Consider the following 56,662-nt stretch of genomic DNA (forward strand, 5'->3'; position numbering starts at 1 on the left):
ACTACCACAACCAGCACTTCGGCAAGGGCTTCGACATCGCCTTCGACGGCCGCCCCGGCTTCTCCGTCTGCTGGGCCTTCGGCCTGGAGCGCTGGGCGGAATGGCTCGGCGGCTACCTCGGCGACAACCCGGCCGACTGGCCGGTGCAGTTGCGGGAGCAGGTCTGATCCGCAGCGGACTGGCGGGGCCCGGTGGTACGGCCAGTGCTGCGGGCCTCGGCGGCAAGGCCCGTACTGCGGGTCCCGGCGATGCGGCCAGTGCCGTGCCGCCGAAGGCGCCGCTCGACGACGGGGCCGGGGTGGTGCGGGCGTTGCTCGCGCTGCGGCCCGTCGTCGAGGCCGCCCCGCTCGTAGTCGAGGCCGTCCCGCCCGGTGAGGGCGGGGCCCGGTTCGCGCTGGGTCTCGCCACGGTGGGCGAGCCGGGCCTCGGCCCGGTGGGCCCGGCCGAGCAGCGGGTGTGCGCCGGTCGACTGCCGCGCAGGGCACAGGAGTTCGTCGCGGGCCGGGGTGCGCTGCGGCGGGCTCTGGCCCGGGCGTCCGGACTGCCCGGTGGCGCGGACGCGGAGATCTCGTACGCGGACGCGGAGATCCCGTACGAGGCGGACGGCGTCCGGCCCCGGCTGCCGGACGGGTGGGTGGGCTCGCTCAGCCACTCCGGCGGGGTGGCCGTGGCACTGGCGGCTCCGGCCGCGCACTGCGCCGGGCTGGGGGTGGATCTGGAGCGCTCTCCGCTGCCGCTCGCGGCGCGGCGGGTGGTGCTGACGAGGGACGAACAGGGCTTTCTGGACGGCGAGTTCGGGGAGTTCGGGGAGTACGGCGAGTTCGGGGAGTACGGGGAGCACGGCGGTGCCGCCGAGTCCTGCGGGTCCGGGGAGGCCGCAGGGCTCGGCGACTTCGGCGACGTGGGCGGCCTCGGCGGCCTCGGTGGTACGGAAACCGGCGTCCCCGAACGCCGCCTCTGGGTGCTGTTCTCCGCGAAGGAGTCCGCGTACAAGGCGCTGTACGGACTGGTGGAGCCGTCCCAGCGGCCCACGACTCTGCTCGGTGTCGGCATCCGGCCGGTCCCGGGCGGCTTCGCCGCCTGGGCGCGCCGGGCGCCGGAGCGGGTGCTGCACGTCCACGCCCGATGGGCCCAGGGAGCGGTGCTCACCTGGACCGGTGCGGCCACCAAATGCCGCCCGGGCAGGGCCTGTTGAGGCACCCCGCCCGGGCGGATTCGATCAGCGCCGGACCATCCGGCGGTGGGTCGGGCTCAGCGCCGCGCCTGCGGGCGGCGCACCCGGATCAGCGCCATGCCTCCTGGAAATTGCGCCGGGCGCGGTGCAGCCGGGAGCGTACGGTGCCGATCGGCAGGGACAGTACGCGTGCCGTCTCCTGCTCCTGGAGTCCGTAGACCGCGCGCAGGGTCAGGATGTCCCGCTGGTGCGAGGGCAGGCGTTCCAGTACGTCGGCGATGGCGACCCGTACCGAGGGGTCGGCCGCGGACGGCTGGTCGGTGAGTTCGGACGTCACGGTCTGTCCCGCGCGGCGTGCGACCCGGGCCGCCTCGCGCATCGTCACGGCGCGCACCCAGCCGTAGAACGCGGCCGGTTCGCGCAGGGTGTGCAGTCCCCGGTAGACGGCGAGCAGTGCTTCCTGGACCGCCTCGGGCCGGTGACCGGCGTCCACCGAGGAGCACAGGCGCCGTACGAACGGTGTGATGTGGAGCAGCAGGTCGTTCACCGCGCGCCGGTCTCCGGCCTGGGCGGTGAGGATCAGCTTGTCGACTGGTGGTGCAGCGTCCATCTGGTCAATCCCCCGTCATGCTTACGACTCGTAATGCAAATGAATTTCTGGGGGGAATGAGAAGTTCCAGAGATCGCCGGAATCAGCGACTCCACCGCATCCAATCCCCCGTGCCGCCAAGCCTAGTGACGCGGATTCAGGGAACCGGCAATTCGAGCTGGCTGGCTCCCGCCATGGCAAACCCTCGCCATCTCGGCATGTGGACGGTCTGCCGTGCGAATGCGGAGGCCCCGCCGGGATTGTTACAACATACCTACAACCGGCGTGATCTGACTCTCACTTACTCGTCCCACCTGGGACTGTGTCCTAGAGTGACCACCCACGCGACGGGAGCGCTGCACAGTACAAAGCTCATTCACCGGGGGATCGCTCTGTGGGGAACAGTGAAAAGGGCCCGGATGTTCGGGTGTCCGAGGCCTCGCGCCTCGCTGTGTATATGGAGTTGCGCGAACGCGGGGATTCCGATCCGGATGAGCTCTCCGAGAGTTTCGGACTTTCGCGTTCCGAGGCCCGGGCGACCTGGGCCTCCCTGCGCCGCCTCGGATTGGTGAACTGGCCCAGCGAGGAGGGCGATCGCGTCGTTCCGGTGGATCCGGAATTCGCTCTGATGCGCATGCTGAGGCGGCAGCAGGACATGGCGCGGCGCAGCCTGGAGGAGTCCCGGCTGATGCACGAGGCGATGGAGTCGCTCCTCGAGGTCTACCTCCCGGCGACCGGCACCGCGAAGTCCGCCGTCGAGGTCACCGCGGTGAGCACCGTCGAGGAGATGGTGCAGGCGCTGTACGACGTCACCGACTCGGCGCGCTCCAGCATGTGCACCGTCTACGCGGAGAACACGCTGCCTGTCCGGCTGCGCCGCAGGCTCGGCCCGCTGCGGCAGCGGATGTTCGACCGGGGCATCCACATCCGTTCCATCCGGCACCGCCGCGACACCGCCTCGCCCGGCTCGTTCGACACCTTCGGCCGTCTGGTGAAGGCGGGTGTGGATCTGCGGCTCGCCTCGGTCATCCCGCTCAACATGGTGATCATCGACTCGGACTTCGCGGTGCTGCCCGCGGCCGAGGGCGAGCCCCGCAACACCCAACTCACCGTGCGCGGCGCGCCGTTGGTGTCCGCGTTCTCGGCGGTCTTCGAGCACACCTGGCGCGAGGCGGCCCCGTTCACCCCCGAGGGCGAGAGCGCCGCGCCCGGTCTCTCCGACGAACACCGCACCCTGGTGCAGCTGCTGGCCGACGGAATGAAGGACGAGGCCATCGCGCGCACCCTCGGCGTCTCGCCGCGCACCGCCAGCAGGCTGATCGCGGACCTGATGCAGCGCCTCGGTGCCACCAGCCGTTTCGCGGCGGGCGCCCGCGCCGCCCAGTACGGGCTGCTCAGCTCCACCCGCTCCCGGCACCTCTCCTCGGTCCCGGAGCAGCCCGAACCGGCGCCCGCGGTCGGCGGCTGCTGAAGACGAGGCGGCCCGGCCCACCGAATGTCCGGTGGGCCGCCTGTCCTGACCGGGGGTAACAAATAATTCAGGCCGCGTGCTTCGGTGAATCGGCCAATTCCCTTGTGAGTGACCGGAGTCACGCCGTCCCGGCACCCTTTGTGAAACCGTCCTGCCGACCTTTTTCTTTGTCCGGTCGCACCGCGCTCCCGAAGGTCACCGCAAAACCCGCCGAGGGAAGTCCTGTGACCGTCGACACAAGCGGCCGTGTGAATCCCGGCACATCCGATGCCGAATTGTGGTCGTCATGTAAAAACGGCAAGACCAACTTGTATCGACGCCCTCACCGCTTGGCAAAGTTGGCTGGTTGGGTGGCCGCCGGATCGCCAACACGGCCAGGTCGGAGGGGTGTTGGCGGGGTTCGGACCAGGCGGTCGGAGTTCCCGGGCGAGAAGTGCGAACGAATCGGGTGTGCCGGACAGAGTGCACATAAATCGACCTTGCACGGCCGTTCGAGCCGTGCGTAGGCTCCGGTGACCGGGTTCTGCATTTATGCGGTCGTTATGACTGTGCGGGCGACCGCATAAACTGCCCGGCTGTCGAGCGGCGCGGTGTACGGACAATGGCCCTGCCTTGTTTTGTCAGCTCGCGTAAATGTCCCCGTAAAGAGCGTGCGGAAGTCTTTGCGGTACGGCGAAGCACGGCAGAGCCCAGGCTTTCCGTAAAACCCGATCCCCCACTGCATCACCGGTTGCGAGGCAGGCTCGTGAAGTTCATCGACATCTGCGACCTGGACGTCCGGCCCGGTCGGCTCACCGTATGGCGGCCCACCGAAGGCAGCGCTTCCCCGGACCACTGGGTCCCGGACCAGCGACCTGCCTCCTACCTCCAGGAAGCGCACCTCTTCGACGCGATGGTCTCCGCCGACACGGGAGACCGCGGGCCGTCCTGGCTCGCCACCGTCTTCGAACTGCCCGGTCCCCTCGACCACACGGCACTCGAAGCCGCCCTGCTCGGCTGGGTCGACCGGCACGAGTCGCTGCGCAGCAAGCTGGTACCGACCCGCGGCGAGGACGGCGGCCGGATGAGCCGCGCCACCCTGCGCCCCGGCACGGTGGCACTGCGCCGCGACGACCACGGCGACTTCGCCGACGGACGCGAACTCTGCGCCCGTATAGAGGACTTGCTCGACCGGGCCACCGACCCGCTGGCCTGGCCCTCGTTCGTCTTCGCGACCGTCGGGCACGCCGAGTCCACCACCGTGTACCTGGCCTTCGACCACCACAACGTCGACGGCTACTCGATCTTCCTCATGCCGCACGAGATCAGCGAGCTGTATACGGCCGCGCTGAACGGACGCAGCGCCGAACTCGGCGACGTCGGCAGCTACTTGGACTTCGCGGGCGCCGAACGCGAGGACGCCGCCCTGGTGCACAGCGGCCACGAGACCGTGCTGCGCTGGCGGGAGTTCGTCGAGGCCTCCGGCGGCCGGCTGCCCGAGTTCCCCGCCCCGGTCGCCCCTGACGGGGACGAGGTGGTCGCCCAGCGCGGCGGCATCACCTGGCTCCTCGACAACGACGGCGCCGAGGCCTTCAACACCGCCTGCAAGTCCCAGGGCGGCAACTTCGCCGCCGGCATCCTCTCCTGCCTCGCCCTCGCCGCGCGCGACATCGCGGGCCTGGAGGACTTCCGGGTGATGACGCCGTTCCACACCCGCAGCAAGTCCCAGTGGGAGCAGTCGCTCGGCTGGTACGTGGGGCTCGCGCCGGTGCACTTCCCGGTCGGCGCCGACGCCGCCTTCGGCGAGGTGATGAAGGAGGCGAACGCCGCGCTGCGCCGCGCCCGCCCGCTGGCCTCCGTACCCTTCGCGCGGATCACCGAACTCCTCGGCCTGCCGCTCGAACCGCGGTTCATGGTCTCGTACATGGACATCCGCTGGACCCCGGGCGCCGAGCAGTGGGCGGACTGGAACGCGGCCGCGCTGCGCAGCCGCCGGATGAACCCGCACGAGGTCTACCTCTGGATCATGCGCTCCCACGAGGGCGCCTATCTGAGCTACCGCTTCCCCGACACCGAACGTGGCCGGGAAGCCGTGCTCCCGTATCTGGCCGACATCGGCCGTCTCGCCCAGCAGGTCGCCGCACAGAACCCTCGTGGCAGCCGTGGAAAGGAACCCGCACCGTGCTGATGACCCCCCTGCCGGACTATGTCCCGCGCCCCGGTGAACTGGTGGAGTTCAAGGTCCCCGCCGATGCGGTCGCCGAGGCCGCCCAGGCCCCCGAGCACCCGGCCCCGCCCTCGTACGTGCAGGAGAACCACATCCTGCGCCGCCTCGCCAACAAGGCCGCGGGCCGCCCGCAGTCGCCCTGGCTCGGCATCGTCTTCGAACTGCCCGGCAAGCTGGACACCGGCGCCATGGCCACCGCATTGGAGAAGTGGGTGCTGCGCCACCGCACCCTGCTGACCTGGTTCTCCGCCAAGGAGGGCGCCGAGGGTGAGAAGCCGCTGCTCCAGCGCCGCGAGGTGCCCGCCGAGCTGGTCTCCGTGCAGGCCGTCGCGCTCGGTGAGCAGAGCGCGGACGCCATCCACACCCACATCACCGAGAGCTTCCGCGACCAGACCGATCCGCTTGTCTGGCCGCCGTTCACCGCGGGCGCCGTGGTGCGCGAGGACGACACCTCCACCGTCTTCTTCGCCGTCGACCACGCGCACACCGACGGCTTCTCGATGATCCTGGTCTTCGACGAGCTGCGCTCGCTCTACCAGGCCGAAGTCCTCGGTACGAAGGCCGAGTTGCCGGAGGTCGGCAGCTACGTCGACGCCTGCGTACTGGACCGTGAGCGGGCCGCCGGGATCAAGGCGGACTCGCCCGAGGTGAAGAGCTGGATCGACTTCTTCCTCGGTGGTCCGCTGCCGTCCTTCCCGCTCGACCTCGGCGTACCGCCCGGCGAGAGCCGCCCCAGCCTCTCCATCGAGCTGGACCTGCTCACCGCCGACGAGGCGGTCGCCTTCTCCGAGGCGTGCAAGGCGCACGGCGCCTCCTTCTCCGTCGGCCTGCTCACCGCGCTCGGCATCGCGGGCAGCGAACTCGCGGGCCGCCCCGGCTACCGCGGCCTCGCCGTGGTGCACACCCGCGACGAGCCCCGCTGGCAGTTCACCCAGGGCTGGTTCATCAACCTGGTCCCGGTCGCCTTCGACGTCACCGAGGACGGCGAGCCCCTCACCCTGGGCCGCATCCTGGCCGGAGCCAAGGCCTCCTACGCCGAGGCCCGCAAGCTGGCCATGGTCTCGCCGCTGCGCGTCGCCGAGCTGATACCCGGCGTCTCGCTGGGCGGCGACGCCTCCACCGTGCTGCCGATGCTCTCCTACATCGACCTGCGGCACGCGCCGGGCTCCCGCGACTGGGAGGCCGCCGACTGCAACGCCCTGGTCGGCCCCGGCCCGAGCAGCGAGGTCCCGGTCTGGATCAACCGCCTCTGGGACCGCACGTACCTCAAGACCCGCTACCCGGACACCCCCGAGGCCCGCCACAACGTGCCCCGGTACTTCGAACACCTCAAGCACGTGCTCGGGGAGATCGCCGCCACCGGCGACTACACGCTGAAGCCGCTCAAGCCGTAGCCGACGCGGCAGCACACCGGACACGTCCTAGGAACCAACTCGGCCGGAAAGGAAGGCGGTTGCCGTGCGCGTCGCCATGATCGACCGCTACCGTCCCGAGCCCGGACGGCTGGTGGAGTTCGTACGGTCCGCCGCGACCCGCGTCGCGGCGGACACGGCACCGGCCTCGCCGGTACCGCCCTCCTTCAACCAGCTCTTCCACGTGGCGACGGCCGACCGCGACCCGGACGGCCCCCGCCACTGGCTCTGCTTCGCCTTCGACCTCGCGGGCGAGGTGGATCTCGACGCGCTGCACAGGGCCTTCGAGCACTTCCTCGCCCGCCACGAGGCCCTGCGCAGCAGCTTCCGCGAGGCGCCGGGCGGGGCCGGTGCGGACGGCGGCGTCCAGCGGTTCGTCGTCCCCGCCGAGAAGTACGAGCTGGCGCGCGAGGACCACGGTGAGGCCGGCACCCCCGAGGCGCTGCGGGACCTGCTCGCCGCGCGCCTCGCGGTCCGCTGCCACCCGCTCGGCGACCCGCCGCACCTGCTGTCGGTCGTCCTGCGCCCCGGCTCGGCCACCGTCTTCTGCGGCTTCGACCACGGCAACATGGACGGCTACTCGCTCACCCTCGCCGTCCACGAACTCCACGAGAGCTACCGGGCGTTCGCCTCCGGCCGCACCCCCGAACTCCCGCCCACCGACAGCTTCGTGACGTACTGCGCCGAGGAACAGGCCACGCCGGCCGGCCCGCCGCCCGGCCGCGACCACCAACTCGTCGCGGGCTGGGCCGAGTTCTTCGAAGGCTGCGGCTCCACCCTGCCGTCCTTCCCCCTCGACCTCGGCCTGCCGCACGGCACCCGCGCCCCACAGGCCACCGATATCCGGGGGCTCCTGGACGTCGCCGAGGCCGACACCTTCGAGCAACGCTGCCGCGCCGCCGGCGGCACCTTCTTCACCGGCGCCCTCACCGCCCTCGCCGTGGCCGCCCGACGTCTCGGCGCCACCGGCGGCATCCGCCTGTGCACCCCGATGCACACGCGGTACGAGGACCGGTGGCGGCACTCGATGGGGTGGTTCACGACGGTCGCACCGCTGACCCTGGACGGGGACGGGGACGGGGACGGGGACGGCAGCGGGGACAGGGATGTCGCCGGTGGTGCGGGAGGCGCGGGCGGGGCGGTGGCGGGTGCGGCTCGTACCAAGTCGGCCTTCGCCGCGGCCCGTCGCCTCGCCGAGGTGCCGGTGGCACAGGTCCTGCCCGCGCTCGGCGACAGTGTGCGGCGCGAGAAGGACGACGTGTTCATGGCCTCGTACATCGACTACCGGGCCTTCCCCGGCAGCGAGCGGCACGTGGAATTCAACGCCCACCACGTCGCCAGCGTCACCACCACGGACAACGTGCAGTTCTGGTTCACGCGTACGCACGAGGGGCTGTTCCTGCGCTCCAGGTACCCGGCGACGGAACGGGCCACAGTGGTGGTCCGGGAGTTCGTGGAGACGGTGGGGGCGGTGTTGCGGGAGGACTGCCGGGAGTAGTCCGGTTGGTGGGTTGGTGCGTCGGTGCGTCGGTGCGTCGGTGCGGCGGTCAGTCGTGAGGCTGAGCCGGTCGCCGCACGGCCGGGGCTGCGAAGGGGAACGCCCGGCGGTAGTCGCTCGGCGAGACTCCGACCTGCTTGAGGAAGTGGTGGCGGAGGTTGTTCGCGGTGCCGAGGCCGCTCAGTTCGCCGATCCTCTCGACCGGGAGGTCGGTGGATTCCAGCAACATACGGGCCCGTCCCAGCCGTTGTTCCAGGAGCCACCGAAGGGGAGTCGTTCCGGTGGCCGCGTGCAGGCGCCGGTAGAACGTCCGGGGACTCATCGCCGCACGGCGAGCCAACTCCTCGACGGTCAACGGCTGTTGGAGATGCGCGCGAGCCCATTCGAGTACGGGTGCGAGCCCCCGGTCGTCCGTCTCAGGCACCGAGAGATCGATGAACTGCGCCTGGCCGCCCGGACGGTGGGCCGGTACCACCATCCGCCGCGCGAGCTGGTTGGCGACATGTGCGCCGAGGTCGCGCCGCACCAGATGCAGGCACAGGTCGAGCCCGGCGGTGAGCCCCGCGCTGGTGAGTACGTCGCCGTCGTCCACGTACAGCACCGAGTCGTCCACCTCGACCTTCGGGTACCGCTCGGCCAGCTGCGCGGTGTGCATCCAATGAGCCGTCGCACGCCGCCCGTTGAGCAGCCCGGCCTCGGCGAGCGCGAAGGCGCCGGTGCACAGGGAGACCATGCGGGCACCCGCGTCACTCGCCTCGCGCAGGGCCGCGATCAGGGCCTCGGGCAGCGGTGCGCCTTCCTCCACGCACGCGTCGGGTACGGAGGGCACGATCACCGTGTCGGCGTCGGCGAGGTCGCCGAGCCCGTAACTCGTGCGTAGCGACAGGCCGGTTGGCGAGGCGGGGGCGCCGAGCCGTGCGTCGTCCGGTGCGCCGTCCGGCGTCTGCTCCTCGGTGCCGCACAGCCGCAACTCGTACCAGGGATCGGCCAGATCGGGCTGCGGCTTGCCGAAGACGGTGCACGGAATGCTCAACTCGTAGAGATCCCAGGACGGTACGGCCACGTCCTCGGGTACGACGACGGCGACGGATCCGGCACTCATGCTCTCCCCTCACTCCTCATGCTCTGCACGCCTGTGGCGCTCCGCATGCTCCCCCTGCTCCCGCATCGTATGGCAGGAATTTGGTGGTGGCCGTCACCGGTGTCACTGTCCCGGTCCATCGGGCGCTGCGAACGTGATCACCGCGCGAACGATCAACGCGCAGTGATCCAGAAGGAGTTGCACATGACCGGCGACCGACAGGCCGTGACCGTACTGGGCCTCGGTTCGATGGGCTCGGCGCTTGCCGCCGCCCTGATCGAGCGGGGCCATCCGGTCACCGTGTGGAACCGCTCGGCCGCCAAGGCGCGGCCGCTGGTCGACCGCGGTGCCCGGTCGGCCGCCACCCCCGAGGAGGCGATCGCGGCGAGCCCGCTGGTCCTCGCCTGCGTACTCGACTACGACGCGCTGTACTCCGTCCTCGACCCCGCCGCCTCCGCTCTCGCGGGCAAGGCCCTGGTCAACCTCACCTCCGGCGCGCCGGAGCAGGCCCACGAGGCCGTCACCTGGGCCCGCCGCCACGGTGTCGACTACCTCGACGGCGCGATCATGACCACCCCGCCCGGCGTAGGCAGCCCCGAGATGATGTTCCTCTACAGCGGCTCACCCACCCTCTTCGAAACCCACCGCCCGACCCTCGCGGCCCTGGGCGACCCGCTGTTCCTGGGCACCGACCCGGGCCTGGCCTCCCTCTACGACGCGGCGCTCCTCGGCCTGATGTGGTCGACCATGACCGGCTGGCTGCACGGCACCGCACTGGTCGGCGCGGACCGGACCCCGGCCACCGAGTTCACCCTCGTCGCGGTCCGCTGGCTGACGGCGGTGGCGGGGTTCCTGACCACCTACGCACCTCAGGTGGACGCGGGCCGTTACCCCGGCGACGACGCCACCGTCGACATCCAGATCACCGCCATCGGCCACCTCATCCACGCCGCCGCCAACCGGGGCGTCGACAACGCCCTGCCCGAACTGCTGCGGACCGCGATGCGGAAGGCGAAGGCCGCGGGACACGGCTCCGACAGTTTCGCCAGTGTGATCGAGGTGCTGCGGGGCGGGCCGGGGGAGGGCACGTGAGGAGGTCCTGAAGCGTCCTGCGCGAGGCTCGTGAGGGGGAGCGAGGGAGGTCTTGAAGGGGTTCCGGTGGCCGGACGGGCCTGGCGGGCAGGACGGCCGACCATCGGGTCAGGGCCTGGTGGGAGCGGGAAACCGCAGGATATGACGGGTTGTCAGTGCTGCCCCCTACTGTTCCCCGCATGGAAGCAACCACCCAGTTAGAGCGCACCCTGCGCGAGCGTCCGGACGACGATTCGGCCTGGGGTGCGTACGGCACCAGACTCCGCGAACAGGGCGACGCCCGGGGCGATTTGATACGTCTCGAACAGCGCCTCGGGCATCTGCCGCCCGCGGACCGCGCCGCGCTTCAGAGCCGGATCGAGGAACTCGTCGCGGAGCACGGCAAGAGCTGGGACGCCGAGCTGCCCGACGGCGTGAGCGTCCCCGTGCGCCGCCACGGCTTCCCCGTCAAGGTCGCCGTGGACTGGCAGGAGGGCGCCCCCGCCCTGGTCGAACAGGCACTGCGCGGCCGCTTCGTGACCGGCCTGCGGATCCGCTCCGGCGAGATCGAGGACGACGCGGACGACTGGTACGAGGACGAGGACGGATTCGACGAGGACGGCATGCCGCTGCCTCAACCCCCGCTCGACGTACCGGGACTGGCCCAGCTCGACCTCGGCGACCTCACCGAGCTGGACCTGGCCTACTTCCGCGTCGGCGACCCGGGCGCCGAGGCCCTCGCCGCCGCCTCCTGCGCGGGCCGGATCACCACGCTCGACCTGCGCTACACCGGGCTCGGGGACACCGGCATCGCCGCCCTGGCCGCCTCCCCCCACTTCCGCGCGATACGGCGGCTGCACCTCCAGCACAACCAGCTCACCGCCGAGGGCGTCCGCGCACTGGCGGGCTTCGCCCACCTCACCGAACTCGACCTGCGCTACAACCGGATAGGCGAGGAGGGAGCGCGGGCCCTGGCCGAAGCGCCGTTCGCCCCGTCCCTCACGCGGCTGCTGCTGCACCGCAGCGACGTCACCGCTGCCGGAGCGCGCGTCCTCGCGCATGCCCCGCATCTCCCGTCCGCCCTGCGCAGCTTCTGGAGGAGCGTGTGAGCGCCGAACTCCGCGACCGATTCTTCGCCCTCTCGGCCGGTGAGGCCTCTGCCGAGGACGTCGCCCGCTATCGCGCCGAAGTCGACGCCACCGACACCGCACCCGCCGCGACTCTCGACGGCCTCGCGGTCTGCTGGCACCCCACCGCCCGCTTCAAGGCGGTGCGTTACGTCGACGCCGAACGGATCGACGCCGCCGTACGCGACCACTTCGCCCGCGCGGGCGAGGCGGCGCCGCACCTGGCGGCCGTCTTCGTCGACCCGCGCGAACTGTCCTTCCGCACCTTCGAGAACATCGTCCCGCTGGACCGCTGGTTCCAGGGCACCGAGCTGCCACTCGCCCTCGGCGAACCGGAGAAGCTCACCGACGGCGCGTACACCGCCCGCCTGCGCCTGCCCGAGGCGGCCCGCGCCCGGCTCGAAGGCCTCGACACCCTGAACCTGTACGTCCCGCCGCTCAACTCCGGCACCCGGGGCGGCGAACGCTACATCTTCCACTCGGCCCTGCTCGCCGAGGCCCTGACCGCTGCGGTCGGCGAAGCCCTGCCCAAGGAACTGCTCGACGGCTTCTCGCACGTCAACCCGGTCTTCCGCTGCAACCGCTTCGAACCCGGCGACAGCAACTTCCACCGCCACCGCGACACCCCGTACTACGACGCCGCGCGCGGCCAGGTGTCCCGCTACACGGTGCTGCTCTACCTGACGGGCGGCGCGGGCGACTCCGGTGACCCCGTACTCGACCTGACAGGCGGCGCCGCACTCACCGAGATCGGGGACTTCACCTGTGTCGTCTTCGACCAGAAGTACGAGCACGAGGGGGCGCCGTTCACCGACGGCCGCAAGGTCTTCCTGCGCACCGAACTGATCTTCACCGACCCCGAGGTCACCCACGACCCCGAGATCGGCGCCCTGTTCAGCAAGGCCTGCTACCTCACCGGCGAAAGCCTCTTCGCCCCCGAACTGGCCCGCCACGCCGACGCCTACTACAACCGGGTCGCCGCCGCCCACTGGTCCGGCCTGAGCGAAGGCGCCACCCAACAGCCTTACGTCCACAAGCAGTTCAAGGGCGTGCACTTCCTCGCGAACGGCTTCGACTTCTGGTTCCCCAAGAGCGAGTCCCTCGCCCTCACCGAATGCGCGGCACTCACTCTCCTCGACTACTTCAACTGCAAGATCGGCGACTCGGCCTTCCGCGACCTGTGCGAGACCGAGGTGATCGAGGCCGCGGACGAGGCGTGGATCCCTGGCTTCCTCAAGGAGAAGTCGGTTACCCGCGGCGCCGGTTCACCGGCCGTCGCCGCCTTCGACAAGTCACTCCTCTTCCCCGAGTCGGAGGAGGAGAACAGCGCCTGCTGCCCGTTCCACTCCTGGGGCGAGTTCGACGCCACCCGCTTCGACGAGATCGTCGACCTGAACGAACGGGCCCAGAGCTTCACCAAGTCGCACATCATGCCCGCGCCGATCCTGATGCTCGGTGAGGACGTCGTCCTCGACCCGGACAAGTTCCTGGTCCGGGGCAACCAGATCCACATCCTCGGCAAGGAGTCGCTGACCCCGGTCAACTTCGCCGCCTGCTGGAACTCCGGCGGCTACCCGGCCAACTACATCGACGTCGCGGCCACCGTCGACACGGCCCACTTCCTGGTCCCCCCGATCCTCTTCACCGAGACCGAGGACCACTACCACCTGCGCTTCGACTTCTTCCGCAACACCTGGACGAAGCACCAGCAGTCCCGCGTCCCGGTCCCCATGATCCGCGACGTGACCGACATGGACTTCGACCCCGACGACTACGACTCCGACGTAACCCCCGACGAGGCCTACCCCTGGATGACCGCCGTCGACCCCGCCCTGATCAAGGGCGGCTCCGACGATCATCCGAAGCCCTGGTGGGCGGACGGGGATCCGCTGGTCGACGAACTCTACGCGGAGTACTCGGAGTTCGAGGAGGAGATGGAGGACCGGTACTACGACGAGGAGGAGGACGAGGACGACGACGGGGGCGAGGACGACGGCGAGCAGTCGGATGAGGGCGCGGATGAGGACTCGGAAGAGGGGGATGACGGTGTCGGACGGGACGAGGGTGACGAGGACGTTGACGGAGTCGGGGGCGGGAATGCGGACGGGGGAGAGCAACTAGCTCGGTCGTGAGCTGAGCGGCGGGCTTCTGTGGACCGGGGGCTTCCCGGTTCACGGAGGTCGGCCGGGAGGTCGGATGCGTGCACCCCGGTTGCCTTTGTTGCGTGGGTAGTTGGGGCGCACGCAACGGGTGGCAAGAACGCGAAGCTCGGTTCCACTACGCGGGCAGGGGCCAGGACGGGCCGTCGGGAGCACCGATCCACACGTGTTGTGTGTGGTCGGGCGTGACCGACATGCCGAAGGCGGACTGGTCGGGTGCTCCTGCCTGGTGCCATGTGGAGACGGCGGCTTCGACTTGGTCCCAGAGCCGTAGCGGCCCGTGCTGATGCACGATCCACGTCCGGCCGTGAGCTTCTGTCCACGCCTGGGATCCGGTGGCGACGTCCACCAGGAGCACTCCGTCTCCGGTCGTCATCAGCTCAGCCGAGGGGGCGGCCAATTGGGCCACGAACCTTCCGGTCCAATTCTCCAGCTCATGAGGGTCGATGAAGCATTCACGGGCTGTCCCGTAGTGCTGGAAGCAGGCGGCACAGGGCGGCCGCTCATGGGGTCGGGCCAACATGTAGGACACCTGGTCGCCCGTGAAACGGCCGGACGCACCGCCGTCCTCGCTCAGGGTCAGGCGGACCAGCCCGGACGCGAGCATCCACCCGCTGATGGTGGTGGTGAGGGTCCCGCCCTCGCGGACCTGCGTCATCCAGGAGAAGGGAACGGTCCGCACGGCGCAGGTGGCTACGAGGGCGTCGTACGGGGCTCTCGGCCGGTGCCCGAGAAGCCCGTCCCCGATCACGAGGGTCGGCGCGTATCCGCATTCTCGGAGAGCGGCGGCGGCACGGTCGGCCACGTCCCGGTCGTACTCGACGGAGGTGATGCGCTCGGACCCGAGGCGATGGCACAACACAGCGGTGGAATACCCGGTCCCGGTGCCGATCTCCAGCACCCTGTCTCTCTCGCTGATGCCTGCCTCTTCGAGCATCCGGACGACGAGCGACGGCAGCGTGGACGACGACGTAGGGCTGCCGGACACAGGCGCGCCCGTGGCGTCGGCGTGGACGCCTTCGACCTGCGTGACCCACGTCTGATCGCCGTAGACCATCCGAAGCCATGCGTCCTCGTCGGTGTCGCCACGTCGCACCGGCTCCCAGGCGGTGCCATCCGGCCGGAAGACGGCGGAACCGAGAAACACCTCCCGGGGAACGGACTCGACTGCCGCCCGCCATCCCGGCTCGGTCAGTGATCCGCTCGCGGTGATGTGCTCGGCAAGCGCGCGCCGCAACGCCGCGGGGTCGGTTGTCATGCTCGCTCTCCTGCGTACTCCAGCTGGTCGGCAAGGGCTGTGGTGATGGGCTGGCAGATGGGGTCCGGAAACCAGGCCCATTGACCGTTCGGGTTGCACTCGTACAGCCACCATCGGCCATCGGTGCCGAGGCCGAAGTCGAACGCTCCGTAGACGAGCCCGAAGGCGTCGAGATAGGAGCGCACGCCCTGGGCCACGTCGGTCGGCGTCTCGATCGCGGTGTAGGACAGTGAGTCGTAGTGGCGCCGCCAGTCCACGCCCGGCGATCCGTCGATGCGAACGGCGAACTGCTGATCAGCCACAGCCGTCAGCCGTATGTCAGCTGTCTTCCGCACTCGCTGCTGGAACAGGTGCGCCGTTCGCGATACTCCGGCGTCGATGGTGTCAGGGGCGACGTCCTCGATCCATACCGTGGCGGCGCGCGCGTCGACACCGGTGAAGTCGCTGTTCCAGAGCGGCTTGTAGATCACCGGCGCATACTCGCAGGCGTACTCGCGGGCGCGGGCGGGGTCGTTGGTGATCAGGGTCGGCGGCACGTTGAGCCCACAGCGTGCCGCCATCGCGAGCTGGGTCGGCTTGTACTCGGCATCCCGGTTCCGCCAGGGGTGATTGAGGTAGTGCGCGCGGGGGAGCGCCGCCAGAACACCGCCGAGCCCGTAGCGGGCCTGATCCGCACACCAGCGCGCGCCCTGTCGGTTCAGCCCGGACGCGGACGAGTACGGACTGGGGCGACGCCAGTAGACGGAGCGCACCGCGCTGAGTTCGACAATGCGGCTCCGCGTGCGCAGCGTGCCGCCCATACCCGAGCCGTCGAACGTGGCGCCAACCGTCACGTCCGTGGGGAAGTCGCCCGGGTCGAGACGGGCGACGGGTACATCACGCCGGTTCAGCTCTTCGATCACCAGATCCGCCGTCACGTCGTCCAGGCGCGTGACGACGAGCACGGTAGGTCCGGCTTCCCTGCCGCACATCAGTCACTGTCTCCCTGCTGATCGCTGCCCTGATCGGAGTTGCCGTCCAGGCTGGTCCGCGTGTTCGTCTCCTTCGACGTTTCCGACCTCTTGTGCCTGTCCCATGCCGGGAGCGTGGCGCCGTCCTCGGTGAGCCATCGGCCGGTCTGCGTCTCGGGGTCCAGGACGACGAGGGCCGCCGGTACAACCGCACTGCTTGGGAAGGGCTTCATCCGGCGGACTCCCCACGGGGTGTCCTTCGTGGCCACTGCCATGCGTGATCTTCCTTTCGTGGCGGGACGTTCTCGGGCGGAGCGACAATCCGGCGCTGGGCCGGACAGAGGGTGAAAGGGCCGTGCGTTCAGCGGGAACGGGGCATCTCTCCTGGCGTGGGTCATCGCGCCGCCACGTCGGCCCACACCGCTTTGCCGAACGGGATGTCGTACGTGCCCCATTGCCCGGGACACAGGGCGTCGAGGATGAGCAGACCGCGCCCGCGCTCTCGGGTGTCCGACGCGGGTCGAGTGCGCGGTCGGCGCCGTACGGGGTCGTGCACTTCGATGCGGGTTCGTGTGGCGTTGGCGTCGAGGACGACACGGACAGAGTCGCCTGGCTCGGTGCCGTAGCGGATGGCGTTGGTGACCAGTTCGCTGGTGACGAGGATGACGGTGTCGATGTGATCCGTGTCCGCCGCCGGTGCGTGATGGGCCAGGAACTTATCCGTGAACTGGCGGGCTCTTCTCACGGATTCGGAAGCGCCAGGGAGCACCAGGACTGACGGCGGGCCGACTTGATGTAGGCAACGGGCATGCTTGCGGGCGAACGAATGCTCAGCCGACTGCGGTTCTTGAGGCGGAGGCCTCAACCCTTCACGTTGCAAGACCGGTGTGCTCGATGCGACTTGAGGCATCGTGCCGTGCGGTTTCACACCCTGCTCCCTCCCGCACGCTTGGTGCGCGTGTCGGCACTCTCAGCTATCGGATGCCTAAGAGCGTGATCTCAACGCACGGCCATAGCTAGCCGGAAAACCTCCTCAAACAGAGCTCGGCAGGTTTCAACAGCGGTGGGGCTGTTCCTAGAAACCACATCAAGGGCAGTGCGGCTGCGCTGTTCGTGCCGCATAGGAGGGGTAGCAGTTCTAACGTCGGTGCAAGAGCTGACTGACCACACCAGCGAGGAGGCACAGTGTTCACGCTTCTCCGTAAGCTGCTCGACCAGCGTGAGTGGCGCGATCGCGAAACCTTCTGCACGCACTTCGAAAGAGCTGCCCGCCGCTTGGCCGAGCTTGAAGGAAATCCGTCGTTAGCGACGCTCGCCCCGTCCAAGGCCACATTCGAGAACTGGTACTACGGCAAGCACCGTCCGCAGCGAGATGCCCGGCGAGTGCTGATCCACATGTTCGGCTACAGCATCGAGCGATTGTGGAGCGAGCCGGAGGACGAACCTTCACCTGTCTCCGACGCGATGTTCAGTTCCCCTATCCAAGAGGCCTCCGCCGACGTCGGCATGGGGCTGAACGAGATGAAAAGGACGGGTGCCATGGCTGCACGCCGCGCAATCGACTTCGCCCTCGGGGCAGAACGCTGTCACGTCGGGGACGAGGCGATGGGGTTCCTTACGGACGAGGTGAAGCGCCTGGTCGATGATTACCCGCGGGTCCCTCTCTCCACGATCTGGGCCGATCTCGCCAGTGCCCAGGAGGATGCGTTCCGGCTCCTGGAAGGTGGCCGGGCTCGGCCCTCGCAACTGCGGGATCTCAACTTCATCGCGGCGGTGCTGTCCTTCCTCATGGCCAAGGGCTCCCACGACTTGGGCGACCCGAAGGCTGCCATGGCGCAGGCCCGCACTGCCGCTTTCTGTGCGAGGCATGCGGAACACAGCGGTCTCATCGCCATGGTGGACGGGCTGAAGTCTCTGATCGCCTACTGGGCCAACCGCCCTGAGGATGCACTGCACTTCGCTCGGCAGGGCTCGGTCGCTGCCGCAGACCGACGAGGAACCGTGGGCATTTGGCTCCAAGGACTCCAGGCACGGGCAGCTGCACTCCTCGGCGATGAGGAGACGGCAGCCGCTGCGCGTCGACGAGCAGTGGACCTGCGCGAACAGGTCCAGTTCGATGACCTCGACGCCTATGGCGGACTTCTCACGCACTCCGTCATGAAGCAGGCGTACTACATGGTCGAAGCCGAGGTGCTGCTCCAGAACGGGGGTTCGGCCCTCTGTTCTCAGGCAGAGGCTGCCGTTGCCGGATTCAGCGATCGGACCGCGCCCGACTGGGCTTTCGGAGACGAGGCGGGTTCCCGCTGCAATCTCGCCCTGACCAGGCTCTTCTCTGACGATCTGGATGGTGCGGCCGACGCCGTACGGCCTGTTCTCGACCTCCCTGCCGGGCTCCGCAACAACGGAATCGTCGTCTCGGTTCATCGTGTTCGTGACGTGCTTGCGAAGGGCACCATGAGCAGTGCGGCCCTCGCTGTTGACCTCCGGCAGGAGATCCAGACCTACAGCCCTCCCAGGCCTGCGCTCTCATAGCGGCAACACGATAGGTTGCCAAACCGTGCACCCAGTGAACCGAGCGAGCAGCCGTCTGCTGCTGCGTGAGCTGACGACGGACGACGTGGACGCCGTGTTCGCGGTCTACGGAAGCCCGGAGGCGACGGAGCACCTGTCCTTCGAGCCGAGATCGGTCTCCGAAGTACGCGACATCGTCTCCCGTTCCATCGCCTCGTCCCGTGCCGTTCCCCGAAGCGAGTACGCGCTGGCCGTCGTAAGGCGAGACGCGGACGAGATCATCGGGGCGGACGAGGTCATCGGGTTCGGCAGGTTGGCCACCGATCCTCATCAACCGTCGGGGGCCACGATGGGGTTCGCGCTGCGTCCCGAGGTGTGGCGGGCCGGGTACGGCCTGGAGACGGTTCGGCTGCTGCTCGGACTCGCCTTCGACGACTTGGGCCTGCACCGCGTCTGGGGCGCTCGCTCACCGGCCAACGTGGCCTCGGCCGTGACCATGAACCGGGCAGGGATGGTGGAGGAGGGGCGTATTCGCGAGCACGTACAGAAGGGCGGGGTGTGGCGCGATTCGGTGGTGCACTCGATCCTGGAGCGTGAGTGGGCGGCACGGTAATCCGTGCCGTCCCACCGTGTGCCTGACTCGTCCGCCGGCCAGATGTCACTCGACGCGGGCGAGCCCTGCCAGGTCCCCGCGGTGTTCTTCGTCCACCTCGATGCGTACCGCGCGGGCGCCGGTGTGCCGGTGGATTGCCTGCGCCGCGCGTGAAGCGGCGTCGAGGAGCGATACGCCGTGGGTGACGCAGTGCGACTCCGAGGGGCCGGTGCCGCCCCAGGTGACACCGATGGACCCGTTGGCGTAGTCGCCGAGGTCTTCGCCGAGCCGGGCGAAGGGCTCGGTGTCCCACTCGGTGAGCGTGCGGTCGAGGACGAGGGTGAACTCCCAGCGAGGCATGGCGTCGACGGCACGTTGCTCATCCGCCGTGAGTTCGGCGACGGCTCGCTCCACGTCCGCGTCCGGCCGTGCTTCGAGCATCCACTTGATCAGCATGGCGTGGATATTGCGGCTGGTGGCCGAGTTGATCTCGATGTCGAACTGCTCGCGGCGGTACTTGGGGAGCGCCGCGCGAACGGCGGGGATCGTGTCGGGCACGTCGGGTGTGGTCACCGGGTTCCTCCTAGTTCCTAGTGCTTGTGGCTGCGTACGAACCGTGCGATGCGCTTGGCGGCGTCGTCGGCGCTGCGGGGCGTGCAGTTGACGGTTTCCCTGCCGCCGCAGGTACAGCAGATGACGTAGCCCCAGACGTGCCCATTGTGGACTTCCTTGACCTCGAACCCGGCTTTCCGAGCGGTCTTGAGTTCCTTCTCGATCTGCTTCTTCTGGTGCGGGCTCACCGGTCCCCTCCCGGTCAGACGGCGACGGAGCCATGGGCGTGCATCCCTCAATGGCGCAGAGTCAGTTGCTGTACACCGAGAGTAGCGAGTCGACGAGGGCGGACATGTACTCGATTCCGTTTCTGTCCGGCGGAGCTCCCCGGAAGGAGTCCAGTACTCGGCTGTCGGCCGACGACCGGATGTCGTTGCCCTGGACCCGTCTGCCTGAGCGCAGTACGTATTCGCCCTGCATGCCATCAGGCACGGCAGTTCGTCGGGTACATGGCCCGGGAGCCGGGTTGCGAAGGGGAGGGCAGCTGCCGGTTCCATGGCGATGCGGCGCAAGAAGCAGGTGTCTGGCGGGATTTGGGCGCGTACTCCCTCCTCGACGGGGGTCAGCAATTCAGGAGCTCTAGGATCGCCAGCATGGCGCTGATCGCGAGTGACGTGGACCGGTTCGAGGCTGCCAGGCCCCGGCTGGAGGCCATCGCCTACCGGCTGCTCGGTTCGGCGAGTGAGGCGGAGGACGCGGTGCAGGAGACGTTCCTGCGCTGGCAGGCGGCCGACGTCGGGCGGATCGAGGTGCCCGAGGCCTGGTTGACGAAGGTGCTCACCAACTTCTGCCTCAATCAGCTCACTTCGGCGCGCGCCCGCCGGGAGACGTACGTGGGTGCGTGGCTGCCCGAGCCGCTGCTCGCCGGGGACCCGATGCTCGGTCCCGCCGACACGGCCGAGCAGCGGGAGTCGGTGTCGTACGCCGTTCTCGTACTGCTTGAGCGGTTGTCGCCCAACGAGCGGGCGGTGTACGTGCTGCGTGAGGCCTTCGACTACCCGCACCGGGAGATCGCCGAGATACTCGACATCACCGAGGCCGCGAGCCAGCAGATCTTCCACCGGGCCAAGAAGCACGTCGCGGACGGCAAGTCGCGCACCCGGATCGACGAGGCCGCCGCACAGCGGATCGTCGAGGAGTTCCTGGCCGCGGCGACCAGCGGCCACACCGAACCCCTCGTACGGCTGCTCACCGAGGACGCCGTGTCGTTCGGTGACGGCGGCGGCAAGGTCCCGGCTCGCGCGCGAGTGGTCCAGGGCGCGCTCGCGGTCGCCGGCTTCCTGCGCGGTGTTTTCCAGCCGAGCGACGCCAAGCGGGCCGTTATCGGCGGGGCACCGGGGTTCTATGCCGCGATCGTCAACGGTGGGGCCGCCGCGGTGGCGGTCGTGGACGGCGTCGTCGTCGGCATCACCTGCCTGGACGTCACCGCGGACGGCATCGCCGCGGTCCGCAACCAGGTCAACCCCGACAAGCTCGTCCGCGCGACCGAACGGTGGGCGGCCGCGGATCACCGGGAGCCCCCGCTCTACACCCTGTGACGCCTTGCCGGTTGGGGCCTTCCTGATCGGCGTCTTCCGATCGACGTCTTCCGATCGGGGTCGTCGGGATCGACGACCGCCCCCGGCGGCCTTCCGCGCGGCGACCCGCTTCCACGCGGCGTCCCCCTCGCCGTCCCTCCTCCGGCTCACCGTCCCTCTTCCGAGTGGCTCCCCGCCGACCGTCGCCCGTCCGGCTCGCTATGACGTGCTTCACACCCCGACCCTGTCAGGAAACGCCGGGCCGTCCGGTTCAAGGGGCGAAACCGCGCACGACAACGGCGGTAACCGCGCAGTCAGGAGCAGGCACATGAAGCACCGCATCGTCGTCCTCGGAGCCGGATACACCGGAGCCGTCGCCGCCGGCCGCCTCGCCAGGCGGCTGCACCGCGAGGACGTCACCCTCACCCTCGTCAACGCCGAACCCGACTTCGTCGAGCGCGTCCGGATGCACCAGCTCGCGGTCGGCCAGGAGCTCAGGCCCCGGCCGTTCAGCGAGATCCTGGCGGGTACGGGCGTGGAGCTGAAGCTCGCGAAGGTCAGCTCCGTGGACGTGGATCGCAAGACGGTCACGCTCACCGCCGTGAGGGGCTCCGAGCAGGCGGAATCGGGTGAGCCGGGTGAGCCGGGTGAGCCGGGTGAGCCCGAGGAGCTGGCGTACGACACTCTCGTCTACGCCCTCGGCAGCGGCTGGAACGACCAGGGTGTGCCCGGCACCGCCGAGTACGCCCACCAGCTCGCGAGCCGTCCCGGCGCGCTCCGCCTGCGGGAACGTCTGGCCGGGCTGGACGCCGCCGGGCGCGTGGTCGTGGTCGGTGGCGGGCTGACCGGTCTGGAGGCCGCGACCGAGATCGCCGAGGCCCGGCCGGACCTCGACGTCGCACTGGCCGCGCACGGCGCCCTCGGCGACTGGCTCTCCGAGAAGGGCCGCGCCCACCTGCGGAAGGTGGTGGCCGAACTCGGCATCACGGTCCACGAGCACACCGCGGTCACCGCCGTGGAGGCGGACGGCGTGACGACGGCCGACGGCTCGGCCATTCCCGCCGAGGTCACGGTCTGGACCGCCGGGTTCGCCGTCCACCCGATCGCCCGCGCCACCACGCTGGAGGTCACCGACCGTGGCCGGATCGTGGTCGACCCCACGATGCGTTCGGTCTCGCATCCGGACGTGTACGCCGTGGGCGACGCGGCCCTGGCGATGGGCCCGGGCGGCAAGCCCCTGCGGATGTCCTGCGCCTCGGGCGTACCGATGGCCTGGCAGGCCGCCGACGCCATCGCCGCCCGGCTCGCGGACACCAAGATCCCCCGGGTCTCCGTCCGTTACTTCCAGCAGTGCATCTCCCTCGGCCGCAAGGAGGGGCTGATCCAGTTCGTCACCGCCGACGACCGCGCGGTCGACAGGGCTCTGACGGGGCGGGTGGCCGTCCTCTACAAGGAGTTGATCTGCAAGGGCGCGGCCTGGGGTGTGGCCAATCCGACGGCGGGGATTCCGTCCCGGCGCCGACGTGTCGTACGGCAGGACGCCGGGACCGGCAGCGGTAGCGAGGCACGGGTGCGGGCGACCGTCTGACCTCGGCGCTCGGCGAACCGGCTGTTCCGGCGGCACGGAGCCGACGGACTCTCACGGAGCCGACGGACCCTCACGGGACCGTCGGCTTCGGCCGTCCAGCACCGTCGCGAGGCACGTCGACAGACACCGTCGACAGCACGGGCGAATGAACCTCCGCGGACTTTCTGTTATCCGGTCCTGCCTGCGCGGTCTCCGAGTAGTGAGGGCACACCCGTAACGAAGGAGACCTCATGACATCGCGCCGCCCCACCCGCGCAGTCGCAGAAGCCCCCGCCTCCTCCCGCCTCGCCGTACCGCCGACGCGCGGACGCGCCACCGTCTCCCTGCTCGCCGCCGCCGGGGTCGTGGCCCTGACGGCCGCCGCGTTCCCGGTCACGGCCTCGGCCGCCGACCCCGGTGAGGCCGCCGCGAAGGAGACCGACCGGCATGCCGTCGTTCTCGTCGACTTCCGCAACAAGAAGTTGGCGGACCCCGAGAAGGCCCACCAGGACGCGGCGCGGAACTTCTTCGGCCCCACCGACTCTCTCGCCACGTACTACGCGGAGAACTCGGACGGCCGGATGTCGGTGGTCCCCGCCGAAGGGGACGGTGTCTTCGGCCCGTTCACCCTGGACATGGACGACTCGGCCGCCTGCGACAACGACAAGATGGCCGAGCTGGCCCGTAAGGCGATAGCCGGGGTGGCCTTTGACCACGTCTCGATCGTGATGAACTCCGACCACTGCGAGGGGTGGTGGGGACTGGCGAGCATGCCGGGCGAGAACAGCTGGTTCCACGAGGGCGCGGTCGCGGACAAGGCGGCGATCTTCCACGAGTTCGGCCACAACCTCGGGTTCGCGCACCAGGAGCGGCAGATCTGTACGCGGGGCAGCTTCACCCGGTGCCGCACCGACGAGTACAGCCAGCGCACCCCGATGGGCGGGGGCGGCGAGAAGAAGGGCCTGAGCGCCCCCGAACTGCTGTCCCGGAAGTGGCTGAGCAAGGCGCAGACGGCCACCCCGAAGTCCACCGGCACCGTCCGGCTCACTCCCGTGCACGCCGCGGGCAGCTCCGGGACCCGCGCGATCGACCTGCCGCTGGGCAAGAGCGGTGACCGGATCGTCGTGGAGTACCGCAACAAGGACGCCGCCACGCCGGACGTCGACACCCCGCGCGGCGTGAACGTCTACCGGGTGCCCAAGGGCGAGTACAACAAGGCGGTCCTGATCGGCGACCGTGCGCGGGCCGGCAAGAGCGACACGGCCTCGCTGCCCGTGGGCAAGACCCTCTCCGACTCCGCGTCCAGGATCTCCGTCCAGGTGCGCAAGGCCACTGCCGGAGGGGCCGAGGTACGGGTCCAGCTCGGCGGCAAGGCGCCCGCGAAGGACGCCGCCGCTCCGGCCGCCCCGTCGACGAAGCCGGAGAACCCCGCCGGTGAGCACGGAAAGGGCGGTCCGGGCGAGGACGACCGTTCCGCGATCGGCGACGTGCCTTCCCCGGCCGCGGCTCCGGCCGCGCAGGGCCAGCGCGAGAGCGGGGACGGCGACGGCGACCTCGCCTCCACCGGCGCCCAGGTCACCGGCGCGGCCGTCCTCGGCACCGGTCTGCTCCTCGCCGGAGCCCTGCTGATGCGCCGCCGCCGCACCGCCGCCGCGCACCGCAGGCACTGAGACCCGCCCGGTGCGGGCACCCCCCCTCTCCCGCATCGGGCCGGAAGGCGCCGAGGGCCGGTACTCCGCCGCACGGAGCAACACCGGCCCTCGGCGCGCACCGACGCCTTCGTAAAGCAATAACTGGTCAACGGGTAGCCGATGCAGGCGAGTTGGCATCCAACTGGGGCGGGGGTGTTCTCGCCTTAAGTGAATCGACCCCAGATCTCCATGAGTTGACCTCTAGCCAGGACGAATTGCCTTCCCGGCAGGGTGAGTTACAGGGCGAGTTGGAGAACTCGGCGCCCTACCGCGCCTCCCAGTCCGTGTTCGCCCCGCACACCACCAGGCACGGAAGTTCGCCGGGCACATGGCCCGCGAGCCAGGCGGCGAAGGGGAGGGCGGCGGCCGGTTCGGCGGCGATACGGAACTCCTCCCAGAGGCGGTCGCGGGCGGCGAGGATCTGCTTGTCGTCGACGAGGGTGAGCAGGGGAGAGCGGGCCGCGAGAATCGCGTACGGGAGGTCGCCGATCCGGCTGGCGCCCAGTGCGGAGGCGGCGGCCGAGCCCGTGTCGACGGGCGAATCGACGGGATGTCCGGCGGCCAGGGCGTCGTGCAGCGAACGGCAGCCCTCGGGTTCGACGACCACCGTGCGGCGGCCCCCGGCCGCGAGCGCGGTGCCCGCTGCCAGCCCGCCCCCGCCCGCGGCGACGGCCACCGTGTCGACCTCCGGCCGGTCCGCCACGATCTCGGCCATCAGCGTGCCCTGGCCCGCCACCACCTGCGGCTCGTCGTACGGGTGCACGAAGCGGTGCCCCGGCCGTGCGGCGAACTCCTGCGCCGGTACGGCCGCTTCGGCGAAGTGACCGCCCCGACGTTCCAGCCGCGCGCCCATGGACTCGATACGGCGTGCCTTGCCCGACGGGGTGCTGGTGGGCACGAAAACGGTGGCCGCCATCCCGAGTCGCGCGGCGGCGGTGGCCACCGCGAGACCGTGATTACCGCCCGACGCGGTCACGATGTGCTCGTCCCGGCCCCCGGAGAGCAGCGCGTTCAGCGCGCCGCGCAGCTTGAACGAGCCGCTGAGCTGAAGGTGCTCCAGCTTCAACAGCGCACGGCGCCCGTCGACTTCGACCTCCAGGAGCGGGGTGCGCCGCGCGTACGGCCGGATGCGGTCGGCGGCGCGGACGACGTCGGCGGGGGTCACATCCGTGAGGTCCGCGGGGGTGACGTCCATGAGGTCCGTGGAGCTGGGGAGGGAGTCGTGGCCGGGGCCCGTGCCGGGGACGGGGACGGGGGCGGTACCAGGGCGGGGAGCAGAGCTCGAAGCGGTCATGCGCTCCATGCTTCGCCTGCAGCTCCCTTCAGCACAAGTAATGATTCTTTGCCTGCCATCAAGTTTGCTAACCACCTGTCTCCTACGATGGTGGTGTGAACGCCGAGCTTCCTGTCCCGTCCGCTGGTGCTGGTGCTGGTGCTGGTGCTGGTGCTGGTGCCGTCCGGCTGGATGCGAATCGCGTCCGGGTGCTTGTGGAGGTGGCGCACGCCGGGTCGATCGCGCAGGCCGCTCGCGCGCTGGCGTTCACGCCCTCGGCGCTGTCCCAGCAGCTGTCGAAGCTGGAGAAGGAGGTCGGCACCCAGCTCCTGGACCGCGGTGCGTCCGGCGTCACGCTCACCCCGGCCGGGGCAGTGCTCGTGGCCCATGGCGAACGGGTGCTCGGCGAGCTGCGGGACGCCTGGAACGCGGTACGGGAGGTCGCGGGCGCGGGACCGCAGCGCCTGTCCCTCGGCGCCTTCGCCACCGCCGCCAAGGAACTGGTACCCGGCGCCCTGCGCGCCCTCCAACGACGCCACCCCCAGGCCGAGTTGACCCTCGTCGACATCGAACCCCCGGACGGCTACGGCCTGGTGTCCTCCGGCGAACTGGACCTCCTGGTCACCCACCGCTACCCGGGCCTGCCCGCCGTACCCCACCCGGGCCTGGAACGGCGCCCGTTGCTCCAGGACCCGTTGAACCTGGTCCTGCCGGAAGGACACCCGCTGGGCGCCCGCGCCCTCTCGCGCCAGGGAATCGCGCTGAGCGCACTGGCGGCGGATACCTGGATCGCGGGCGCCGAGGGCGTACCCAACCGGTCGCTCCTGAACCGGCTGGCACGGGACGCGAACCTCGAACTCCACGTGGCCTACGAGTCCGCCGACTACCACGTGATCTCGGCGCTGGTCGCCGCAGGCCTCGGCGTCGCCCTCGTCCCCGCCACGGCACTCGGCCGCACCCCGCCCTCCGGCCTCGTCGTGGGGAGCCTGCGCGGCCTGCGCCCCGCCCGCGAGATCAGCGTGCTGCACCGCAGGACACCTTCGGTGCTCACCCGTGAGTTCGTCGGGCTCCTCGAGGAGGCAGCGGGGGAGGCGGCCGGGGCGCAAGTCCCGCGTGCGGCCCCGTAGTTCCGGCGCGCGGAGGCTTGACGGCACTCGCCGACAGCGGCACGCCGTGGCCCTGCGCCGTGGCGGCCCCACGCCCCGGCCGCCGGGACAGTGGGGCCGACCCCCGCCAGGACCGTGGGCCGACTCCCGCGACCGGGTTCGCAGCGGCTCAGCGCACCGGACGGTACGTCGCGATGATCACTCCGCTGCTCGTCGGCTTGGCGCTCACCAGCTCCAGCTTCTTCAGCGCGGCATCGTCGGCGAACAGCTTCTTGCGGCCCTCCCCGGCCACCACCGGGTGGATCAGCAGCACCAGCTCGTCCAGCAGGTCCTGCTCCAGGAGCGAGCGCACCAGCGTCGGACTGCCCGCGACGGTGATGTCCTTGCCCTCGCCCGCCTTGAGTTCGCCGACCGCGGCCTTCAGATCGCCCTTGACCAGCGTGCTGTTCGACCAGTCGTCGACGCTGTCCAGGGTGGAGGAGACGACGTACTTGGGCGATTCGTTGATCCACTTCGCGAATCCGGCGTCCTCGCCGCTGGTGACCGTCGGCCAGTACCCGGCCCACTCGGTGAACGTCTTCGCGCCCAGCAGGATCGTGTCGGCCGTCTCCAGCGTCTCGGCCAGTGCCGCCCCCATTTCCTCGTCGAAGGCGAACTGCCACTCGTTCGGCGACTGGGCGACACCGTCGAGTGAGACGAACAGACCCGAGACAACCTTGCGCATGATTCCTCCACAACGATTCCGGGGGTCCTGTCCTCGCCCCGGCCGGGGCTCGCCGACCCCGTCGGCTTACGTCGGAAACATTAGGCAGGGGCCAGGGGCCCGGTCTTGTACAGAAGCGACAGCGGTTCCGTGGCGTCCGGTGCGCTCAGCTGGGTCGCGGTCCTCCCCACGTACCGCTTCAACGACCGTGCCAGGTGCGGCTGGTCGAAGTACCCGAGCCGGTGCACGACCTCCTGGGCGGGCACCCGCTCCTGGACCAGTACCGCCGCCTGTCGGGCGCGGTGGATCTGCCGGATGGCGCCCTGGGTCAGGCCGGTGGCGGCGACGAAGCGTCGTTGCAGGGTGCGGTCGGAGACGTCCGGGCGGCCCGTGCCGCCGAGCACGGCGGGCACGACCGGGTCCAGGTCCACGATGCCCTCGCGCACCATCCGCCGTACGAACGCCTCGGCGTTGTCGTAGTCGGGAACGTGCCAGGCGGACCCCTTCAGCCACAGCGAACGTCGCGTCACGTCGGGTATCGCCGCGTTGCCGCCCACCAGCCCGCTGACCGGGATGTGCGGCATTGACGTGCCCAGCGCGAAACTGATGCCGAAGAAGACGGTGTCCCCGGGGACCGGGGCGTGGGTCGCCTTCGCCTCCGGACCCAGCACGGCCGCCTGCATGTGACCCTGGTGCTCCCAGAACACCAGCTCCCAGTGCGAGGTCGCGACCGACATCATCCGGCCGACGTCGCCGCTGCGGCTGCGCCACACCCGCTCGATGTACGGCAGCTCCGACGGCCGGCTCTCGATCTCCAAGCCCACCAGGTCCCCCTCCACTGCCACTCCGGCCCGCCCCGGGCTGTCAGTCTGCCAGGCCGTCGGGGACGGGGCCCGCGCGGATCCGGGGAGTGCTCCCGGACCCCGAATGGCACGCTGGTGTTCATGCCGACTCTTGATCACGTGCCTCCGGTGCCCCGCCAGCTCGCCCGAACTCGGCGCTTCGGTCTGGGTGTTCCCGGGGGCTTCACGGTGTCGCCGGACGGCGGAACGGTCTACTTCCTGCGTACGCGCGCGGGTGACGATCCCGCCTCGGGGCTGTGGTCCTTCGACCGCGTGACGGGTGAGGAACGGCTGCTGGTGGACCCGTTGTCGCTGCTCGCGGACGCGGAGGAGCAACTCTCCGACGAGGAGCGGGTGTTGCGTGAGCGGGCGCGGCAGATGTCGTCGGGCATCGTGTCGTACGCGACCGACCGCGACTGCTCCCTGGTCGTCTTCGCGCTGTCCGGCAGGCTGTGGACGTACCGTCCCGCCGACGGACGGCCCCCACAGGAACTCCCCACCCGGCGACCGGTGTTGGACCCGCGCCCGGACCCCACGGGTGCGCGGATCGCCTACGTCTCCGGGGGCGCCCTGCGGGTGATCGAGGCCGAGGGTACGCGGGACCGTGCCGTGGCCGAACCGGACGGGCCCGAGGTGATGCTCGGGCTGCCGGAGCACGTGGCCGCCGAGTCCATGGACCGGCACCGTGGCCACTGGTGGTCCCCGGACGGGTCGCACCTCCTCTATGCCCGCGTGGACACCGCCCCTGTCCAGCGCTGGTATGTCGCCGACCCCGCGGACCCCGCCCGCCCACCGGTCTCGTTCCCGTACCCGGCGGCGGGCACCGCCAACGCGGACGTGACCCTGTGGATCGCGAGCGCCGAACCGCAGCAGGGCACCGGACTTCCGCCGACACCGCTCACGCCGCCTTCGGCACCTGCTCGGCGCCAAGTGGATTGGGACACCGCGGAGTTCGAGTACCTGACCGCCGCGGGCTGGGACGTCAACGGGCCCTACGCGGCCGTGCAGTCGCGCAGCCAGCGGCACCTGCGCCTGCTCGGCATCGATGCGCGGACCGGGGCCACCCGGACCCTCGCCGAACAGCACGACGACGCATGGATCCAGCTTGTTCCCGGTCTTCCGGCACGCACCGCCTCCGGCCGCGTGGTCACGGCGTACGACAGTCATGGCAGTCATGGCAGTCATGGCAGCCATGACGGCTCCGTAGGCAACGGCGGCGGCAACGCCGAAGCCTCTGCCTACGGCACCCGCTTCCTCGCCGTCGACGGCCACCCCGTCACGCCGCCCGGGCTGCAACTCGCCGAAGTTCTGGGCGTGGACGGGGAGCAGGTCCTGTTCACGGCCTCGTACGAGCCGACCGAGATGCACCTGTGGACGTACGAACCGGGCGCGGGTGTACGTCAGTTGAGCCCGGACGCCGAACCCGGAGTGCACACCGGCAGCCTTCGCGCGGGCACGTTGGTTCTCACCAGCCGTACACCCAACCGCTCCGGCGCCGTGACCACGGTCAGCACCCTCAGGCCCGCCTCCGCCACGGGTGTCACCGCCGCGACCGCCCCCTCGGTCACCGCTCCCTCGGTCACCGCCCCCTCGGTCATCGCCTCACGGGCCGAACTCCCGCTCCTCCAGCCGAGGATGGAGCTGCTGAAGCTCGGCCCGAAGGCGTTGCGCGGTCACCTCTTCCTGCCGTCCTGGCACCGGCCCGGTGACGCCCCGTTGCCCGTGCTGATGGACCCGTACGGAGGCCCGGCGCTGTGCAAGGTCCGGGCGGAGCAGGCCTGGTGGACGTATGTCTCGCAGTGGTTCGCGGACCACGGGTTCGCGGTGCTCGCCGTGGACGGGCGCGGTACGCCGGGCCGTGGTCCGGGCTGGGAGCGTGCCGTTCACCTGGACATCGCGACACCGGTCCTCGACGACCAGGTGGAGGCGCTCGCCGAGGCGGCCCGGCTGCGGCCGGAACTCGACACCGGGCGCGTCGGTATCCGTGGCTGGTCGTTCGGCGGCTATCTGGCGGCGCTTGCCGTACTGCGCCGTCCCGACGTGTTCCACGCCGCTGTCGCGGGCGCCCCGGTCACCGACCAGCGCTTGTACGACACGCACTGGCGCGAGCGGCACCTCGGCCACCCCGACGAGCACCCGGAGGCGTACGACCACTGCTCGCCGGTGCACGACGCCGCCCGGCTCACCCGGCCGCTGCTGCTGGTCCACGGACTGGCCGACGACAACGTCTTCGCCGCCCACACCCTCCGCCTCTCGGCCGCCCTGCTCGCCGCGGGCCGCCCGCACGAGGTCCTGCCCCTGCCCCGTACCACCCACCTGCCCACCGACGAACGCATCGCCGAGAACCTCCTCACCCATCAACTCGACTTCCTGCGGAGGAGTTTGGGCGTCGAGCGGAGGTTGGGCGCAGAGGGGTAGAGGTGGGCGTCGGCCCGTCCACCCGTCGGCCCGACGGGTGGACCGGTGGACGGCAGGGGCCTTCTCCGCACGCCCCCGGTACGCCCCCTCAGTCCCTGCCCAGGACCTCCGCGATCCGGTGGAACCCGTCCGTACCGTGGCCGAGCTCGACGGTGCGGCGGGCGCCGGCTTCGACCGCGCGCATGAGACTCGCGTCGATGCCGTGGGCCTCGGAGGTTTCCGCGATGTGGGCCATGGACGAGACGGCCGAGGTCAGCGGATTGTCCTCGCCGGAGAAGTCGCCGTCGTCCAGGTTCGCGGCCCAGCCCTCGAAGATCGGCGGCAGGATCGCGGCGATGCCCTGGGCATAGGGGGTCAGCTCGCGTCCGGTGATGCCCTCCGCGCGCGCCACCGCCAGGGCGTGTGCGAAGCCCGCCGAGGCGGTCCAGAAGATGTCGAGCAGCGCGATGTCGTACGCGGCAGCCCGGCCGATCTCCTCGCCGAGGTGGGTGTGGGTGCCGTTCAGGGCGTCCAGTACCGGCCGGTGCTCCCGGTAGAGGTCCTCCGGGCCCGCGTAGAGGAACACCCCGGCGGGTGTGCCGATCGTGGTCGTCGGCGTCATGATCGCGCCGTCCAGGAAGCGGATGCCGTGTGCGGCCGCCCAGTCCGCCGTACCCCGTGCCCCCTCCGGGGCGCCGGAGGAGAGGTTGACGACCGTACGGCCCTTGAGGGCGTCGGCGACCGGGCCGTCTCGCAGAATGCCTTCCACCGCACCGTAGTTGACGACGCAGACCACGGTCAGTTCGCTCGCGGTGACCGCCTCCGCCGCCGATGCCGCGCCCCTCGCGCCGCGTGCGACCAGTTCCCGGTCGCGTCCCGGCGTCCGGTTCCACACCGTGGTCCGCAGCCCGGCATCGAGGAACGCGGAGGCCAGCGCACGGCCCATCGGACCGAGCCCGAGGACGGTCACGCTCCCGGTCCCGGCCTCGATCCCGGTCTGGGATTCGGTTTCGGTTTCGGAGTGCTGCATGGGCATGGTTCAACTCCCGTATGTGGTTGGGCTGTAGGTGAGTGCCGGCGACCGTCCCGAGGATGTCGGCCGTCGGCACTCGCGCCGCAGGTGACAAGTGAAGTGCGAACAGTGACAAATGGGGTGTACGTGACACGCAGTCGTGCTCAGGACATGGACGTCTGTGGAGTGACCGCCGCGGTCGCCGTGATCGACGGCAAGTGGAAGACCGGTCTGCTCTGGCGGCTGGAGGACGGTCCGCAGCGTCCCGGTGAACTGCGTCGGCGGATGCCGGGCCTCAGCGAGAAGGTGCTCACCCAGGCACTCCGCGAGATGGAGTCCGATGGACTCGTGCACCGGGAGGTGCACGATGTGCTGCCGCTGAAGACCGAGTACTCACTGACCGACTTCGGCCGTGAACTCGCCGACGCATTGGGCCCGGTGGCGGACTGGGGGCACCGCCGCATGGAGCGGATGGCGGAGGAGCGGCAGTCGGTCTCCTGACCTGGTGTCGTGCCTGCGCCCGGTTCGGGCCCGGTCTGCGCTCGGTCTGCGCCCGGTCCGGTTGTGGCCCGGTCCGGCCCTGGGGTGCCCCGTCCCTCCGTATCTCGCCCTCTGTATCTCGTCCGTCCGTATCTCGTCCGTCCGTGTCCCGTCCCCCGGGGCCGTCATCAGGTTCTCCCGGCCGCCCGATCACTGCCAAGTACCCACAAAAAAGTGGGTGCTTGGGTGCATGGCAGGCGGGGCGGCCTCTCGGCGTATTTGGGGAGGGAGGGAAGGGGAGCGCGGGCTCAGGAGGGGCGGAGTTCCGCCAACTCCTCCTGGACGTGGGGAGGTTCGGTGTTCAGGGGCAGGTTGGCGGTGTCGGCGATGCCGTCGAGTGCGCCGGGTTCGTCGGGCTTGGCCTCCCTGAACAGGGTGGTGAAGTCGGTGGTCGCGAGGCCGGGCGCGGAGAACAGCTCGAAGGTCTTGCCGAGCGCGGCGTCGTCGAGCAGCGCCTCCACCAGGAGCGGGCCGAGCGCCGCACGGCTGACGAAGTCCTCGCCCGAGTCGCCCTGTTCTACGCGCAGTTGGGGCGCGGGGCCCTGGCCGCCGTCGAGCCATCCGGGGCGCACGATCGTGTACGGGGCTCCGCTCAGCCGGACCAGCCGCTCCGACCTGCGCTTCCAGTCCAGGGCGTTTCCGCCGTGGTTGAACGCGTGGTCGCGCCGGGTCACGAGGACCGAGGTCTGGAGCACGATCCGGGGGCGCCGATCGCCCAGCGCACGCAGGACGTTGAGGACACCGCCGTAGTCGATCCGCTCGAACGAGTCGGGGCGGGAGTCGTCGTCGGAGCCATGGACGAAGATCACCGCGTCGATGTCCCGGACGGCGGCCGTGAGCGTGTCCGGCAGCGTGAGATCACCGACCACGACCTCGGTCCCGGGCAGCGTTCTGCGCGCATGGGACGCGTTGCGGGCGAGTGCCACCGGCGTGAGGCCGTGCGCGACCGCCGAGGCGACCACGCGCTGTCCCGTGCGGCCGGTGGCGCCGACGACGAGTACCCGGTCGATGCGGGACATGCGACCCGACTCCCTTCCGTACGGTCGTCCGTACGTTTCCGCCCTGCCGCACCGGCCGTTCCGGGCGGGCCGTTCCTCGGTCATCTCTCGGCTTTCCTCGGCATTCCCAGACGCTGCTGTGCGCCTTTGGCGAGTTGTCGCGCGTAGACGGGTTTCCCGCGCCGGTCGCGGAAATCGACCCGAACTCCGACTCCGTGGTCGGCGTTCCCTGTTCCGCATTCCCTGTCCCGTGCAGAACTCTGTGCGCCTTTCCCCGTGTTCGCCACCCTGGCACATGGGGTGCTCCCCCAGCAGTGGAGACTTCCATCCCGGGGCGCGTTCATCCAGGGATAAAACTCTCCCTCCCAGCGCGCTCGCGTCCGTTCGAGACTGGGTGCCATGACCAGCAGCGCACGCCCCGGCGAGCTCGGGGCCTTCCTCAAGGCCCGCCGGGGCGAGCTGAGTCCCGGCACTGTCGGGCTGCCCGAGACCGGGGGCCGCCGCCGGGTCAGCGGACTGCGCCGCGAAGAGGTCGCCGCACTCGCCTCGATCAGTACCGACTACTACACGCGCCTCGAACAGGGGCGCATCCCCGCGTCCGCCGCGGTGTTGACGACGCTCACCCGTGTTCTGCACCTCGACGACGACCAGCGCGCCTGTCTGTTCGCCCTCGCCGGAACGCTCTCGGAGCGGCCCCTCCGGCGTGCCGTACAGCAGGCCCAGCCCCGGCTGCGGCGCCTGCTCGACGACCTGCGCACCACGCCGGGAATCATTCTCGGCCGCCGGATGGACATTCTCGCGTGGAATCCGCTCGCGGCCGCACTGGTCACCGACTTCTCCCGCATTCCGGAAAGGCGCCGGAACTATCTCCGGCTGATGTTCACCGCCCCGGAAATGCGGGAGTTGTATGCCGACTGGGAGAGCGTCGCGCGTATGTGTGTGGCGCAGTTGCGCAGGGCGGCCGCGCGTGATTCCGGCAGTCGGCGGCTTGCCGCTCTGGTCGGTGAACTCTCGGTCCAGGACGCGGATTTCCGCCGTTGGTGGGCCGCCGATCAGGTCGCGGTGCGCGACGCCGGTACGAAGGTGCTCAGGCACCCGGTCGCCGGTGAGCTGACCCTCGACTGGGACACCCTCGCCGCCGCGGGCGACAGCGACCAGCAACTGGTCGTGTGGTCGGCCGAACCGGGCTCCCCCTCGCACGACGCCCTGCGCATCCTCGCCTCCTGGGCGGGCGCGGCGGCCGCCCCGCTCTCACCCGCGCGCTCGTCCCCGCCCCCACGTCGGCCCCGTCCGCCCTCACCCGCCCAGTCACCCAAACATGACCGGTAGTTGACAGTCTGTTGCCGGAACGGCCACGCCGCGTGCGGGCCGCTGCCACACTGAGCGTATGAGCAGTGGTACGGGTGGCGACCCGAAGGAACTGGGCACCTTCCTCAAGGCCCGCAGGGCCGCGCTGGATCCCCGGCGGGCGGGGCTGCCCGACACGGGTACCCCGCGGCGGGTGGCGGGTCTGCGCCGCGAGGAGGTCGCGCTGCTCGCGTCGATCAGTACGGACTACTACACGCGGGTCGAGCAGGGGCGGATGCAGGCTTCCGTGCCCGTCCTGGAGTCGATCGTCCGGGCGCTGCGGCTCACCGCCGACCAGCGCACGTACCTCTTCCACCTGGCCGGGCGGTCGCCGGACGAGCGGCACACGTACCCGGAGCGGACCGTCGCCCCGCACACCCGCAAACTCCTCGACCAGCTGCCCGGATCCCCGGCGGTCGTGCTGTCCGACACCATGGACGTCCTGGCCTGGAACCGTCTGGCCGCGGCCCTGCTCACCGACTTCGGCCAAGTCCCGGAGGAGAACCGGAACTACGTCTGGCTGCTGTTCAACGACCCTGTGCTGCGCAGCCGTTACGACGACTGGCCGACCGGCGCCCACGACTGCGTGGCATACCTGCGCATGCACTCCGCACGCCGCCCGGACGAACCGCGGCTGCACGACCTGCTGGCCCGGATGGCCGACCACGCCGACTTCCAGCGCTGGTGGCACGGGCACGAGGTCGCCACCCAGGGCACCGGCAGCAAGATCTTCCACCACCCGGAGGTCGGGACCCTCGCCCTGGACTGGGACACCCTGGCCAGCCCCGGCGTCCCCGACCAGCACGTCGTCATCTGGACCGCCCGGCCCGGCAGCCCCTCGGAGGAAGGTCTGCGGCGGCTCGCGGCGGCGGACACGGCCCCGGCGGCCGCGCCCCGGGACGCGTAGGACCGCGCACCGCGCACCGCACCTCGCGAACCCGCAGTACCTCTCACGCGCCCGCGATCAATCCGCTCACCCATGTCACAGTCGCCCGGGCTGTCTCGTCTCGGGGGCGAAGGCTCGACAGGGAAGCGGAAAGGTGCATGTCATGCGGGTGTTCGTGGCAGGTGGGACCGGAGTTCTGGGGCGGCGTCTGGTGCCGCAACTCGTCGCCGGAGGCCATCGGGTGACGGCTACGACGACGAGCGAGGCCAAGCTGGGCCTGCTGAGGGAACTGGGCGCGGACGGCGTCGTCATGGACGGGCTCGACGCGATGTCGGTGGGCGAGGCGGTGGCCGCGGCCCGGCCGGAGGTGATCGTGCACCAGATGACCGCGATCTCCCCGGTCCACGCGGGCAAGCCGGATCTCAAGCATCCGGACCGCTGGTTCGCCACCACCATCCGGCTGCGCACCGAGGGCACCGACCATCTGCTCGCCGCCGCCGAGGCGACCGGCGTCCCCCATGTCGTCGCGCAGAGCTACGGTTCCTGGAACGGCATCCGCCAGGGCGGCTGGGTGAAGACCGAGGAGGACCCGTTGGACGCCGAGACGGGCACGGCGGCGCAACCGGGCGCCGACGCGATCCGCCACGTCGAGGACTCGGTCCTCGAGTTCGGCGGCGCGGTCCTGCGTTACGGCGGGCTCTACGGACCCGGCGCCACCGACGACCAGGTCGAGCTGGTGCGCAAGCGGCAGTTCCCGCTGGTGGGGGACGCCGCCGGGTACAGCTCGTGGATCCACTTGGACGACGCGGCGCGCGCCACCCTGCTCGCCGTGGAGCAGCGCGCGACGGGCGTGTTCAACATCGTCGACGACGAACCGGCCCCGGCCGCCGAGTGGTTGCCCCATCTGGCCCGGTGCGCGGGCGCGAAGCCGCCGCGGCGGGTCCCGGTGTGGCTGGCGCGGCTGCTGGCCGGGGAGATGGCGGTGAAGATGATGACCGAGGGGCGCGGCTTCTCCAACGCCAAGGCCAAGCGGGAACTCGGCTGGGAACTGCGCTACCCGTCCTGGCGGGAGGGCTTCCGCAGGAGCCTCGCGTGAACCGGGCCGAGGAGTTCGAGGAGCTGCGGCCGCTGCTGTTCTCGATCGCCTACCGGATCCTCGGCAGCGTGAGCGAGGCCGAGGACGCGGTCCAGGAGAGCTGGCTGCGCCTGGAGGCCTCACCGACCCGGCCGGTGTCGACCAAGTCCTTCCTCGCGGCCGTGGTCACCCGCGTCTCGATCGACGTCCTGCGCTCGGCCCGTCTGAGACGGGAGCAGTACGTCGGTCCGTGGTTCCCCGAGCCGCTGCTGACCGACCCGTACGAGGACCCGGAGCGCTCGGCGGAGCTGGCGGACTCGCTGTCGATGGCGGCGTTGCTGCTGCTCGAGCGGCTGTCCCCGCTGGAGCGCGCGGTCTTCGTCCTGCGCGAGGTGTTCGGCTTCGGCTTCCCCGAGATCGCCTCGGCGGTGGGGCGGTCGGAGGCGGCGTGCCGTCAGCTCGCGGTACGGGCCCGTCGGCACATGGAGGCCGGGAGGCCCCGGTTCGAGGCCGACCGGCAGGAGCGCGAGGCACTGGCCGAACGGTTCTTCGGCGCCTTCCGGGAAGGGGACGTCGCGTCACTGCGGGAACTGCTCGCGGCCGATGTGCACATGGTCGGCGACGGCGGTGGCAAGGCCCCGCAGTGGGCCCGGGGCATCCACGGCGCCGAGCACGTGGCCCGGGTGCTCGCCACCACCTTCCCGCAACTCCTCGCGGTCGGCGTCACGATGGCCCCTGTCCGGGTCAACGGCCAGCCGGGCGCGGTCCTCCGCGACCGGGACGGCAGGGTCATCAACGCCCTCGTCCTGGAGGTGCTCGACGGACGGATCCAGACCATCCGGTCGGTGATCAACCCCGAAAAGCTCGGGCACATGGGCCCGGTCGCGGACGCCTGGGCCGTCCGGCGCGAGGTGTTCGCGTCCCTGCACAGGGGCTGAGGCACCTGTCACACCCACGACCCGGCCGGTGTCTCCATGCCGAACCGGCACGTGGGCACGCACGGCACGCACCACACGGACGGCATGCCCGTACCGCACGGACGGCACGTACAAGGAGAGATGACCATGGCGCCACGCCTGACGGAAGGGGAACTCCCCGGCGACCCGTTCGTCGCCCATCGCGCACTGCTCTTCACGGTCGCGTACGAGATGCTCGGCTCGGCGGCCGACGCGGAGGACGTGGTGCAGGAGTCCTGGCTGCGGTGGGCCGATGCCGACCGCACGCAGGTGCGGGACCCGCGCGCGTACCTCGTACGGATCGTCACGCGCCAAGCGCTCAACCGCCTGCGGACGGTGGCCCGCCGCCGCGAGGACTACGTGGGCGAATGGCTGCCGGAACCGCTGCTGACCAGCCCCGACGTCGCCGAGGACGTAGAGCTCGCGGAGAGCGTCTCGATCGCGATGCTGACCGTCCTGGAGACCCTCGGCCCCGCGGAGCGCGCGGTGTTCGTCCTCCGTGAGGTCTTCGAGATGCCGTACCCGGAGATCGCCGAGGCCCTCGGCAAGACCCAGGCGGCGGTACGGCAGATCGCGCGCCGGGCCCGCGAGCACGTGGCCGCCCGACGGCCGCGGATGCGGGTGACACCTTCCGAACAACAGGCCGTGGTGGAACGGTTCCTGGCCGCCCTGCGGACCGGACGGCTGGACGAGCTGATGGAGATGATGTCGCCGGACGTCGTCCTCATCGCCGACGGGGGCGGCCTCGCCGCCGCCTCCCTGGTCCCCCTGCACGGCACCGACTCGGTCGTACCGCTGCTCGCCCGCGCACACCAAGTGGTCACCGATTTCCGTACGGCAGCCGTCTGGCTCAACGGCGAACCCGCGGCCCGCATGGAATTCGACGGCGAACCCAGCACTGTCAGCCTGGAGTTGGAGAACGGCCGCATCGCCCGCATCTACGTGGTGAGGAACCCGCAGAAGCTGACTCGGCTGGATGAACCGGCGGTGTTGGTGCGGTAGGCGGCGGGGCCGGGGCGTCGCGGGACGTCGCGGGACGTCGCGGGGCGGGGCGCTTGCGGGTGCCGGTGAGGCCGGGCGTGATCTGAGCGAGTAGCAAGAGGTTGTCTCACGTGGCAAGTCACGTGAGACAACCTCGAAGTCCTCAAGCCTTGATCGGTGCGGCCGACCTGGCGGCCTGCTCGATCTTCGCGCGGTGGGCCGCACGGGCTTCCTCGTCGATCCGCTGCTCGTGTTCGGGGCGCACCCCGGTCCGGCCGTCGAGGCCCTCGCGCAGGATGTCGGCGTGCCCGGCATGCCGGTTGCACTCGCCGAGGACATGGGTCATGACGGCGAACAGGTTCGTGTTCGGACAAGGCTCCCGCCACCACGGCACGTGGCCGGGGGCGTCGAGGGGAAGCTCGTTGATCGTCGCGTCCGAGTGTTCCCACGTACGCCGGTAGAACCCGATGATCTGCTCGCGGGTCTCGTCCTCGGCCGCCCACTGATCGCTGCCGTCGGAGTCCTGCCACCGGGGCAGCGGTTCCGGGGAAGGGCGGTCGAAGACCTCGCCGAAGTACCTGGCCTCGACGGTGGCCACGTGTTTGACCAGGCCGAGGAGGTTGGTCCCGGTCGCTGTCAGAGGCCGACGGACGTCGTATTCGGACAAGCCGTCGAGTTTCCAGAGCAGCGCCTCGCGGTCCCGCCGCAGTCTCCCGTGCAGGTTGTCCTTCGCGAACTCATCGATCATGCGGCATGAGCCTGCCATGGGCTGCTCGTGGCCTCAAGATCCCCTACGTGGTCCGGCAACGACCGGGCACGTCAGCGTGGTTGTGTCGGATGAGACCGTGCTCGCCGAGCTACTCGGGCGCGTCCGCGCTTCCCGGCCAGGTGAGACGCCTGGCGAAGTGGGTTCCCACTGCCAGGGCCATGAATACCGCGGTGCAGCCGCCGAGCACCATGACCGCGGAGGGAGAGGTGCGGTCCAGGACCATTCCCCCCAGCAGCGCGCCGATGGAGATCGTGGCCTGGAAGGAAGCCGTGAACAGAACCGATGCCGCTTCGGGGGCGGACGGCGCCGCCTTGGAGAACCAGGTCTGCGAGGCGACCGGCACCGCGCCGTAGCCGACGCCCCACACGATCAGGAGGGCAACAGCACCGGCCTCGTAGCGGCCCACTGTGGGGAGCAGAAGAGTCGCCGCCGCGATGAGCCCGGCCGCGAGTCCGAACACGGTCCGCGGATGCTGTGCCACCCGAGCACCCCCGAGAAAGTTGCCGAGGAGACCGGCAGCGCCGTAGAGCAACAGGAACGTGGTGATCAGGCCGTCGCCGGCATGGGTGACCTGTTCCAGGAACGGCGTCACATAGGTGTACGTCCCGAAGTGGGCGAGCACGATCAGGAACGTCAGCAGGAGCGCGAAGCGGGTGTTGCTACTGCGGAACGTGCCCCTGAGATCGCTCAGCCGGGTGGCCTGGACCGGAGGCAGCGGGGGCAGGACCAGGAGCAGCAAGATCAGCACTCCGACCGTCAGCGCACCCATGACCGCGAATGCCGTACGCCACCCCGCGAGATCTCCGAGGAGGGTGCCGGCCGGTACCCCGAGGACGGATCCCAACGGGACAGCGGAGAAGATCACGGCGGTCGCCTTGCCGACCGAGGCCGGCGGCACCAACCGTTCGGCCAGGCCGGCGCCTATCGACCAGAACCCACCGATCGTGATCCCCACCATGACCCTGGAGGCCAGCAGGAGCCAGTAGTCGGGTGCCGCGGCAGCGACGAAATTCGCCAGGCCCAGCAGGAGCATGAAGACGCACAGCATCAGGCGACGGTCGATACGTGCCGTGGCCACGGTGACCAGAGGAGCGGAGACCGCCGCGAGAAGACCCGGCATGGTCATCATCAGCCCGGCCACACCGTCCGAGACGGTGAAACTGGAGCCGATCGAGGTCAGCAGGCCGATAGGCAGGATCTCAGTGGTGACGATGGCGAAGATTCCCAGCATCACCGAGACCACGGCCAGCCAGCCGATCAGCGGCGATTGGGTCGGCAGAGCTTCGCGGTCGACCGGGTGGGCAGTGGTGGGGGACATGAGCTCCGTCCTGTGCTGAGCAGTGCCTTGGCGAACAGCTCAGCAGGCGGTGTCCCCGGTCGGCTGGCAGAACTGCGACAGCACCCTCGCGCTCCGCGGTTGGTGTCGCATTCCTGCCAGGGCCAGGGCGCACTTCCCGGTCCGGCAACGGCTTGCGGCCCGGGTACCGGAACCCGCGCTCACGCTGCGGCAAGGGCGGCTCCAGGCAGTCCCACAGTCCATGCGACACGATCCACGGCGACATCCCCACACCGCACCGAACGCACAACTCCCGTCCCGGACAAGGCAACCGGAAGGACGGTCAAAAGCATTGCAGGGCCGCCGAGTTGGGACCCGGGACGGGAGAAGAGTGGGAGTGAGAGGGAAGGAGAGCGGGAGAAAAAACAAAGGCAAGGAGGTCAGCCGCTCCTTGCCACTCTCAACGTATAGCGCACCCGGGGGCTTGTGGCAAGGCCCCCGTTGTGCCGCAGAATTCCCAGCCGTAACCGGATTCCAGGGCGAAAAGTAGGGAATTGCGTTGACCGATGTGATCGTTGTGGGTGGCGGGCCGACCGGGCTGATGCTGGCCGCGGAGTTGCGGCTGGCCGGGGTGCGGACGGTCGTGCTGGAGAGGCTGACCGAGCCGAGCGGGGAGTCGCGCGGGCGCGGTCTGCACGTACGCAGTGTCGAGGTGATGGACCAGCGCGGACTGCTCGACCGGTTCCACGAGGTCGGTGAGCGGTTCTCGGTCGGCGGTCTGTTCGCCACGCTCGTGACGTCGTGGCCGGAGGGGATGGACACCGCCCACCCGTACGGTCTCGCGATGCCGCAGGTGGTCACCGAGCGGGTCCTCACCGAGCACGCGCTCGAACTCGGCACCGAACTCCGGCGCGGCTGCGAGCTGGTGGGGCTGAGCCAGGACGAGGAGGGCGTGAGCGTCGAACTCGCCGACGGCTCGCGGCTGCGCGCGCGGTACCTGGTCGGCTGTGACGGCGGCCGCAGCACCGTGCGCAAGCTGCTCGGCGTCGGATTCCCCGGTGAACCCGCCCGGTTCGAGACGATGTTGGCCGATGTGGAGGTGACCGCGACCCCGGAAACACTGGCCGCCGTCACGGCCGAGGTCAACAAGCTCCACCCTCGGTTCGGCTTCTTCCCCGTGGCGGACGGCGTGTACCGACTCATCGCGCCCGCCGCGGAGGTGGCCGGGGAACGTGCGGTCACGCCCACCCTGGAGGAGTTCAAGGCCCGGCTGCGGGAACTGGCCGGAACCGACTTCGGCGCGCACTCGCCGCGCTGGCTGTCCCGGTTCGGCGACGCCAGCAGGCAGGCCGAGCGCTACCGGGTCGGCCGGGTGCTGCTGGCGGGCGACGCGGCGCACATCCACCTCCCCGCGGGCGGTCAGGGACTCAACCTCGGCGTCCAGGATGCCTTCAACCTCGGCTGGAAACTCGCCGCCGAGGTCAACGGGTGGGCCCCGCAAGGCCTGTTGGACAGCTATCACGAGGAACGGCACCCGGTGGGCACCAAGGTGCTCGCCAACACCCGCGCCCAGTCCGCCCTCATGGAAGACGACGCACGTGCCCGGGCGCTGCGCGAACTCTTCGCGGAACTCCTGGAGTTCGACGACGTGAACCGCTACCTGACCGGCCTGGTCACCGCGGTCGACGTCCGCTACGACTTCGGCGAGGGCCACCCCCTCCTCGGCCGCCGGCTGCGGGACGTACGGCTCAAGCGCGGGCGCCTCTACGAGCTGACGCACGGCGGCCGCGGACTGCTGCTCGACCAGACCGGACGCCTCTCGACGGCGGGCTGGTCGGACCGGGTGGACCACGTCGTCGACGTAAGCGACGAACTCGATGAACTGAACGCCCCCGCGGTACTGCTGCGTCCGGACGGACATGTGGCGTGGGTGGGAGAAGAACAGGGAGAGCTGGAACGGGAGTTGGGGCGGTGGTTCGGGACGGCCGGAGGGTGAGAGACGGGCGGGCGGCGACCTCTCCGGTCCGTCCCGCCCGCCCCGTCCGCCTCGTCTGCCCTGTCCGGTCGGCGGTCGCGGTCAGTCGTTTCGCGCGCGATCGTCACCCGTGATCGGTCACCCGCGATCCGTCACCCGCGATCCATCACTTCGACATGATGAAGTCGAGGGCCATGCCGGAAGCGGTCGTCCAGTACGTGACGAGCTGGCCGTCGTCCGCGTACAGCGTGTCGACGGGCATGGGGACATCGACCGGACTGCCCGCCTTGGTACCGGACTTGCTGCCGTGCAGGGTGAGGCTGATGCTCTTTGCCTCGTACTCGTCCCTGCCGCCGCCGCTCACGAGCAGCGCGGCGTGCGCCTCGTCGCCCGGGGCGAGGGTGACCGGCTCACCCGGGTCCGGGGAACTGTCCTTGATCACGGGAACCGTGCTCTGGGCATTGGCACCGAGCTGTACGTGCGGGTAGTGGAACAGGTCGCACTTCTTGTCGCCCGCGTTCTGGACGGTGAGGAGAAGGTGCCTGGCCTCCTTGCTGTCCGCGGGCTCCTTCGTGGCGGAAACCGCCAACTGCTCGGTGGTACAAGGGGCGTTGGCGCCGTTCTCGCTGCCCGCGCTGTCGCCGCCCTCCCCGTTGCCGCCCTTTCCGGAGCCACCGGTGCTTCCGCTGCCGCTGTCCTTGCCGTCGCTCTCGCCCGAACCACCGCCCGGCTTCGCGGAATCCGTCCCACCCGGCTTCGCCGAACTCGACGCGGTCGGCCGGTCCGACGGCTTGGAGTCGGCCGTCCCCTCGGTGTCCGACTCGCACGCCGTCGACGAGAGCAGCGCCGCGATCGCGGTGGCCCCGAGTGCGTAGGACCTCCAACCCCTGCGATTCCCGGGGCTCTTGGAATTCCTGGCGCCCTTCGGGCTCTCGGGCATTGGGTGGTTCTTGCGGACGGGTGCGTTCATGGTGGGTCCCCCGTGGTCGGTCGGCGGTACGTGGTCGGTCGTCGGGTCGGCTGCACGTGGTCGGTCGTGCAGGGTGGGTGGCAGCCGGTGGTGGGTGGCAGCCCCGGTGGTCGGTGGCCAGGCGGGTCGGTGGTGCGAGGACGGCCGTACGCGATCGTTCCCGCCGCTCTCCGCTCTCCGCTCTCCGCTCTCCGCTCTCCGCCCGACGACAGGCAGAGCCTGCACCACAAATCGCCCTCAACGCACCTGCGCCCATCAGTCTGTTACCGATCACGTACAGGGAAGGGGCGGTTCCGCAGGACGAGTACCGCCGGGCAGCGTGAACGGCCGGGCTGCGTCGGGCCGGGACGGTCCTCGTCGTCCAGGTCGTTTGCCCCCGCCCCCTCCGGGCACGTGTTCAGTGAACGGCCGTACATCAGGTGCAGCAGTCCGGGCCGCGCGTCCCACGAAAGACGGGGGCGGGCGTACGACCGGACGCCAGAGAACGGAGGTTCATGATGCTGAGGGCCATCGCGGATGTCTTCCGCGCCATCGGAGGCGCCGTCGCCACCGTCGTGACGCTGCCCTTCCGACTGATCGCCCGCCTGTTCGGCGGCGTTTCGGACACGGTGCACGGGCGCCACTGAGCAGCGCCCCGCCGCCGTCGGCCGCGCCTGCCGCGGCCACCCTGCCGTGCCCGCACCCGAACCCCCGTCGGGTGCGGGCACTTGTCGTCGTCCGCTCCCGGTGCCCGGCCGCCGTGCTATCCAAGGCCGGTGACGACTTCCAAGCCGCCCCGGATGCCCTTCGACGCCGTGCTGTGCGACCTCGACAATGTGATCCGCTTCTACGACCTGACCGAGCTGGCAGCCCTGGAGCGCGGCGCGGGACTGGCGGAGGGGACAACCGCGGAGGTGGCGTACACGCCGGAGATCGATCTGCCCTTTCTCCTCGGCGCGATCACCAAGCAGCAGTGGGTGGAAGCGATCGTGGAGGGCCTCGCGGACCGGGTGCCGAAGGCTCGGGCACATGAGCTGGCGACAGCGCTCGCCCAGGCGCCGTTCCGGGCCGACGAGGTCGTGGTCGCCATGCTCCGTCAGGTGCGGACGCGCGTGCCCTTGGTACTGGTCACCAATGCGACCGTGGAGCTTGAGGACGACCTGGTGTCGCTGGGGCTGACGGATCTCGCGGACCATGTCGTCAGCAGCGCCCGGGTGGGGGTGGCCAAGCCGGACGGGAAGATCTACGAGATCGCTGCCCAGAGGGCGGAGGTTGCCGTGGACCGTTGCCTCTTCGTGGACGACCGACTGGAGAACGTCGAAGCCGCGGTCGCGCTCGGGATGAGCGGTCTGCACTATCGCGAACCCGCGGACCTCCGCGAGCGACTCGGCCTCACGTCGGTCGGATGAACAACGGCGGCGCCGGCCGTGCCCCGCTCCCCGCCCTCCGAGTGAACCCGCACACTATTGCAAGCGTCTGCTTGCAATAGTTAGCGCGAGGGGTGCACTCTGTTCGCATGGCCTCACTCAACGTCGGCGGTCTCGGCGAGTACCTGCGGGAGCAGCGGCGCAGTGCGCAGTTGTCGTTGCGGCAGCTCGCGGAGGCGGCCGGGGTGTCGAATCCGTATCTGAGCCAGATCGAGCGCGGGCTGCGCAAGCCGAGCGCGGAGGTGTTGCAGCAGGTCGCCAAGGCGCTGCGGATCTCCGCCGAGACGCTGTACGTGCGCGCCGGGATCCTCGACGAGAAGGAGCGGGTCGAGCTGGAGACGCGTGCCGTCATCCTCGCCGACCCGTCCCTGAACGAGCGGCAGAAGCAGGTACTGCTCCAGATCTACGAGTCCTTCCGCAAGGAAAACGCGGTGGAATCCGAAAATCTCGGCGGTACCGGCCGTTCCGAGGGCCTCGGAAACCCGGACGACATGGACAATCCCGAGGGTGCGGATAGTCCGGATAGCGCGGGCGGTTCAGACGGTGCGGATAGTGCGGACAGTACGGACAAACCCGCCGCCCCGGCCGACGGGCACCCGCCCGCCGGAGCCCCCGACAGCAAGTGATGCCACACCCACCGACAGCTGAAGTGAACAAGGAGGACACAGACATGGCGATCGCCGACGACCTGCGCAGGACCCTGACCGACCCGAAGCCGCTGTACTTCGTGGCGGGTTCCGCCGACCTTGCCCTCCAGCGGGCGCGCAAGGTGCCCGGTCTCATCGACCAGATCGTGGCCGAGGCGCCCTCGCGTATCGAGTCGGTGCGTACCACCGACCCGAAGGCCGTGCAGGAGAAGGCCGCGAGCCGGGCCAAGGAGGCGCAGGACACCCTCCAGACCAAGGTGACCGAGCTGCTCGGCGCCCTCGACTCCGACGTCAAGAAGCTGGGCGAGACGGCTCAGGGTGCCGCGCTGCGCGGTGTGGGTGTCGCCTTCGAGTACGCGGTCAAGGCGCGCGAGGCCTACGAGAAGGTCGCCGAGCACGGCGAGCAGACCGTCCGTACCTGGCGCGGTGACGCCGCCGAGGACCTCACCGAGATCGCGGTCGTGGTCGAGCCGGAGCCCGTCGTGGTCGAGGACGAGAAGCCCGCCGCCAAGTCCACCGCCAAGACCGGGCCCAAGCCCGCCAAGGCCTCCGGTACGGCCAAGCCCGCCGCGACGGCCCCGGCCAAGAAGACCGTCACGCGCAAGGCCACTCCGGCGCCCCGCAAGGCGGCCACGTCGAAGACCGCGGCCGGGAACACCACCGCCAGGAACTCCGCGTCCTCCGCCACGTCCCCGAAGAACGGGAGCCCCGCGAAGAACGGGGCCAAGAGCCCGGCCGCGGGGGAGACGAAGGGCGGGACCAAGAAGTCCTCGCCGTCCGGCGAGTGAGGCCTTCGGTACGGGCCGGGCACTTGTCGGGTGTCCGGTCCGTTTGACCGGGTAACCGGTACCGTGGCCGCACATGTAGGAACCGAGTCTGGTGGTGGACGTTGTGCTGATGCAGGGGTTCGCGGGATTCATGTGGCTGTTGAGCACGGCCCTGATCCTGTTCAGCGGCTTCGCGCTGGTCGACGCCGCCATCCGTCGTGAGGACGCCTATCGCGCGGCCGACAAGCAGACCAAGCCGTTCTGGCTGATCGTCCTCGGGCTCGCGTTCGTGGTGAACTGGATCTTCGGCATCCTGTCGTTCCTGCCGATCATCGGTCTCATCGCCACCATCGTCTACATCGTCGACGTCCGGCCCGCGGTCCGCGCCGTGTCCGGCGGTGGCGGCCGCCGCCGAGGCTCCAGCAGCGACGGACCGTACGGGCCGTACAACGGCGGGCGCTGAACCCGTAGCGCGGGAGCACGCCGAGCCGTACTGCGGGAGGTGCTGGGCTCGTACTGCGGGAGGCGCTGGGCTCGTACTGCGGGAGGCGCCGAGGCGTACCTGCCACCGGCTTCAGGCCGTACCTGCCACCGGCTTCAGGTCGCACGCGCCACCGGCTTCAGGTCGCACGCGCCACCGGCCTCAGTTGGCCGGTGCGCCCTGCTGCTCGGTCCTCGTCCGTTCCGGGCTCACGGCGTTCCCCTGCGGGCGGGAGAGCAGGACCACCGCCACGTCGTCGGTGAGGTCGCCGCCGTTGAGGTCGCGGACCTCGTTCACCGTTGATTCGAGCAGTTCGTCGCCGCTCAGGCCCGCGGAGAGGCGTCGGTCGACCAGCGCGACCATGCCGTCCTGGCCGAGTCGTTGGCGGCCCTGGCCGATGCGGCCCTCGATCAGACCGTCCGTGTACAGCATCAGGTTCCACTCGGCGCCGAGTTCCACCTGCCGCCGCGACCAGCGGGCCTGCGGCAGCAGTCCGAGGGCCGGGCCGCCGTTGTCGTACGGGAGCAGGGTGGCCGGGCGGCCGGGGCGGGAGAGCAGGGGGGCCGGGTGACCCGCCAGGCAGAGGCCCGCGCGGCGGCCGTCGGGGGCGATGTCGATGGTGCACAGCGTCGCGAAGATCTCGTCGTCCGCGCGCTCGTGCTCCAGGACCTCCTGGAGCGTGGACAGCAGGGTGTCGCCGCACAGGCCCGCCAGCGTCAGCGCCCGCCAGGCGATGCGCAGCTCCACGCCGAGCGCCGCCTCGTCGGGGCCGTGCCCGCACACGTCGCCGATCATCGCGTGCACCGTGCCGTCCGGGGTGCGCACCACGTCGTAGAAGTCGCCGCCGAGCAGGGCGCGGGAGCGGCCGGGGCGGTAGTGCGCGGTGAAGCGCAGGGCGGAGCCGTCGAGCAGCGGGGTCGGCAGCAGGCCGCGCTCCAGGCGGGCGTTCTCCTCGGCGCGCAGCCGGGACTCGGTGAGCTGGCGCTGTGCCATGTCCGCGCGCTTGCGCTCCACGGCGTACCGGACCGCCCGGCTCAGCAGCCGCTCGTCCAGCTCTTCCCGTACGAGATAGTCCTGGGCCCCGACCCGTACCGCTTCCGCTCCGCGCTCGGCGTCGCCGGAGGAAGTGAGGGCGAGGACCGCGTGCAGGGGTGCCAGCCGGAGCACGTGCTTGAGCGTCACCAGCTCCCCGGCGGCCTCTGCCTCGGCCTGCTGGCCCGCGGGGACCGGCAGGGCCAGGTCGAGCAGGATGCAGTCCACGTCGTCGGTCAGCAGCCGCTCGGCCTCGGTGAGGTTGCGGGCGGTACGGACCCGGACGGGGCGTCCGTCGGCGTCCGTGGGCTCGGGAACGCTCAGCGGACCGGCCGGGTCGGCGTCGATCAGCAGCAGCGTGAGCGTGCCGGACGGGGCGGTCGGGGGTGCGGGCACGGAGGACGCCGAACCGCCTTCCGCGGCCGGGACCTGCCTCTGCCGCGGTACGGGTACGGGCATCGTCGGTTCCTTCCCTCCCCCCGAGGGCGGAGCGGAGGCCAGGTGACCTTCCGCCGACGGGGACCATAGCGTCAGGCGATGGCGCAGGGGAATGGCGCGGGGAAAACAGTCAGTGTCATATGCCCCCGCCACCTGGGAAGTTGAGGCCGTCTTGCCCCGGCGAAGATGAGAAAGCTCACGCCTCGGCACGTTTGACCCACTCCTCGGAAGTGCCCCGCGTCACCCTGGATGAGTCATTTGTGGGGAGTGGGAAGTGAGGGGTGGGGAGGGTGGGGAGGCCAGGAATTCCGGCGGAATGGGTGGGAATTGGGCGACTTTTCCGGAGTGGGTGGTGTGCTCGCTCTGGCGTGGACTCCTGGGGCTGGGCTGGGCTGGTTTGGTGCAGGTGCCCTTTTTGGGGGCGGCGCTCGTGTTTCGTCGACGAGGGGAGCGGGCATCCGGTTCCGGACGAGGAGCCGTCGCCCGTCGCCTCGCTGTTCGTCCGGCCGTACGTCTCCCTACTTGTCCGGACGTACCACCCCGAGTATCGACATCGAGCCCGCCCCCGCGACGGTCACGTGCCGCCCCGGCCGAGGGGCGTGGATGATCGAGCCGTTGCCTATGTACATCCCGACGTGGCTGGCGTCGTCGTGATAAATGATCAGGTCGCCCGGGCGCATGTCGCGTATGTCGATACGGGGGAGTTGACGCCACTGCTCCTGTGAGGTGCGCGGTATCGCGTGGCCCGCGGAGAGCCAGGCCTGCGAGGTGAGGCCGGAGCAGTCGTAGGTCTTGGGGCCTTCGGCGCCCCACTGGTAGGGCTTGCCGAGTTGTTCGGAGGCGTAGTCGAGGGCCTTCTTGCCGGAGGCGCTCGCCTTGCCCTTGATCTCGTCCAGGATTCCCGAATCGAGCCAGGCCGCCTGCGCCTTGGACTGGGCCGCCTTCTCCAGGGCCTTCAGACGCTCGCGTTCCTCCTTCTCCAGCTTCGATTCGAGCTTCTCGGCCTCGGCGATCCGCTTCTTGACCTTCTGCTGGGCCGCCGCCTTGGCCTTGCGGTTGCTCTCCAGCTTCTTCCACTGCTGCTGCGCGTCCTTGGTGTAGTCGCGCAACTCCTTCTGGGTGCGGTTCAGTTCGGCGAGCAGGCCCTTGGTCCCCTGCTGGCCCTGACGGAGCCGGTCGGTGCCCTCCAGGAAGCTGCTCGGGTCGTCGCTGAGGATCAGCTTCGCCTCGTCGGGCAGGCCGCCGCCGCGGTACTGGGCGCGGGCGGCGGCGCCCACTCTGGCCCGCAGCTGGTCGAGCCGCGACTGGCCCGTGATGATCCGCTCCGCGAGCGTGATGATCCGGCGGGACTGCTGATCCGCCTTCTCCTCGGCCGAGTTGTACGCGTCGGTGGCCACCCCGGCCTCGTGGTACAGCTTGTCGAGCTTCTTGCGTACGGCGTCCAGACGGGCCGACTCGACGTCCGGTTCCGGCGGCGAGCCGTCCGTGGGCTCCGGCTTGTCGGCCGAACTACCGGGTGTGTGGCCGGAGTTGGGGGACTTCGAGGGCTTGGGCGGCTTCGAGGGTTCCCCGGGCTTCGACGGCGGTGACGGCTTCGCGGCCTTCGACGGGATCAGTGCGGGCTCGTGCTGAGTCGCCGCATGCGCCGTGGCCGGTACGGACAGTGCGCCGATGGTGCATATCAGCGTCATGGCTGCCCAGCTCGACCTCTGCTTGCCTGTCACGTCCGCCTCCCATCGGCCCTGTCGGGCGTTGCCGAAAAAAGCTGGTTAACCGTCAGTAACTTGCGTGCGCTTACGGGATGGTGCCACGCGCCGCGCGAATCCAACAGGGGTTGCCCTGCCCCTGCTTGTCCCCGCTTGCCCGGACCTCCCGGTCGCTCCCGTTGTCTCCGCGCGACCGCTCGCCCCTCATCCGCATCGAGGTCGCCGAACGCTCGCGCCGCTTCTCGCAGTGATCGACGAACCGGTGACGCAGATCGTTCCTACGTCACCCAAAAGGGGCTCTGCTGGTGGGGTGCGAACTACCGTGAACCGTATGAGTGCTGGGCGAGGCGCCGTCAACTCGGTGACGGCATCCGCTTGTTAAGTCCTGCCGGTAGACGCTTCCGGCGACGCGTTCCGGCGACACGCCCCGGTGACGCGTCCCGGTGACCCGTTCAGGCGCGGGGCGCCAACGCCTCCCAGCGGACGGTGACTTCGCCCTGCCGCCACCGGCTCGTACCGTCGACAATCGGCCAGTCGGCCGCGAGCGCGGTGGCCGTACGGATCCAGCGCTGCCGGGCGCCGTAGGAGGCGAACGGCGCGGCGGCCGCCCAGGCGCGGTCGAAGTCGCGCAGGAAGGCGTGCACCGGTTCGCCGGGGACGTTGCGGTGGATGAGTGCCTTCGGTAGTCGTTCGGCCAGGTCGGAGGGCTGGTCCAGGGAGGCCAGCCGGGCCGCGAAGGTGACCGTCCGGGGGCCCTCGGGGCCGAGCGCGACCCAGACGTGCCGACGCCCGATCTCGTCGCAGGTCCCCTCGACCAGCAGCCCGCCCCCGCTCCCCGTCGCCGGGTCCGCGGGGGCCAGGCGTGCGCAGAGCCGGGCCCAGGCCGCGGTGACCTCGGCCTCCTCGTACTGGCGCAGGACGTTCGCCGCCCGGATCAGCGTCGGGCGCCCGGTCACCGGGACCTCGAAGCCGCCGCGTACGAAGTCGAGGCCTTCGCGGGCGCAGGGGCGGGCGGCCGCGACCCGGTCCGCCTCGATCTCTATGCCCGTGACGCGGGTGCGCGGGGCCACCGAGCGGAGCCGGGTGAGGAGTTCGACGGCGGTCCAGGGGGCGGCGCCGTAGCCGAGGTCGACCGCGAGCGGGTCCTCCGCGCGGCGCAGCGCGGCCCCGTGCACCGCCGCGATCCAGCGGTCCATGCGGCGCAGCCGGTTCGGGTTGGTGGTCCCGCGGGTCACCGTGCCCACCGGGCGGGCCCCGGACACGGGCCGCCGCGCCTGCGCCGCGGGTGCGGGCAGGCGGGGATCGGCGGTGCGGGAGGCCATGCGTACGAGGGTATGCGGCGCCGGGCGGGGGAGGGGGCGGGACCGGAACCGGGGCGAACGGGTGCGGTGGCGGTGGTGCGGCGGGGCCGAGACCCGCCCGCACAGGGCGGGAGCGTGGGTCCGGCGCGGATACGAAAAGGTAATGATTCAGCAAAGTGGAAATGTGTGCGGGGCCCGGGGTGTTCTCGGTTCCGGAGACCTGAACGTCTCCCCTCAGTCCTGCCCGGAGGCGAGCCGACGGCGGGGACCGGGGAGTCGTACCCGAGGAGGACCGCCACGTGAGCCAGTACGGGAGCCGGCGTCGTACTCCCACGGCCTCGCGGCTGCGGCTGCACCGCAAGCCGCGCCGGATCGCCATGCTCAGTGTGCACACCTCGCCCCTGCACCAGCCGGGCACCGGCGACGCGGGCGGCATGAACGTCTACATCGTCGAGCTCGCCAAACGGCTCGCCGACGTCAACATCGAGGTGGAGATCTTCACCCGCGCCAGCACCGGCGGCCTCCCGCCCACGGTGGCGCTCGCGCCCGGCGTGCTCGTACGACATGTGGACGCGGGCCCGTACGAGGGGCTCGCCAAGGAGGAGCTGCCCGCACAGCTCTGTGCCTTCACGCACGGGGTGATGCAGGCCTGGGCGGGCAACCGGCCCGGCCACTACGACCTGGTGCACTCCCACTACTGGCTGTCCGGGCACGTCGGCTGGCTGGCCGCCGAGCGCTGGGGCGTCCCGCTGGTGCACGCCATGCACACCATGGCGAAGGTCAAGAACGCGGCGCTGGCCGAGGGTGACCGGCCCGAGCCCGCCGCGCGCGTCATCGGCGAGACCCAGATCGTGCGCGCCGCCGACCGTCTGATCGCCAACACGGCCGAGGAGTCCGCCGAGCTGGTGCACCACTACGAGGCCGACCCCGCGAAGGTCGCCGTCGTGCACCCGGGCGTCAACCTCGACCGCTTCCGGGTGGCCGACGGACGTGCCGCCGCCCGCGCCCGGCTCGGACTGCCGCGCGATGCGCTGATCCCCTTGTTCGCGGGGCGCATACAGCCGCTGAAGGCGCCGGACGTGCTGCTGCGCGCCGTTGCGGTACTCCTTGAGCGCCGCCCTGAATTGCGTTCACGCCTCGTGGTTCCGGTGGTCGGCGGTCCCAGCGGCAGCGGGCTCGCCAAGCCCGAGGGACTCCAGAAACTCGCCGCCCGCCTCGGTATCGCCGATGTCGTCCGGTTCCGTCCACCGGTCGGCCAGGACCGGCTCGCCGACTGGTTCCGCGCGGCGTCCGTCCTCGTCATGCCCTCGTACAGCGAGTCCTTCGGTCTGGTCGCCATAGAGGCGCAGGCCGCCGGGACGCCGGTACTCGCGGCCCGCGTCGGCGGTCTGCCGGTGGCTGTGCGGGACGGTGAGACCGGATTCCTCGTCGAGGGGCACGACCCGGGTGACTACGCCGCGGTGCTCGGGCGGTTCGCCGACAGCCACCGGCCAGGTCCGGACGCCCCCGGCAGCCTGACCGCGATCATGGGCGAGCGCGCCGCCCGGCACGCCGAGAGCTTCGGCTGGGGCAGCGCGGCGGCGGCCACCGCCGAGGTGTACACCGCCGCCATGCAGGAACATCGCCGTCGCGTACGCTCGCACCATGGCTGACGCAGCGTCGATCATCGAGCAGGCACTGAACGAGGCCGAGCTCGACTGGGAGTCCCCGGAGCCGGGCAACTACGTCCTCAAACTGCCCGGCACCCGCAAGCTCTCGACCACCGTCTCGCTGCTCCTCGGACGCCACTCGCTGTCCGTGAACGCCTTTGTGATCCGCCGCCCCGACGAGAACCACGAGGGCGTCTACCGCTGGCTGCTCGAACGCAACCTCAAGCTGTACGGCGTGAGTTACGCGGTCGACCGGCTCGGCGACGTCTACCTTTCCGGCAAGCTGGCGCGGTCCGCCGTGACCGCCGACGAGATCGACCGGCTGCTCGGCTCGGTACTCGAAGCGGCCGACGGCAGCTTCAACACCCTCCTCGAACTCGGCTTCTCCTCGGCCATCCGCCGCGAGTACGAGTGGCGGATCTCCCGGGGCGAGTCCACCCGCAACCTGGACGCCTTCGCACATCTGACGGGCGCCGGGAAGAAGTAGCGGCGGAAGCAGAGGCAGAAGCTGAGAAGTGCGGGGAAGTACAGAGCAGCACAGGTAAGTACGGGGAAGTACGGGAAGCAGCCGCGTCGGACGTGCGTGACCCGGCGCGGCCGTTCAGTGGTCAGGCCGGGCCGGGTCACGTTTCTGTGGGCCTCGTGACGACGCCCGCTTCCAGCCAAGCCCCGTCGGAGAGGAAGCGCCCGGCGGGGCACCCGCGAAACGCTCTGATCGGGTGAGAGAGCGCCGGATCCGCCTCAGGGCCGGGTCCGCCTCAGGGCCGGGTCGGCCGCATGTCCGCGCCGTACGTGGTGCGGTAGTCCGGGACGACGATCCGGCTCGTCGGAGACTCTTGCTCGACCTGGGCGACGAACCCGTCCAGGTCCATCACCGGGTCGCGGTGCGGGGGCTCGCTCAGCGGTTTCTCGAAGTTGTCCCAGTGGACGGGCACGACGACCCCGGGGTGGCCCAGTGCCTCAAGGAGCCGGGGCACATAGCGGGACGTCGAGGCGCTGGACGGCACCGCGAGCATCGCGAGGTCGGGGTTCAGCCCCCGCACGGCCCGTTCCGAGAAGTCGCTCGCGCCCATCAGGAAGGCCGAGGGGCCGTTCGCGGCCGTCAGCTGGAAGGCGAGTGTGTCGCCCTCCGGCAGGTCGGAGATGGTTTTCGGGACCGCCGTGGGCGGCGCGTTGAGTGTGCCCGGGGCGAAGTAGGAGTGCTTCTTGTTGCGGCTGTGCAGGCTGGAGACGACCTCGACGGTGAATCCGCCGAAGTCCAGTACCTCGCCGCCCTTCACCACCGAGATCTGCCCCGGGTCGACACCGAACGCGACCAGCAGGTGGAAGGTCGTCTCGGTGCCGACGACCCGGGCGCCGGTGGTCTTGGCGATGTGCGGCACATCGGCGATGTGGTCCCAGTGCGAGTGGCTGACCAGGACGAGCTCGGGGGAGCCGATGTGTTCCCGTACCACCTCGGGATCGGACGTGAGCGGCGTACGCGGCTCGAAGCCCCCGTCGAACAGGCCGGTCCTGAACCGGGTGAGGTACGGGTCGAAGAGCACCGTCCGCCCGTCGACGTCGATGCGCCAGCCGGAGGTGCCCAGCCAGCGGAAGGACGCCGAACCGGCCGCCGGGGCCCTTCGGGGCGTCACCGCGGAGGCGGTGGTCACGGAGGCGGTAGTCGCGGAGGCGGTGGTCGTGGAGGAGATCAGCGGGACGGCCGCGCCGAGCGCGGCGCCGCGCAGCACCGAACGCCGGCCGAACCCCTGGACGCGCCGCTTCGGGCGCTGTGCGTCTGTGTCGTCGCTCATGGCGTCAGCAGATCAGGGCGCGATCCCCGTCGTCCAAGATCAAAACTCCGGGGGTCTGATATGCGCGACGGTATGAGGCCAGGTCAGACGCCTTTGCTGCGCAGAAAGTCGACCGCGATCCGGGCCGTGGCGCCGATCGCCGCGTCCACCGCCGGTCGCGAGGCGGCCAGCTCCCGCGTACGGGCGAAGACGGAGACCGCGTAGCGGCTGCCGTCGGGATATCCGACGACCCCCGCCTCCATGTGCAGCCCGGGCAGGGTTCCGGTCTTCGCCCCGACCGTCACCTCGTCCGGAAACCCCGACACCAGCCGGTGCCGGAACACCTGGCGGGCCATCAGTTCGCGTACCTGCGCGCAGGCGGCCGCCGGCCCCGCCTCGTCACGCCAGATCAGACGCAGCAGCCCGGTGATCTCACGGGGCGTACTGGAGTTGGTCCGCGCGGGATCCAGCACGCTCAGCCGTCTCTTGCGCTCGTCCGGGAGCGCCGGGTAACGCAGGGCGAACTCCGCCTCGTCGCGTGCGCCGACCTCGGCGAGCATCGATTCCAGTACGTCACGAGGACCGCCCACGATCCGGGTCCGGTCGAGCCCGAGTTCCCCGGCGAGAAGCCGCACCGTGTCCAGGCCGACCCGGGCCAGCAGCAGATCCGCCGCCGAGTTGTCGCTCACCGAGATCGCGAAGAACGCCAGATCGCGCAGCGACAGCTCGACGTCGTCCGCACAGCCTGCCGTGCCCCAGCCGCCGAGCCGGTCGGCCGCCGTCACCCGTACCCGCTCACGGGGGTCGAGCTGGCCCGCGGCCACCTGCCGGGCGAACTCCAGGACCAGCAGCACCTTGAAGACCGAGGCGATCACGACGGGCTCGTCCGCGCCGACGGCCACCTCCGCACCCTCCTCGGCCTGTGGCCTCCCGACGACGGGGACCGCGTGCAGTAACCCCTCGGCGCCCGCCCTCGCGAAGACCTCGCGGATCCGCTCCTCGACCATCAATTCGCCCCTCCCGTAAAGTCCCTGGCTGTGGATCTCTTGCGCCACCTGCGCATCTTCGTCGCCGTCGCCGACGAACTGCACTTCAGCCGGGCCGCCGAGCGGCTCGGCATGGCCCAGCCGCCCCTCAGCCAGGCGATACGCAGACTGGAAAAGGATCTCGGTGCCGAATTGTTCGACCGGTCGCACCGCCAGGTCCAACTGACCGCCGTCGGCATGGTGTTGCTGGACGAATCCCGCGAACTCCTCGCCCGCGAGGAGCGGTTGCGGACACTGGCCCGCCGCGCCGGGAGCGGCGGCCTTGGCACCCTGCGCGCGGGCGTGCCCCCCGACACCACGGTCGCCACGCTGGCCGCGCTGCTCGCCGCCTGCACGGAGCACTCCCCGGGCCTGTCCGTCGATCTCCAGGAGCTCACCACCGAGGAGCAGTTGCGGCTGCTTGCCTCCGGCGGGCTCGACGTCGGCCTCGTCCACCAGCCCGTGGACGCCACCGATCTGAGTCTCGGCCCGGAGGTGTGCATGGAACTCGGCGTCGTCCTGCCCCGCACCTCACCCCTGGCCCGGCTCCCCGAGGTCGCGCTCGCCGAACTGTCCGGCCACGACCTCGTGCTCTTCCCGCGTGCCCAGGCCCCCGGCTGGTACGACCGAATCCTCGACACCTGCCGCGCCGAGGGCTTCGTGCCGGGCCGCCTTCGGCACGCCTCCAACCCCGAGTTCCTGCTGGCCCTCGTCCACGCGGGCCACGGCATCGCCTTCGACCAGGGCCCGGTGGCCCGCAAGGAGCCCCGCGTCGCCTGGCGGCCACTGGCAGGCCGCCCCCTCACCCAGCGCACCGCCGGGGCCTGGCCCGCCGACCGGTCCGCC

Annotated in this window: 52 protein-coding genes and 1 pseudogene (2 of these 53 only partly in view); 31 read left to right on the forward strand and 22 right to left on the reverse strand. The window is 70.5% G+C overall.

Annotated elements, in window-relative coordinates:
- Nucleotides 1-167: the 3' portion of a hypothetical protein gene (locus tag HUT18_RS19330; protein WP_176101869.1), read on the forward strand. The gene continues 1,015 nt to the left of window position 1, outside the view; only the last 167 of its 1,182 coding nucleotides appear in the window; the start codon falls outside the window, past its left edge; its stop codon occupies nt 165-167.
- Nucleotides 168-262: 95 nt separating this feature from the next.
- On the forward strand, nt 263-1,195 hold the full coding sequence (locus HUT18_RS19335; RefSeq protein ID WP_176101870.1) for a hypothetical protein: 933 nt from the start codon (nt 263-265) through the stop codon (nt 1,193-1,195).
- An 88-nt stretch (nt 1,196-1,283) separates the two neighbouring features.
- On the opposite strand, the gene HUT18_RS19340 is transcribed toward HUT18_RS19335, so the two are convergent.
- Entirely contained in the window at nt 1,284-1,784 is a 501-nt protein-coding gene (locus HUT18_RS19340) for an RNA polymerase sigma factor (protein ID WP_176101871.1), read from the reverse strand.
- A gap of 607 nt (nt 1,785-2,391) precedes the next feature.
- Between HUT18_RS19340 and HUT18_RS19345 the strand changes: the two genes are divergently transcribed.
- From HUT18_RS19345 to HUT18_RS19360, 4 genes are all read left to right on the forward strand, one after another.
- A complete protein-coding gene (locus HUT18_RS19345; RefSeq protein WP_176101872.1) occupies nt 2,392-3,234 on the forward strand; it encodes a helix-turn-helix transcriptional regulator in 843 nt (280 codons plus the stop codon).
- 745 nt (nt 3,235-3,979) lie between these two features.
- Entirely contained in the window at nt 3,980-5,401 is a 1,422-nt protein-coding gene (locus HUT18_RS19350; protein WP_176101873.1) for a condensation domain-containing protein, read from the forward strand.
- Nucleotides 5,401-6,834, forward strand: a complete 1,434-nt coding sequence (locus tag HUT18_RS19355; protein ID WP_254879052.1) for a condensation domain-containing protein — start codon at nt 5,401-5,403, stop codon at nt 6,832-6,834. Before HUT18_RS19350 ends, HUT18_RS19355 begins: the two co-directional genes overlap by 1 nt.
- A 64-nt stretch (nt 6,835-6,898) precedes the next feature.
- Entirely contained in the window at nt 6,899-8,350 is a 1,452-nt protein-coding gene (locus tag HUT18_RS19360; protein WP_176101875.1) for a condensation domain-containing protein, read from the forward strand.
- Between the two features lie 49 nt (nt 8,351-8,399).
- Here HUT18_RS19360 and HUT18_RS19365 read toward each other — a convergent pair whose 3' ends face one another.
- Nucleotides 8,400-9,452, reverse strand: a complete 1,053-nt coding sequence (locus HUT18_RS19365) for a GlxA family transcriptional regulator (protein WP_176101876.1) — start codon at nt 9,450-9,452, stop codon at nt 8,400-8,402.
- A 183-nt stretch (nt 9,453-9,635) separates the two neighbouring features.
- Here HUT18_RS19365 and HUT18_RS19370 point away from each other — a divergent pair, with 183 nt between their 5' ends.
- From HUT18_RS19370 to HUT18_RS19380, 3 genes are all read left to right on the forward strand, one after another.
- On the forward strand, nt 9,636-10,523 hold the full coding sequence (locus HUT18_RS19370) for an NAD(P)-dependent oxidoreductase (protein WP_176101877.1): 888 nt from the start codon (nt 9,636-9,638) through the stop codon (nt 10,521-10,523).
- Between the two features lie 179 nt (nt 10,524-10,702).
- Nucleotides 10,703-11,611: a hypothetical protein gene (locus HUT18_RS19375; protein ID WP_176101878.1), complete on the forward strand. Its 909-nt coding sequence runs from the start codon at nt 10,703-10,705 to the stop codon at nt 11,609-11,611.
- Nucleotides 11,608-13,761, forward strand: a complete 2,154-nt coding sequence (locus tag HUT18_RS19380; protein WP_176101879.1) for a 2OG-Fe(II) oxygenase — start codon at nt 11,608-11,610, stop codon at nt 13,759-13,761. The genes HUT18_RS19375 and HUT18_RS19380 overlap by 4 nt, the downstream gene beginning before the upstream one ends.
- Before the next feature lie 145 nt (nt 13,762-13,906).
- On the opposite strand, the gene tgmC is transcribed toward HUT18_RS19380, so the two are convergent.
- The 4 genes from tgmC to HUT18_RS19400 form a co-directional block, all read right to left on the reverse strand.
- Nucleotides 13,907-15,046 carry an ATP-grasp peptide maturase system methyltransferase gene (gene tgmC, locus HUT18_RS19385; RefSeq protein WP_176101880.1) on the reverse strand — a complete coding sequence of 380 codons (1,140 nt, stop codon included), beginning with the start codon at nt 15,044-15,046 and terminating at the stop codon, nt 13,907-13,909.
- On the reverse strand, nt 15,043-15,990 hold the full coding sequence (gene tgmB, locus HUT18_RS19390) for an ATP-grasp ribosomal peptide maturase (protein ID WP_368661543.1): 948 nt from the start codon (nt 15,988-15,990) through the stop codon (nt 15,043-15,045). Before tgmB ends, tgmC begins: the two co-directional genes overlap by 4 nt.
- 26 nt (nt 15,991-16,016) lie before the next feature.
- Nucleotides 16,017-16,271 (reverse strand): putative ATP-grasp-modified RiPP, encoded by a 255-nt coding sequence (gene tgmA, locus HUT18_RS19395; protein WP_176101882.1) that lies wholly within the window; start codon nt 16,269-16,271, stop codon nt 16,017-16,019.
- Between the two features lie 119 nt (nt 16,272-16,390).
- Nucleotides 16,391-16,765: an ATP-binding protein gene (locus HUT18_RS19400; protein WP_254878702.1), complete on the reverse strand. Its 375-nt coding sequence runs from the start codon at nt 16,763-16,765 to the stop codon at nt 16,391-16,393.
- A gap of 416 nt (nt 16,766-17,181) precedes the next feature.
- Between HUT18_RS19400 and HUT18_RS19405 the strand changes: the two genes are divergently transcribed.
- Nucleotides 17,182-18,528 carry a hypothetical protein gene (locus tag HUT18_RS19405; RefSeq protein ID WP_254878703.1) on the forward strand — a complete coding sequence of 449 codons (1,347 nt, stop codon included), beginning with the start codon at nt 17,182-17,184 and terminating at the stop codon, nt 18,526-18,528.
- Nucleotides 18,529-18,553: 25 nt separating this feature from the next.
- Nucleotides 18,554-19,120: a GNAT family N-acetyltransferase gene (locus HUT18_RS19410; RefSeq protein ID WP_176101883.1), complete on the forward strand. Its 567-nt coding sequence runs from the start codon at nt 18,554-18,556 to the stop codon at nt 19,118-19,120.
- Between the two features lie 45 nt (nt 19,121-19,165).
- Here the strand turns inward: HUT18_RS19410 and HUT18_RS19415 are convergent, their stop codons facing one another.
- Together HUT18_RS19415 and HUT18_RS19420 are read right to left on the reverse strand one after the other, a co-directional pair.
- Entirely contained in the window at nt 19,166-19,672 is a 507-nt protein-coding gene (locus tag HUT18_RS19415) for a hypothetical protein (protein ID WP_176101884.1), read from the reverse strand.
- Nucleotides 19,673-19,689: 17 nt separating this feature from the next.
- Nucleotides 19,690-19,899 (reverse strand): hypothetical protein, encoded by a 210-nt coding sequence (locus HUT18_RS19420; RefSeq protein ID WP_176101885.1) that lies wholly within the window; start codon nt 19,897-19,899, stop codon nt 19,690-19,692.
- A 405-nt stretch (nt 19,900-20,304) separates the two neighbouring features.
- Here HUT18_RS19420 and sigJ point away from each other — a divergent pair, with 405 nt between their 5' ends.
- From sigJ to HUT18_RS19435, 3 genes are all read left to right on the forward strand, one after another.
- Nucleotides 20,305-21,249: an RNA polymerase sigma factor SigJ gene (gene sigJ, locus HUT18_RS19425; protein ID WP_176101886.1), complete on the forward strand. Its 945-nt coding sequence runs from the start codon at nt 20,305-20,307 to the stop codon at nt 21,247-21,249.
- Between the two features lie 307 nt (nt 21,250-21,556).
- Nucleotides 21,557-22,816 (forward strand): NAD(P)/FAD-dependent oxidoreductase, encoded by a 1,260-nt coding sequence (locus HUT18_RS19430; RefSeq protein WP_176101887.1) that lies wholly within the window; start codon nt 21,557-21,559, stop codon nt 22,814-22,816.
- A 230-nt stretch (nt 22,817-23,046) separates the two neighbouring features.
- The gene (locus HUT18_RS19435; RefSeq protein WP_176101888.1) at nt 23,047-24,465 is read left to right on the forward strand and encodes an LPXTG cell wall anchor domain-containing protein; all 1,419 of its coding nucleotides are present in this window, start codon (nt 23,047-23,049) and stop codon (nt 24,463-24,465) included.
- A gap of 286 nt (nt 24,466-24,751) precedes the next feature.
- On the opposite strand, the gene HUT18_RS19440 is transcribed toward HUT18_RS19435, so the two are convergent.
- On the reverse strand, nt 24,752-25,780 hold the full coding sequence (locus tag HUT18_RS19440; RefSeq protein WP_254878704.1) for a serine/threonine dehydratase: 1,029 nt from the start codon (nt 25,778-25,780) through the stop codon (nt 24,752-24,754).
- Between the two features lie 188 nt (nt 25,781-25,968).
- Between HUT18_RS19440 and HUT18_RS19445 the strand changes: the two genes are divergently transcribed.
- Entirely contained in the window at nt 25,969-26,886 is a 918-nt protein-coding gene (locus HUT18_RS19445; RefSeq protein WP_217710505.1) for a LysR family transcriptional regulator, read from the forward strand.
- A gap of 148 nt (nt 26,887-27,034) precedes the next feature.
- Here HUT18_RS19445 and HUT18_RS19450 read toward each other — a convergent pair whose 3' ends face one another.
- A complete protein-coding gene (locus HUT18_RS19450) occupies nt 27,035-27,589 on the reverse strand; it encodes a dihydrofolate reductase family protein (RefSeq protein ID WP_176101889.1) in 555 nt (184 codons plus the stop codon).
- An 80-nt stretch (nt 27,590-27,669) separates the two neighbouring features.
- A complete protein-coding gene (locus HUT18_RS19455) occupies nt 27,670-28,392 on the reverse strand; it encodes a helix-turn-helix domain-containing protein (RefSeq protein WP_176104651.1) in 723 nt (240 codons plus the stop codon).
- A 120-nt stretch (nt 28,393-28,512) separates the two neighbouring features.
- Here HUT18_RS19455 and HUT18_RS19460 point away from each other — a divergent pair, with 120 nt between their 5' ends.
- Nucleotides 28,513-30,828, forward strand: a complete 2,316-nt coding sequence (locus HUT18_RS19460; RefSeq protein ID WP_176101890.1) for a prolyl oligopeptidase family serine peptidase — start codon at nt 28,513-28,515, stop codon at nt 30,826-30,828.
- Between the two features lie 88 nt (nt 30,829-30,916).
- Here HUT18_RS19460 and HUT18_RS19465 read toward each other — a convergent pair whose 3' ends face one another.
- Nucleotides 30,917-31,837: an NAD(P)-dependent oxidoreductase gene (locus HUT18_RS19465; RefSeq protein WP_176104652.1), complete on the reverse strand. Its 921-nt coding sequence runs from the start codon at nt 31,835-31,837 to the stop codon at nt 30,917-30,919.
- A 129-nt stretch (nt 31,838-31,966) separates the two neighbouring features.
- Between HUT18_RS19465 and HUT18_RS19470 the strand changes: the two genes are divergently transcribed.
- Nucleotides 31,967-32,320, forward strand: a complete 354-nt coding sequence (locus HUT18_RS19470; RefSeq protein WP_176101891.1) for a helix-turn-helix domain-containing protein — start codon at nt 31,967-31,969, stop codon at nt 32,318-32,320.
- Between the two features lie 287 nt (nt 32,321-32,607).
- Here the strand turns inward: HUT18_RS19470 and HUT18_RS19475 are convergent, their stop codons facing one another.
- Nucleotides 32,608-33,378 (reverse strand): SDR family oxidoreductase, encoded by a 771-nt coding sequence (locus tag HUT18_RS19475; RefSeq protein ID WP_176101892.1) that lies wholly within the window; start codon nt 33,376-33,378, stop codon nt 32,608-32,610.
- A 378-nt stretch (nt 33,379-33,756) separates the two neighbouring features.
- On the opposite strand from HUT18_RS19475, the gene HUT18_RS19480 reads away from it, so the two are divergent.
- The 5 genes from HUT18_RS19480 to HUT18_RS19500 all read left to right on the forward strand — a co-directional run bounded on the left by HUT18_RS19480 (nt 33,757) and on the right by HUT18_RS19500 (nt 38,623).
- The gene (locus tag HUT18_RS19480) at nt 33,757-34,686 is read left to right on the forward strand and encodes a helix-turn-helix domain-containing protein (protein ID WP_176101893.1); all 930 of its coding nucleotides are present in this window, start codon (nt 33,757-33,759) and stop codon (nt 34,684-34,686) included.
- Between the two features lie 58 nt (nt 34,687-34,744).
- Entirely contained in the window at nt 34,745-35,611 is an 867-nt protein-coding gene (locus tag HUT18_RS19485; RefSeq protein WP_176101894.1) for a helix-turn-helix domain-containing protein, read from the forward strand.
- A gap of 142 nt (nt 35,612-35,753) precedes the next feature.
- Nucleotides 35,754-36,686 carry an NAD(P)-dependent oxidoreductase gene (locus HUT18_RS19490; RefSeq protein ID WP_176101895.1) on the forward strand — a complete coding sequence of 311 codons (933 nt, stop codon included), beginning with the start codon at nt 35,754-35,756 and terminating at the stop codon, nt 36,684-36,686.
- On the forward strand, nt 36,683-37,603 hold the full coding sequence (locus tag HUT18_RS19495; protein ID WP_176101896.1) for an RNA polymerase sigma-70 factor: 921 nt from the start codon (nt 36,683-36,685) through the stop codon (nt 37,601-37,603). The genes HUT18_RS19490 and HUT18_RS19495 overlap by 4 nt, the downstream gene beginning before the upstream one ends.
- 126 nt (nt 37,604-37,729) lie before the next feature.
- Nucleotides 37,730-38,623: an RNA polymerase sigma-70 factor gene (locus HUT18_RS19500; protein ID WP_176101897.1), complete on the forward strand. Its 894-nt coding sequence runs from the start codon at nt 37,730-37,732 to the stop codon at nt 38,621-38,623.
- Nucleotides 38,624-38,765: 142 nt separating this feature from the next.
- Here the strand turns inward: HUT18_RS19500 and HUT18_RS19505 are convergent, their stop codons facing one another.
- The 3 genes and pseudogenes from HUT18_RS19505 to HUT18_RS19515 all read right to left on the reverse strand — a co-directional run.
- Complete coding sequence (locus HUT18_RS19505) at nt 38,766-39,350, reverse strand: DinB family protein (RefSeq protein WP_176101898.1); 585 nt, start codon at nt 39,348-39,350, stop codon at nt 38,766-38,768.
- A gap of 109 nt (nt 39,351-39,459) precedes the next feature.
- Entirely contained in the window at nt 39,460-40,689 is a 1,230-nt protein-coding gene (locus tag HUT18_RS19510) for an MFS transporter (RefSeq protein WP_176101899.1), read from the reverse strand.
- A gap of 133 nt (nt 40,690-40,822) precedes the next feature.
- Nucleotides 40,823-40,978 (reverse strand): annotated as a pseudogene (locus tag HUT18_RS19515) (IS5/IS1182 family transposase); the annotation flags it as partial.
- 228 nt (nt 40,979-41,206) lie between these two features.
- Between HUT18_RS19515 and rox the strand changes: the two are divergent.
- The gene (gene rox / locus HUT18_RS19520) at nt 41,207-42,643 is read left to right on the forward strand and encodes a rifampin monooxygenase (RefSeq protein ID WP_176101900.1); all 1,437 of its coding nucleotides are present in this window, start codon (nt 41,207-41,209) and stop codon (nt 42,641-42,643) included.
- A 145-nt stretch (nt 42,644-42,788) separates the two neighbouring features.
- Here the strand turns inward: rox and HUT18_RS19525 are convergent, their stop codons facing one another.
- Nucleotides 42,789-43,592, reverse strand: a complete 804-nt coding sequence (locus tag HUT18_RS19525) for a DUF4232 domain-containing protein (RefSeq protein WP_254878705.1) — start codon at nt 43,590-43,592, stop codon at nt 42,789-42,791.
- A 497-nt stretch (nt 43,593-44,089) separates the two neighbouring features.
- On the opposite strand from HUT18_RS19525, the gene HUT18_RS33885 reads away from it, so the two are divergent.
- From HUT18_RS33885 to HUT18_RS19545, 5 genes are all read left to right on the forward strand, one after another.
- Complete coding sequence (locus tag HUT18_RS33885) at nt 44,090-44,218, forward strand: LPFR motif small protein (protein WP_254879053.1); 129 nt, start codon at nt 44,090-44,092, stop codon at nt 44,216-44,218.
- A 153-nt stretch (nt 44,219-44,371) separates the two neighbouring features.
- Nucleotides 44,372-44,980: an HAD-IA family hydrolase gene (locus HUT18_RS19530; protein WP_176104654.1), complete on the forward strand. Its 609-nt coding sequence runs from the start codon at nt 44,372-44,374 to the stop codon at nt 44,978-44,980.
- A 107-nt stretch (nt 44,981-45,087) separates the two neighbouring features.
- Entirely contained in the window at nt 45,088-45,624 is a 537-nt protein-coding gene (locus HUT18_RS33890) for a helix-turn-helix domain-containing protein (protein WP_254878706.1), read from the forward strand.
- Nucleotides 45,625-45,668: 44 nt separating this feature from the next.
- A complete protein-coding gene (locus HUT18_RS19540) occupies nt 45,669-46,433 on the forward strand; it encodes a hypothetical protein (protein WP_176101901.1) in 765 nt (254 codons plus the stop codon).
- A 103-nt stretch (nt 46,434-46,536) separates the two neighbouring features.
- The gene (locus HUT18_RS19545; protein ID WP_176104655.1) at nt 46,537-46,875 is read left to right on the forward strand and encodes a DUF2516 family protein; all 339 of its coding nucleotides are present in this window, start codon (nt 46,537-46,539) and stop codon (nt 46,873-46,875) included.
- 180 nt (nt 46,876-47,055) lie between these two features.
- Here HUT18_RS19545 and HUT18_RS19550 read toward each other — a convergent pair whose 3' ends face one another.
- From HUT18_RS19550 to HUT18_RS19560, 3 genes are all read right to left on the reverse strand, one after another.
- Nucleotides 47,056-48,384: a PP2C family protein-serine/threonine phosphatase gene (locus HUT18_RS19550; RefSeq protein WP_176101902.1), complete on the reverse strand. Its 1,329-nt coding sequence runs from the start codon at nt 48,382-48,384 to the stop codon at nt 47,056-47,058.
- Nucleotides 48,385-48,881: 497 nt separating this feature from the next.
- Nucleotides 48,882-50,054, reverse strand: a complete 1,173-nt coding sequence (locus tag HUT18_RS19555) for an NlpC/P60 family protein (protein WP_176104656.1) — start codon at nt 50,052-50,054, stop codon at nt 48,882-48,884.
- Nucleotides 50,055-50,521: 467 nt separating this feature from the next.
- Nucleotides 50,522-51,313 (reverse strand): class I SAM-dependent methyltransferase, encoded by a 792-nt coding sequence (locus tag HUT18_RS19560; RefSeq protein ID WP_176104657.1) that lies wholly within the window; start codon nt 51,311-51,313, stop codon nt 50,522-50,524.
- A 356-nt stretch (nt 51,314-51,669) separates the two neighbouring features.
- On the opposite strand from HUT18_RS19560, the gene mshA reads away from it, so the two are divergent.
- Together mshA and HUT18_RS19570 are read left to right on the forward strand one after the other, a co-directional pair.
- Nucleotides 51,670-53,022, forward strand: coding sequence for a D-inositol-3-phosphate glycosyltransferase (gene mshA, locus HUT18_RS19565; protein ID WP_176101903.1), 1,353 nt, complete (start codon nt 51,670-51,672; stop codon nt 53,020-53,022).
- Entirely contained in the window at nt 53,015-53,506 is a 492-nt protein-coding gene (locus HUT18_RS19570; RefSeq protein ID WP_176101904.1) for a YbjN domain-containing protein, read from the forward strand. The genes mshA and HUT18_RS19570 overlap by 8 nt, the downstream gene beginning before the upstream one ends.
- Nucleotides 53,507-53,777: 271 nt before the next feature.
- Here HUT18_RS19570 and HUT18_RS19575 read toward each other — a convergent pair whose 3' ends face one another.
- Nucleotides 53,778-54,812 (reverse strand): MBL fold metallo-hydrolase, encoded by a 1,035-nt coding sequence (locus HUT18_RS19575; protein ID WP_176101905.1) that lies wholly within the window; start codon nt 54,810-54,812, stop codon nt 53,778-53,780.
- A gap of 83 nt (nt 54,813-54,895) precedes the next feature.
- Nucleotides 54,896-55,798: a serine hydrolase gene (locus HUT18_RS19580; protein ID WP_176101906.1), complete on the reverse strand. Its 903-nt coding sequence runs from the start codon at nt 55,796-55,798 to the stop codon at nt 54,896-54,898.
- Between the two features lie 39 nt (nt 55,799-55,837).
- Here HUT18_RS19580 and HUT18_RS19585 point away from each other — a divergent pair, with 39 nt between their 5' ends.
- On the forward strand, nt 55,838-56,662 hold the 5' portion of the coding sequence (locus HUT18_RS19585; RefSeq protein ID WP_176104658.1) for a LysR family transcriptional regulator. 144 nt of this gene lie beyond the right edge of the window; only the first 825 of its 969 coding nucleotides appear in the window; its start codon is at nt 55,838-55,840; its stop codon lies beyond the right edge, outside the window.

This window comes from Streptomyces sp. NA04227, from assembly GCF_013364195.1.
Lineage (GTDB): Bacteria > Actinomycetota > Actinomycetes > Streptomycetales > Streptomycetaceae > Streptomyces.

What these genes read in the sequence shown, in the direction of transcription:
- HUT18_RS19340 (WP_176101871.1), bottom strand. Translation starts at nt 1,784, where the DNA reads ATGGACGCTGCACCACCAGTCGACAAGCTGATCCTCACCGCCCAGGCC.
- HUT18_RS19345 (WP_176101872.1), top strand. Translation starts at nt 2,392, where the DNA reads ATGCGCATGCTGAGGCGGCAGCAGGACATGGCGCGGCGCAGCCTGGAG.
- HUT18_RS19355 (WP_254879052.1), top strand. Translation starts at nt 5,401, where the DNA reads ATGACCCCCCTGCCGGACTATGTCCCGCGCCCCGGTGAACTGGTGGAG.
- HUT18_RS19365 (WP_176101876.1), bottom strand. Translation starts at nt 9,452, where the DNA reads ATGAGTGCCGGATCCGTCGCCGTCGTCGTACCCGAGGACGTGGCCGTA.
- HUT18_RS19370 (WP_176101877.1), top strand. Translation starts at nt 9,636, where the DNA reads ATGACCGGCGACCGACAGGCCGTGACCGTACTGGGCCTCGGTTCGATG.
- HUT18_RS19375 (WP_176101878.1), top strand. Translation starts at nt 10,703, where the DNA reads ATGGAAGCAACCACCCAGTTAGAGCGCACCCTGCGCGAGCGTCCGGAC.
- tgmC (WP_176101880.1), bottom strand. Translation starts at nt 15,046, where the DNA reads ATGACAACCGACCCCGCGGCGTTGCGGCGCGCGCTTGCCGAGCACATC.
- tgmA (WP_176101882.1), bottom strand. Translation starts at nt 16,271, where the DNA reads ATGGCAGTGGCCACGAAGGACACCCCGTGGGGAGTCCGCCGGATGAAG.
- sigJ (WP_176101886.1), top strand. Translation starts at nt 20,305, where the DNA reads ATGGCGCTGATCGCGAGTGACGTGGACCGGTTCGAGGCTGCCAGGCCC.
- HUT18_RS19430 (WP_176101887.1), top strand. Translation starts at nt 21,557, where the DNA reads ATGAAGCACCGCATCGTCGTCCTCGGAGCCGGATACACCGGAGCCGTC.
- HUT18_RS19435 (WP_176101888.1), top strand. Translation starts at nt 23,047, where the DNA reads ATGACATCGCGCCGCCCCACCCGCGCAGTCGCAGAAGCCCCCGCCTCC.
- HUT18_RS19440 (WP_254878704.1), bottom strand. Translation starts at nt 25,780, where the DNA reads ATGACCGCTTCGAGCTCTGCTCCCCGCCCTGGTACCGCCCCCGTCCCC.
- HUT18_RS19450 (WP_176101889.1), bottom strand. Translation starts at nt 27,589, where the DNA reads ATGCGCAAGGTTGTCTCGGGTCTGTTCGTCTCACTCGACGGTGTCGCC.
- HUT18_RS19460 (WP_176101890.1), top strand. Translation starts at nt 28,513, where the DNA reads ATGCCGACTCTTGATCACGTGCCTCCGGTGCCCCGCCAGCTCGCCCGA.
- HUT18_RS19465 (WP_176104652.1), bottom strand. Translation starts at nt 31,837, where the DNA reads ATGCAGCACTCCGAAACCGAAACCGAATCCCAGACCGGGATCGAGGCC.
- HUT18_RS19475 (WP_176101892.1), bottom strand. Translation starts at nt 33,378, where the DNA reads ATGTCCCGCATCGACCGGGTACTCGTCGTCGGCGCCACCGGCCGCACG.
- HUT18_RS19480 (WP_176101893.1), top strand. Translation starts at nt 33,757, where the DNA reads ATGACCAGCAGCGCACGCCCCGGCGAGCTCGGGGCCTTCCTCAAGGCC.
- HUT18_RS19485 (WP_176101894.1), top strand. Translation starts at nt 34,745, where the DNA reads ATGAGCAGTGGTACGGGTGGCGACCCGAAGGAACTGGGCACCTTCCTC.
- HUT18_RS19490 (WP_176101895.1), top strand. Translation starts at nt 35,754, where the DNA reads ATGCGGGTGTTCGTGGCAGGTGGGACCGGAGTTCTGGGGCGGCGTCTG.
- HUT18_RS19500 (WP_176101897.1), top strand. Translation starts at nt 37,730, where the DNA reads ATGGCGCCACGCCTGACGGAAGGGGAACTCCCCGGCGACCCGTTCGTC.
- HUT18_RS19505 (WP_176101898.1), bottom strand. Translation starts at nt 39,350, where the DNA reads ATGATCGATGAGTTCGCGAAGGACAACCTGCACGGGAGACTGCGGCGG.
- HUT18_RS19510 (WP_176101899.1), bottom strand. Translation starts at nt 40,689, where the DNA reads ATGTCCCCCACCACTGCCCACCCGGTCGACCGCGAAGCTCTGCCGACC.
- HUT18_RS19525 (WP_254878705.1), bottom strand. Translation starts at nt 43,592, where the DNA reads ATGAACGCACCCGTCCGCAAGAACCACCCAATGCCCGAGAGCCCGAAG.
- HUT18_RS33885 (WP_254879053.1), top strand. Translation starts at nt 44,090, where the DNA reads ATGCTGAGGGCCATCGCGGATGTCTTCCGCGCCATCGGAGGCGCCGTC.
- HUT18_RS19530 (WP_176104654.1), top strand. Translation starts at nt 44,372, where the DNA reads ATGCCCTTCGACGCCGTGCTGTGCGACCTCGACAATGTGATCCGCTTC.
- HUT18_RS33890 (WP_254878706.1), top strand. Translation starts at nt 45,088, where the DNA reads ATGGCCTCACTCAACGTCGGCGGTCTCGGCGAGTACCTGCGGGAGCAG.
- HUT18_RS19540 (WP_176101901.1), top strand. Translation starts at nt 45,669, where the DNA reads ATGGCGATCGCCGACGACCTGCGCAGGACCCTGACCGACCCGAAGCCG.
- HUT18_RS19550 (WP_176101902.1), bottom strand. Translation starts at nt 48,384, where the DNA reads ATGCCCGTACCCGTACCGCGGCAGAGGCAGGTCCCGGCCGCGGAAGGC.
- HUT18_RS19555 (WP_176104656.1), bottom strand. Translation starts at nt 50,054, where the DNA reads ATGACGCTGATATGCACCATCGGCGCACTGTCCGTACCGGCCACGGCG.
- HUT18_RS19570 (WP_176101904.1), top strand. Translation starts at nt 53,015, where the DNA reads ATGGCTGACGCAGCGTCGATCATCGAGCAGGCACTGAACGAGGCCGAG.
- HUT18_RS19575 (WP_176101905.1), bottom strand. Translation starts at nt 54,812, where the DNA reads ATGAGCGACGACACAGACGCACAGCGCCCGAAGCGGCGCGTCCAGGGG.
- HUT18_RS19580 (WP_176101906.1), bottom strand. Translation starts at nt 55,798, where the DNA reads ATGGTCGAGGAGCGGATCCGCGAGGTCTTCGCGAGGGCGGGCGCCGAG.